The 57,671-nt window shown below is 41.1% G+C and carries 61 protein-coding genes (2 of these 61 running past the window's edge); 39 read left to right on the forward strand and 22 right to left on the reverse strand.

Going from position 1 to position 57,671, the window contains the following annotated elements; genetic code table 11:
- On the forward strand, nt 1-1,089 hold the 3' portion of the coding sequence (locus ABXZ32_RS02770) for an exonuclease domain-containing protein (RefSeq protein WP_354617157.1). It extends 300 nt beyond the left edge of the window; the window shows 1,089 of its 1,389 coding nt (coding positions 301-1,389); its start codon lies off the left edge, out of view; it ends in the stop codon at nt 1,087-1,089.
- Nucleotides 1,090-1,734: 645 nt separating this feature from the next.
- On the opposite strand, the gene ABXZ32_RS02775 is transcribed toward ABXZ32_RS02770, so the two are convergent.
- The 8 genes from ABXZ32_RS02775 to ABXZ32_RS02810 form a co-directional block, all read right to left on the reverse strand.
- Complete coding sequence (locus ABXZ32_RS02775; protein WP_354617158.1) at nt 1,735-1,956, reverse strand: YgaP family membrane protein; 222 nt, start codon at nt 1,954-1,956, stop codon at nt 1,735-1,737.
- A 278-nt stretch (nt 1,957-2,234) separates the two neighbouring features.
- Nucleotides 2,235-3,644, reverse strand: coding sequence for an MBL fold metallo-hydrolase (locus ABXZ32_RS02780; RefSeq protein WP_354617307.1), 1,410 nt, complete (start codon nt 3,642-3,644; stop codon nt 2,235-2,237).
- 114 nt (nt 3,645-3,758) lie between these two features.
- Nucleotides 3,759-5,489 carry a SulP family inorganic anion transporter gene (locus ABXZ32_RS02785; RefSeq protein ID WP_354617159.1) on the reverse strand — a complete coding sequence of 577 codons (1,731 nt, stop codon included), beginning with the start codon at nt 5,487-5,489 and terminating at the stop codon, nt 3,759-3,761.
- 65 nt (nt 5,490-5,554) lie between these two features.
- Nucleotides 5,555-5,893: a cupin domain-containing protein gene (locus tag ABXZ32_RS02790; RefSeq protein ID WP_354617160.1), complete on the reverse strand. Its 339-nt coding sequence runs from the start codon at nt 5,891-5,893 to the stop codon at nt 5,555-5,557.
- A 4-nt stretch (nt 5,894-5,897) separates the two neighbouring features.
- Nucleotides 5,898-6,677, reverse strand: coding sequence for an aldose epimerase family protein (locus ABXZ32_RS02795; RefSeq protein ID WP_354617161.1), 780 nt, complete (start codon nt 6,675-6,677; stop codon nt 5,898-5,900).
- Between the two features lie 3 nt (nt 6,678-6,680).
- A complete protein-coding gene (locus ABXZ32_RS02800) occupies nt 6,681-7,979 on the reverse strand; it encodes a M20/M25/M40 family metallo-hydrolase (RefSeq protein ID WP_354617162.1) in 1,299 nt (432 codons plus the stop codon).
- 28 nt (nt 7,980-8,007) lie between these two features.
- Complete coding sequence (locus tag ABXZ32_RS02805; protein ID WP_354617163.1) at nt 8,008-8,988, reverse strand: PLP-dependent cysteine synthase family protein; 981 nt, start codon at nt 8,986-8,988, stop codon at nt 8,008-8,010.
- Between the two features lie 180 nt (nt 8,989-9,168).
- Complete coding sequence (locus ABXZ32_RS02810) at nt 9,169-10,410, reverse strand: ABC transporter permease (protein ID WP_354617164.1); 1,242 nt, start codon at nt 10,408-10,410, stop codon at nt 9,169-9,171.
- A 3-nt stretch (nt 10,411-10,413) separates the two neighbouring features.
- Between ABXZ32_RS02810 and ABXZ32_RS02815 the strand changes: the two genes are divergently transcribed.
- Nucleotides 10,414-11,652, forward strand: a complete 1,239-nt coding sequence (locus ABXZ32_RS02815) for an exo-beta-N-acetylmuramidase NamZ family protein (RefSeq protein WP_354617165.1) — start codon at nt 10,414-10,416, stop codon at nt 11,650-11,652.
- Nucleotides 11,653-11,657: 5 nt separating this feature from the next.
- Here ABXZ32_RS02815 and ABXZ32_RS02820 read toward each other — a convergent pair whose 3' ends face one another.
- Both ABXZ32_RS02820 and ABXZ32_RS02825 read right to left on the reverse strand, forming a co-directional pair.
- Nucleotides 11,658-12,509, reverse strand: coding sequence for a sterol desaturase family protein (locus ABXZ32_RS02820; protein WP_354617166.1), 852 nt, complete (start codon nt 12,507-12,509; stop codon nt 11,658-11,660).
- Nucleotides 12,510-12,563: 54 nt separating this feature from the next.
- Nucleotides 12,564-13,061, reverse strand: coding sequence for a YkgJ family cysteine cluster protein (locus ABXZ32_RS02825; RefSeq protein ID WP_062055611.1), 498 nt, complete (start codon nt 13,059-13,061; stop codon nt 12,564-12,566).
- Nucleotides 13,062-13,124: 63 nt separating this feature from the next.
- Here ABXZ32_RS02825 and ABXZ32_RS02830 point away from each other — a divergent pair, with 63 nt between their 5' ends.
- Together ABXZ32_RS02830 and ABXZ32_RS02835 are read left to right on the forward strand one after the other, a co-directional pair.
- Complete coding sequence (locus tag ABXZ32_RS02830) at nt 13,125-13,841, forward strand: class I SAM-dependent methyltransferase (protein ID WP_354617167.1); 717 nt, start codon at nt 13,125-13,127, stop codon at nt 13,839-13,841.
- A 64-nt stretch (nt 13,842-13,905) separates the two neighbouring features.
- A complete protein-coding gene (locus ABXZ32_RS02835) occupies nt 13,906-14,721 on the forward strand; it encodes a hypothetical protein (RefSeq protein ID WP_354617168.1) in 816 nt (271 codons plus the stop codon).
- Between the two features lie 105 nt (nt 14,722-14,826).
- Here ABXZ32_RS02835 and ABXZ32_RS02840 read toward each other — a convergent pair whose 3' ends face one another.
- Nucleotides 14,827-15,459, reverse strand: coding sequence for a 7-carboxy-7-deazaguanine synthase QueE (locus ABXZ32_RS02840; protein ID WP_354617169.1), 633 nt, complete (start codon nt 15,457-15,459; stop codon nt 14,827-14,829).
- 213 nt (nt 15,460-15,672) lie between these two features.
- Here ABXZ32_RS02840 and ABXZ32_RS02845 point away from each other — a divergent pair, with 213 nt between their 5' ends.
- The 9 genes from ABXZ32_RS02845 to ABXZ32_RS02885 all read left to right on the forward strand — a co-directional run bounded on the left by ABXZ32_RS02845 (nt 15,673) and on the right by ABXZ32_RS02885 (nt 22,886).
- Nucleotides 15,673-16,569 carry a hypothetical protein gene (locus tag ABXZ32_RS02845; RefSeq protein ID WP_354617170.1) on the forward strand — a complete coding sequence of 299 codons (897 nt, stop codon included), beginning with the start codon at nt 15,673-15,675 and terminating at the stop codon, nt 16,567-16,569.
- A 67-nt stretch (nt 16,570-16,636) separates the two neighbouring features.
- Complete coding sequence (locus ABXZ32_RS02850) at nt 16,637-16,942, forward strand: hypothetical protein (RefSeq protein WP_354617171.1); 306 nt, start codon at nt 16,637-16,639, stop codon at nt 16,940-16,942.
- Between the two features lie 84 nt (nt 16,943-17,026).
- The gene (locus ABXZ32_RS02855) at nt 17,027-17,647 is read left to right on the forward strand and encodes a hypothetical protein (protein WP_354617172.1); all 621 of its coding nucleotides are present in this window, start codon (nt 17,027-17,029) and stop codon (nt 17,645-17,647) included.
- A 97-nt stretch (nt 17,648-17,744) separates the two neighbouring features.
- Nucleotides 17,745-18,122: a hypothetical protein gene (locus ABXZ32_RS02860; protein ID WP_354617173.1), complete on the forward strand. Its 378-nt coding sequence runs from the start codon at nt 17,745-17,747 to the stop codon at nt 18,120-18,122.
- Complete coding sequence (locus ABXZ32_RS02865; protein ID WP_354617174.1) at nt 18,097-18,663, forward strand: REP-associated tyrosine transposase; 567 nt, start codon at nt 18,097-18,099, stop codon at nt 18,661-18,663. Before ABXZ32_RS02860 ends, ABXZ32_RS02865 begins: the two co-directional genes overlap by 26 nt.
- A 429-nt stretch (nt 18,664-19,092) precedes the next feature.
- On the forward strand, nt 19,093-20,415 hold the full coding sequence (locus ABXZ32_RS02870; protein ID WP_354617175.1) for a Gfo/Idh/MocA family protein: 1,323 nt from the start codon (nt 19,093-19,095) through the stop codon (nt 20,413-20,415).
- Between the two features lie 190 nt (nt 20,416-20,605).
- Nucleotides 20,606-21,175 (forward strand): hypothetical protein, encoded by a 570-nt coding sequence (locus ABXZ32_RS02875; protein ID WP_354617176.1) that lies wholly within the window; start codon nt 20,606-20,608, stop codon nt 21,173-21,175.
- A 9-nt stretch (nt 21,176-21,184) separates the two neighbouring features.
- A complete protein-coding gene (locus ABXZ32_RS02880) occupies nt 21,185-22,027 on the forward strand; it encodes an aldo/keto reductase (protein ID WP_354617177.1) in 843 nt (280 codons plus the stop codon).
- 157 nt (nt 22,028-22,184) lie between these two features.
- On the forward strand, nt 22,185-22,886 hold the full coding sequence (locus tag ABXZ32_RS02885; RefSeq protein WP_354617178.1) for a DNA alkylation repair protein: 702 nt from the start codon (nt 22,185-22,187) through the stop codon (nt 22,884-22,886).
- A gap of 362 nt (nt 22,887-23,248) precedes the next feature.
- On the opposite strand, the gene ypfJ is transcribed toward ABXZ32_RS02885, so the two are convergent.
- Nucleotides 23,249-24,148, reverse strand: a complete 900-nt coding sequence (ypfJ, locus tag ABXZ32_RS02890) for a KPN_02809 family neutral zinc metallopeptidase (RefSeq protein WP_354617179.1) — start codon at nt 24,146-24,148, stop codon at nt 23,249-23,251.
- A 550-nt stretch (nt 24,149-24,698) separates the two neighbouring features.
- On the opposite strand from ypfJ, the gene ABXZ32_RS02895 reads away from it, so the two are divergent.
- A complete protein-coding gene (locus ABXZ32_RS02895; RefSeq protein ID WP_354617180.1) occupies nt 24,699-26,570 on the forward strand; it encodes a PLP-dependent aminotransferase family protein in 1,872 nt (623 codons plus the stop codon).
- A gap of 141 nt (nt 26,571-26,711) precedes the next feature.
- The gene (locus tag ABXZ32_RS02900; protein WP_354617181.1) at nt 26,712-27,131 is read left to right on the forward strand and encodes a hypothetical protein; all 420 of its coding nucleotides are present in this window, start codon (nt 26,712-26,714) and stop codon (nt 27,129-27,131) included.
- A gap of 104 nt (nt 27,132-27,235) precedes the next feature.
- On the opposite strand, the gene ABXZ32_RS02905 is transcribed toward ABXZ32_RS02900, so the two are convergent.
- The 3 genes from ABXZ32_RS02905 to ABXZ32_RS02915 all read right to left on the reverse strand — a co-directional run bounded on the left by ABXZ32_RS02905 (nt 27,236) and on the right by ABXZ32_RS02915 (nt 29,652).
- Nucleotides 27,236-28,012, reverse strand: coding sequence for a DUF1206 domain-containing protein (locus ABXZ32_RS02905; RefSeq protein WP_354617182.1), 777 nt, complete (start codon nt 28,010-28,012; stop codon nt 27,236-27,238).
- A 240-nt stretch (nt 28,013-28,252) separates the two neighbouring features.
- A complete protein-coding gene (locus ABXZ32_RS02910) occupies nt 28,253-28,837 on the reverse strand; it encodes a porin family protein (RefSeq protein ID WP_354617183.1) in 585 nt (194 codons plus the stop codon).
- Nucleotides 28,838-29,103: 266 nt separating this feature from the next.
- Nucleotides 29,104-29,652, reverse strand: coding sequence for a hypothetical protein (locus tag ABXZ32_RS02915; protein WP_354617184.1), 549 nt, complete (start codon nt 29,650-29,652; stop codon nt 29,104-29,106).
- Nucleotides 29,653-29,956: 304 nt separating this feature from the next.
- On the opposite strand from ABXZ32_RS02915, the gene ABXZ32_RS02920 reads away from it, so the two are divergent.
- On the forward strand, nt 29,957-30,355 hold the full coding sequence (locus tag ABXZ32_RS02920) for a response regulator (RefSeq protein ID WP_354617308.1): 399 nt from the start codon (nt 29,957-29,959) through the stop codon (nt 30,353-30,355).
- A 240-nt stretch (nt 30,356-30,595) separates the two neighbouring features.
- On the opposite strand, the gene ABXZ32_RS02925 is transcribed toward ABXZ32_RS02920, so the two are convergent.
- From ABXZ32_RS02925 to ABXZ32_RS02940, 4 genes are all read right to left on the reverse strand, one after another.
- The gene (locus ABXZ32_RS02925) at nt 30,596-32,272 is read right to left on the reverse strand and encodes a SulP family inorganic anion transporter (protein ID WP_354617185.1); all 1,677 of its coding nucleotides are present in this window, start codon (nt 32,270-32,272) and stop codon (nt 30,596-30,598) included.
- Between the two features lie 47 nt (nt 32,273-32,319).
- The gene (locus ABXZ32_RS02930; RefSeq protein ID WP_354617186.1) at nt 32,320-32,799 is read right to left on the reverse strand and encodes a hypothetical protein; all 480 of its coding nucleotides are present in this window, start codon (nt 32,797-32,799) and stop codon (nt 32,320-32,322) included.
- A 90-nt stretch (nt 32,800-32,889) separates the two neighbouring features.
- Nucleotides 32,890-34,269: a HAMP domain-containing sensor histidine kinase gene (locus ABXZ32_RS02935; protein WP_354617187.1), complete on the reverse strand. Its 1,380-nt coding sequence runs from the start codon at nt 34,267-34,269 to the stop codon at nt 32,890-32,892.
- A gap of 11 nt (nt 34,270-34,280) precedes the next feature.
- Entirely contained in the window at nt 34,281-34,964 is a 684-nt protein-coding gene (locus ABXZ32_RS02940) for a response regulator transcription factor (protein ID WP_354617309.1), read from the reverse strand.
- Nucleotides 34,965-35,140: 176 nt separating this feature from the next.
- On the opposite strand from ABXZ32_RS02940, the gene ABXZ32_RS02945 reads away from it, so the two are divergent.
- The 12 genes from ABXZ32_RS02945 (at nt 35,141) to ABXZ32_RS03000 (ending at nt 45,491) form a co-directional block, all read left to right on the forward strand.
- Nucleotides 35,141-35,608, forward strand: a complete 468-nt coding sequence (locus ABXZ32_RS02945; protein WP_354617188.1) for a YybH family protein — start codon at nt 35,141-35,143, stop codon at nt 35,606-35,608.
- Nucleotides 35,609-35,723: 115 nt separating this feature from the next.
- Nucleotides 35,724-36,173, forward strand: a complete 450-nt coding sequence (locus ABXZ32_RS02950; RefSeq protein WP_354617189.1) for an SRPBCC family protein — start codon at nt 35,724-35,726, stop codon at nt 36,171-36,173.
- Nucleotides 36,174-36,203: 30 nt separating this feature from the next.
- The gene (locus tag ABXZ32_RS02955; protein WP_354617190.1) at nt 36,204-36,761 is read left to right on the forward strand and encodes a YdeI/OmpD-associated family protein; all 558 of its coding nucleotides are present in this window, start codon (nt 36,204-36,206) and stop codon (nt 36,759-36,761) included.
- Nucleotides 36,762-36,767: 6 nt separating this feature from the next.
- The gene (locus tag ABXZ32_RS02960; protein WP_354617191.1) at nt 36,768-37,187 is read left to right on the forward strand and encodes a hypothetical protein; all 420 of its coding nucleotides are present in this window, start codon (nt 36,768-36,770) and stop codon (nt 37,185-37,187) included.
- Nucleotides 37,188-37,233: 46 nt separating this feature from the next.
- Complete coding sequence (locus tag ABXZ32_RS02965; protein ID WP_354617192.1) at nt 37,234-37,794, forward strand: VanZ family protein; 561 nt, start codon at nt 37,234-37,236, stop codon at nt 37,792-37,794.
- Between the two features lie 98 nt (nt 37,795-37,892).
- Nucleotides 37,893-39,719, forward strand: coding sequence for a DUF885 domain-containing protein (locus ABXZ32_RS02970; protein ID WP_354617193.1), 1,827 nt, complete (start codon nt 37,893-37,895; stop codon nt 39,717-39,719).
- A gap of 87 nt (nt 39,720-39,806) precedes the next feature.
- Nucleotides 39,807-40,073, forward strand: a complete 267-nt coding sequence (locus ABXZ32_RS02975; RefSeq protein ID WP_354617194.1) for a zinc ribbon domain-containing protein — start codon at nt 39,807-39,809, stop codon at nt 40,071-40,073.
- 98 nt (nt 40,074-40,171) lie between these two features.
- Complete coding sequence (locus ABXZ32_RS02980; RefSeq protein ID WP_354617195.1) at nt 40,172-41,059, forward strand: hypothetical protein; 888 nt, start codon at nt 40,172-40,174, stop codon at nt 41,057-41,059.
- Nucleotides 41,060-41,090: 31 nt separating this feature from the next.
- Entirely contained in the window at nt 41,091-41,936 is an 846-nt protein-coding gene (locus ABXZ32_RS02985) for an NHL repeat-containing protein (protein WP_354617196.1), read from the forward strand.
- 30 nt (nt 41,937-41,966) lie between these two features.
- Nucleotides 41,967-42,509, forward strand: a complete 543-nt coding sequence (locus ABXZ32_RS02990) for a DUF4287 domain-containing protein (protein ID WP_354617197.1) — start codon at nt 41,967-41,969, stop codon at nt 42,507-42,509.
- A 71-nt stretch (nt 42,510-42,580) separates the two neighbouring features.
- On the forward strand, nt 42,581-43,039 hold the full coding sequence (locus ABXZ32_RS02995) for an FKBP-type peptidyl-prolyl cis-trans isomerase (protein WP_354617198.1): 459 nt from the start codon (nt 42,581-42,583) through the stop codon (nt 43,037-43,039).
- 271 nt (nt 43,040-43,310) lie between these two features.
- Nucleotides 43,311-45,491: an amino acid permease gene (locus tag ABXZ32_RS03000; RefSeq protein WP_354617199.1), complete on the forward strand. Its 2,181-nt coding sequence runs from the start codon at nt 43,311-43,313 to the stop codon at nt 45,489-45,491.
- 16 nt (nt 45,492-45,507) lie between these two features.
- On the opposite strand, the gene ABXZ32_RS03005 is transcribed toward ABXZ32_RS03000, so the two are convergent.
- Nucleotides 45,508-48,066 (reverse strand): ABC transporter permease, encoded by a 2,559-nt coding sequence (locus ABXZ32_RS03005; protein ID WP_354617200.1) that lies wholly within the window; start codon nt 48,064-48,066, stop codon nt 45,508-45,510.
- On the reverse strand, nt 48,063-48,749 hold the full coding sequence (locus ABXZ32_RS03010) for an ABC transporter ATP-binding protein (RefSeq protein ID WP_354617201.1): 687 nt from the start codon (nt 48,747-48,749) through the stop codon (nt 48,063-48,065). Before ABXZ32_RS03010 ends, ABXZ32_RS03005 begins: the two co-directional genes overlap by 4 nt.
- A gap of 73 nt (nt 48,750-48,822) precedes the next feature.
- Here ABXZ32_RS03010 and ABXZ32_RS03015 point away from each other — a divergent pair, with 73 nt between their 5' ends.
- From ABXZ32_RS03015 to corA, 6 genes are all read left to right on the forward strand, one after another.
- Nucleotides 48,823-49,521, forward strand: coding sequence for an arylesterase (locus ABXZ32_RS03015; RefSeq protein ID WP_354617202.1), 699 nt, complete (start codon nt 48,823-48,825; stop codon nt 49,519-49,521).
- Between the two features lie 3 nt (nt 49,522-49,524).
- Nucleotides 49,525-49,911: a DUF1801 domain-containing protein gene (locus ABXZ32_RS03020; RefSeq protein ID WP_354617203.1), complete on the forward strand. Its 387-nt coding sequence runs from the start codon at nt 49,525-49,527 to the stop codon at nt 49,909-49,911.
- Between the two features lie 97 nt (nt 49,912-50,008).
- Nucleotides 50,009-50,479 carry an SRPBCC family protein gene (locus ABXZ32_RS03025; protein WP_354617204.1) on the forward strand — a complete coding sequence of 157 codons (471 nt, stop codon included), beginning with the start codon at nt 50,009-50,011 and terminating at the stop codon, nt 50,477-50,479.
- 42 nt (nt 50,480-50,521) lie between these two features.
- The gene (gene speB / locus ABXZ32_RS03030; protein WP_354617205.1) at nt 50,522-51,298 is read left to right on the forward strand and encodes an agmatinase; all 777 of its coding nucleotides are present in this window, start codon (nt 50,522-50,524) and stop codon (nt 51,296-51,298) included.
- A gap of 38 nt (nt 51,299-51,336) precedes the next feature.
- Nucleotides 51,337-52,143 carry a hypothetical protein gene (locus ABXZ32_RS03035; RefSeq protein ID WP_354617206.1) on the forward strand — a complete coding sequence of 269 codons (807 nt, stop codon included), beginning with the start codon at nt 51,337-51,339 and terminating at the stop codon, nt 52,141-52,143.
- A gap of 89 nt (nt 52,144-52,232) precedes the next feature.
- On the forward strand, nt 52,233-53,297 hold the full coding sequence (gene corA / locus ABXZ32_RS03040) for a magnesium/cobalt transporter CorA (RefSeq protein WP_354617207.1): 1,065 nt from the start codon (nt 52,233-52,235) through the stop codon (nt 53,295-53,297).
- A gap of 61 nt (nt 53,298-53,358) precedes the next feature.
- Here the strand turns inward: corA and ABXZ32_RS03045 are convergent, their stop codons facing one another.
- Complete coding sequence (locus tag ABXZ32_RS03045) at nt 53,359-53,811, reverse strand: Rid family detoxifying hydrolase (protein ID WP_354617208.1); 453 nt, start codon at nt 53,809-53,811, stop codon at nt 53,359-53,361.
- Nucleotides 53,812-53,900: 89 nt separating this feature from the next.
- On the opposite strand from ABXZ32_RS03045, the gene ABXZ32_RS03050 reads away from it, so the two are divergent.
- The 5 genes in view from ABXZ32_RS03050 to ABXZ32_RS03070 are tightly spaced (at most 50 nt apart) and all read left to right on the forward strand, a layout consistent with a single transcriptional unit that may run on beyond the window.
- On the forward strand, nt 53,901-55,421 hold the full coding sequence (locus ABXZ32_RS03050; RefSeq protein WP_354617209.1) for a helicase HerA-like domain-containing protein: 1,521 nt from the start codon (nt 53,901-53,903) through the stop codon (nt 55,419-55,421).
- Between the two features lie 7 nt (nt 55,422-55,428).
- Nucleotides 55,429-55,980: a hypothetical protein gene (locus ABXZ32_RS03055; protein ID WP_354617210.1), complete on the forward strand. Its 552-nt coding sequence runs from the start codon at nt 55,429-55,431 to the stop codon at nt 55,978-55,980.
- A gap of 50 nt (nt 55,981-56,030) precedes the next feature.
- Nucleotides 56,031-56,393, forward strand: a complete 363-nt coding sequence (locus tag ABXZ32_RS03060) for a cupin domain-containing protein (RefSeq protein WP_354617310.1) — start codon at nt 56,031-56,033, stop codon at nt 56,391-56,393.
- A 17-nt stretch (nt 56,394-56,410) separates the two neighbouring features.
- The gene (locus ABXZ32_RS03065) at nt 56,411-57,250 is read left to right on the forward strand and encodes an alpha/beta fold hydrolase (protein ID WP_354617211.1); all 840 of its coding nucleotides are present in this window, start codon (nt 56,411-56,413) and stop codon (nt 57,248-57,250) included.
- A 31-nt stretch (nt 57,251-57,281) separates the two neighbouring features.
- Nucleotides 57,282-57,671, forward strand: partial view of a VOC family protein gene (locus ABXZ32_RS03070; RefSeq protein WP_354617212.1) — the 5' portion only. It continues 36 nt past the right edge of the window; only the first 390 of its 426 coding nucleotides appear in the window; the start codon lies at nt 57,282-57,284; its stop codon lies beyond the right edge, outside the window.

Raw genomic sequence — 57,671 nt, forward strand, 5'->3', positions numbered from 1 at the left:
CAGGAACTGGGCATATCCTTTTCCCGAAAGAAGCTATGTACCATCCGCCTGTCCCGTAAATTGGTGCCAGGCCTACATTCATATAGTTTGGGAAAACTGTGCACTTCCCTTGATATTCCCCTTACCGATAGGCATCGGGCAAGAGGAGATGCCCATGCCACCGTTCTATTATTGAAGCGGATGCTAAATACGGAGGGAGCGGAGTCGGTCATACAAGCGTTTTTAAATTCCCGTTCCCAAGAGGCCACCTTACCCCCCGCCTTGTCCAAATTAAATTTTGATTCCTTACCTACTGCCAGTGGGGTCTACTATTTTAAGAACTCCAAAAAGAAGATCATCTATGTGGGCAAGGCCAATAACATAAAGAAGCGGGTGTTGGGGCATTTCTATGACAAATCATCCAAGGAAGTGGTCATGTGCCAGGAAACGGCCCATGTTGATTTTGAGCTTTCGGGGAGTGAATTGGTTGCTCTCTTGATGGAATCTGCTGCCATCAAACACCATTTTCCACAATATAACAGATCACAAAAGAGACCTACCCAACAGTATGGCATCTTCACCTATGAGGATAGAAATGGCATTCTTCATTTAGCGTTCAATAAGCTGAAGCAGGCACCCAATGCCTTTGTGACCTTCAATAACATTACAGAAAGTAGGGCCTATTTGGAACAGGTATGCATGGATTTTTCCTTATGTCCCAAATACTGCCATCTACAAGAAAATGTCACTGCTTGCTCACATTATAAGATCATTACCTGTGAAGGGATTTGCCGGGACAAGGAACCTGTTGCCAGGTACAACGAAAAAGTTAATGCAGCTGTGACGCATATGGTTGCCAAGAATGATGATATCATCATTAAGGAAAAAGGCAGGAGTTCAGAGGAGGAAGCTTTTGTCCTCATAAAAAATGGGCAATATTCCGGTTATGGCTTTATTGAAAAAGAAAATACAATTACTTCGTTGGAGGACATCGATGCCTTCATGAATCCACAAAAAGATAATTTAGATACCCAACGAATCCTTAAATCCTATTTAAGCAGAAATACGATGAATGTTATTCCCCTGATGGAACTGTTTGAGGCGAATTAAGGATTGAAGAAGGTAATTAGGGATCTTAAAGCTACCTATTTATTCATTTTTGAGTACATCCTCATCACAAAAAGGAGCCAGACAACAAAGATGATGCCTACGACAATGGAGTATATATAGATAAGTTCCATTACTTTTTGTACTTTAAATAGTTCATAAAACCTAAAATGGTTGGTGCCCAGAAGGCGATAAAGATGGCTTCAAGTTTATCTCCTTGCAAGAAATGGTATTCTGAAACAATTATTATGGATAATACAACTAGGAGCATTATGCAATTCATGACCCCTATTCTTTCGATAAAATCTTTAATCATTTTAACAATCATACTACACTTGAATATAAGAAAATACAACACACAAATAACAGAGGAATTAAGTTTTTATTAACATTTACAAACTCCTTCCGTATTGTTACAAATATAACTGTAATTGACCATAAAGCGTTCATTTAAAGCTATTGATATTTACTATGATTCCATGGTCTATGCTTATATAATAGTTGGGCGGGAATTAGTACGGCAACATGTTAGGTCGATGCGTTTTACCACAAGTAACGCGAGGAATAATGGATGTATTTTGAAGGGAGGGCCAGGAAATATTGCACAAAAAAAACCAACCTTCTGGTTGGATTCTTGGGATTTGATGTTTAAATATCCCCTCTCTTTTTTTTATGGCTAAAGGTATTCCACCCCAATAAGGAGTATAATGGACAAAAGCCAACAAGACTGGTAAGGGCAAAAATTCCTATGACCGCCAATAGCACGTAGGATAGGATCCCCCCTACAATATCATAATATATCAAAAGTCCCATGGCCAAGGCCAATATAAACCGAATCAACCTATCCACAGCACCCATATTTGTTTTCATGATCTTAGAATTATCAGTTCAGGAATTGAACTAGATATATTATAAAATTGGCAAGGCTTGCAACTGCTATCAATAGTAACGTCCCTATCACGAATTTAGTGAAATACATCGTTTTCATATCTTTACTCTTATAGTGTTCGTTGAGTAAATATAACGCGACCATAAAATATATAACATGACTTAGATCAGGCACTTGCATTATCCAGTGGCAGAATCGCGATACGCCCCATAAAAAAACCCCACCGATGGGTGGGGTCTTAGACTAATATTATATAAGATTAGAGGGTGGTCGGACAGACGAAGTCCGATACCGGAACACCAGTCTTTTTAAGAGCGCCAAAACCTCCCGCTATGTCGATCAGGTTATGAATACCTCTACTTTTAAGAATGGATGCTGCAATTACTGAGCGGTAACCTCCGGCACAGTGCACATAAAATGTTTCCTCTTTTGGAAACTCGGCCATATGATCGTTAAGGAAATCCAAGGGTGTATTCTCGGCATCCACAACGTGTTCGGATAGGTATTCGCTTTCCTTGCGTACGTCGAATACAGGGGCATGTGTACTAGCTTCAGACTTTTTAAACTCTTCAGCAGAGATGGAAGTAATGGTATCATATTCCTTCCCAGCTTTTTTCCAAGCTTCAAAACCACCTTTTAAATACCCTGTGGTGCCATCGAACCCTACGCGGGACAGGCGTGTAACCGTCTCCTCTTCCCTCCCTTCAGGGGTGATCAGCAAAATGGGTTGTTTTACATCTGCTATCAGGGCCCCTACCCAAGGGGCAAATCCTCCATCCAGACCAATAAAAATGGACTGTGGTATGTGGCCCTTCACAAATTCGTTTTGGTGCCTTACATCCAGTACAATGGCAGCCGTTTCATTGGCGGCCTCTTCGAATTCATCCGGAGAAAGGGCTATGGTCCCCCTTTCAATGACCTCTGAAATATCATCATATCCCTCCTTGTTCATCTTAACATTCAAAGGGAAATATTTTGGCGGTGGTAAGAGTCCGTCCGTGACCTCTTTTACAAACTCCGCCTTGGTCATATCTGCCCTAAGGGCATAATTCATGTTCTTCTGGTTCCCAAGGGTATCCACGGTCTCCTTCATCATATTCTTGCCACAGGCAGAACCTGCACCGTGCGCCGGGTATACGATCACATCGTCGGCCAAGGGCATAATTTTATTCCGTAAGCTATCGAACAACAGTCCCGCAAGATCTTCTTGGGTCATACTTGCTGCTTTTTGCGCCAGATCCGGTCTTCCCACATCCCCTAAGAAAAGGGTATCGCCTGAGAAGATCGCATGGTCCCTCCCGTTTTCGTCCCTTAACAAATAAGTGGTACTTTCCATCGTATGCCCTGGGGTGTGCAAGACCTTAATGGTAATATCCCCCAGCTTAAATTCCTGTCCGTCTTTGGCTATAATGGCATCAAACGACGGATTCGCATTGGGACCAAAAACAATTGGCGCCCCTGTTTCCTTGGACAAGGTGACGTGGCCACTCACAAAATCGGCATGAAAATGTGTTTCCAAAATATACTTTATCTCAGCCTTATCGGCCTTGGCCCTTTTTAAATAGGGTTCCACCTCACGTAACGGATCAATAATGGCAACCTCGCCCTTACTTTCTATATAATAGGCCCCTTGTGCCAAACAACCTGTATAAATTTGTTCTATTTTCATCATCAAATCTCTTTAGTTATATCTTACTCCCACACCTATGGTAGAAGTATTTTTATTCTTAATCGCTTTAATCTTCTACAAATTTAGCAATTACCATTCATGCACACAGTAACATTAGTTACCGAATATTCTACTCTGATGGGCCACATTCTTGCCCAAAAGGGATACATTGCCCGGATGGTCAAAATACTCCACGGCTTCGTTGATTTTTACAAATAGACACTCCTTGTGCAAAACATCTATGATACCCGTTGTAAAAATAATATCCCTGGTAGGACCAATTGCCCCAGCGATATAAAATTCAATATTCCGGGTATGGATTTCCTCAATAACATGCATCAGCATCTTAGCAGCGGTAGAATCTATATAATTGATTGCTTCTGCATTTAAAACCACCAATTTCAAAGCATCTCCTTTGGCCTCAATCTGTTTAAATAGTTGTGTCTTGAAGAAATTGGTATTCCCAAAATACAATTGGGCATCAAAGCGAATGATCAAAATATCATCACGCATGTCTATCTCATCCCCAAACCGCTCTATATTCTTATAATAATCGGTTCCCCTAATATTTCCCAGAACTGCAAAATGGGGCTTGGAGGTCCTATAGACCATCACTAATAAAGATACTAAAACGCCCACTAATATTCCTTCTTTGATCCCCACAAACAAGGTGAACAAAAAGGTAATGGCCAGCACCCCAAATTCATCCTTTCTATGTTTCCACAGACTTTTTGGGTAGGGTATATCTATAAGCCCAAAGACCGATACCATAATAATGGAGGCCAAGGCCGCATTGGGCAAAAAGTAGAATAAAGGCGTTAGAAATAGCAGGGTGACTACTACCAATAGTACACTGTACAAGGAGGCAATAGTTGTTTTGGCACCAGATTCCGCATTGATGGCAGAGCGGGAAAAACTAGAGGTTACAGGATAGGATTGAAAAAAGGAGCCTACCATATTGGAGGCACCTAAGGCCACCAGTTCCTGATTGGCATCTATGGTTTCCTTATTGGTCTTTTCTTCCAAGGCCTTCCCTATGGAAATGGTTTCCAAATACCCTACCAATGCCAAAGCGAGCGCTATGGGAAAAATTTCCTTAGCCCTATCCAACTCAAAAGCCGGGAGGTTAAAAGAAGGAAGACCTTCGGGCACTACCCCTACCACATTAACTCCAAAAGATTCCAAACCTAAAAAATATACGGCAAAGCCGCCCAACAGTACTACCAAGAGTACGGAGGGAATCTTTGGGTTCCATCGCTTTAAAAGTACAATGATCAAGATCCCAACAACCCCTATAGCAAGGTCGTATGGATTGGTACTCGATAAATTATTAAAGGCATTGAGGATCATTTGATGAAACTGATTGCTGTTGGGAATATTGGCCCCAAGCAGGTGTTTCAACTGACTAAAGATGATGGTCAGGGCGGCTGCCGATGTAAACCCGCTGATGACGGGTTTCGACATGAAATTTACGAGGAAGCCCATCCGCAAAAAACCCAAGGTCAATTGTATTGCTCCCACCATAAAGGCCAAAAACACGGCCATTACGATGTATTCTTCCATGGTGGTGATGGCCAAAGCCCCCAGTCCGGCCGCAACCAAAAGGGAATCCATGGCCACGGGCCCAATGGCTACCTGCCGAGATGTTCCCAACAAGGCATACACCAAAATAGGGAACAAGGAGGCATACAATCCATAAACCGGTGGTAGTCCGGCAATCATGGCATAGGCCATCCCTTGGGGAATTAGGATCACCCCAACGGTGAGTCCGGCCACCAGATCATTGGCAAAGAAATTCTTTTGGTATTTAGGCAACCAATCCAGAAAAGGGAAAAATTTACGCATGGGTCAAAATTAACATTTTTAGGATAGGCCTAAAGTAACATTTGCTACATTGGAATATTTAAAAATTAATCTGTGGCAATTCCGAAATATATCCATTCTACATTTTCTTCATATGGGTTACTCTGGGAGTGCATTTCTCCCGGGGCTATGGTGATACAATCCCCTACTCCCAAAATGACCTTATCTTGTTCCACCACAAATTCTACCCGTCCCTTTAGGATATAAAAGACCTCGTACATGGTAGGATGGTTATGGGTCTCCACAGACTGTCCCGGTTTAAAAACAGCGGAACTGAAATTCATAAGTTGTGGAATGGTCCCTTTTTCCAAAAGCACCTTTTTCCTGATCTCCTCATTATGGCTAACCCCAACCTCAGCTACATCTAGTGAACGGACAATTTTCATAAAATTATTCTTCTGGAATTAAGGTTACGGTACACACTTTGGGGTCTTTCCCTAATTCCTGAAATCCTGTTGCCAACCGCTGTTGGGTTACCGCATAGGGATAAAAGGTGATGGGCTCTATACAGACCATATTGGGAACCTCTGTCCATAACATAAAGCTTCCGAACCCTTGGGTTGTAATGGTGAGGTTTTTTTTATCGCATAAGGTAATGGAGGTGCAGTCTTTCACCTCTAGTGCCCTGCTTCCTACGTCCAAAACCTCTTCAAGGGTAATTTTCCTTGCCCCCGTATCAATGACAGGAGCCAAATTATGCAGGTAAAAGGCTGGGTGGTAGCCCAGCATGTAGGGCATCCCTTCCTCTCCAGAAATGGTGAAGGCAATTTCCAAAATAGTCCCTTTCAGTTCATAGCTTTTTTCAAAGCTGAAATCATAGGGCCAGGTCAAAAATGCCGCACTGGATTTTTCAGGGAATTTCGAATTTTTTATCTCTGTGCCCGAGCTGTATTTTTTGAGATAGACCACCTTGGTATCGGTTTGGGAAACCAATTCATAGGCCAGCTCCCGCAAAAGTCCATGTTGGTCCTGCACGGCCATGCCATTAGGGGTTTCCACCATAAAATCGGCCTCACTGGTAGGTCCGATAATAGGAAACATTTCCGTATCGGAATTACGCCAACCCGGATTCCCTTTTTGATGGATATACTCATGGCGGCCCACCTTGAAACTGACCAGTTCCCCGGCATCTATGTGCACCTTACATCTGGCAGAAGTTAATTTTTCCATTGTTTATTGATTGATAAGTCTGTAAATTAAAATGGCAGTACGTTTGGTAAGGTCTTCAATGGTATTGAGGTTAATGGTCTCCTGAGGCGTATGCGCCCCTGTTCCCATAGCACCCAGACCATCCAGGCAATCCACATATTCGGCCACAAAGGAAATATCTGCAGCTCCCCTTTTTCCGGGGTCATAACCCAAAACTTCGCCATACCCCAGATCCACGCTCACCTGGCTCAGCTCTTCCAACAACCGTTGGTTGCCGGGCGTTGGACCCATGGCCGGATAGCTGTCCGTAAAACTGATGGTTGCAGAGGTCTGTGGCAGGTTATTGGCAACAATGGCCCTCATTTTTTCCCTTGCATTTTCTTTTTGTTCTTCCGAGATAAAACGAAGTCCACCATGAACCACCGCCGATTGTGCCACCACATTGGTTTTTCCAAAGGCCGTACCCTTACTGGTCATCTCGTCATAGGTCACAAAAGTACCACCCAACAACGTTCCCGGATTAAAGGTTAAAAACTCTTCGCCCTTTACCTCGTTATAAAATTCATTAAGGATGCGCGACATTTCAAAAATGGCACCCGCTCCTGTATTATCATTAAAAATCCCTGAGGAATGTGCCCTTTTTCCGGTCACTTCCACCTTCCACCCAGAAGATCCCCTTCTGGCCACGGTGGCATAGTTAAAACCTGTGGACGTTTCAAAATTTAGGGCGATATCGCTCCGCTTGGCGGCTTCTATCAAATCCTTTCTACTGACGTCCAAGGGCTTGCCGGTACTTTCCTCATCGCCCGTAAAAGCTACTATGATCTGTGCATTAGTAAGGAGACCGTTATCATGCAGGGCCTTTAGGGCGTATAAAAGAATAACATCCCCTCCCTTCATATCATTGCCTCCCGGTGCATGGGCAATACTATCGTTTACCATTTCAAAGGTCTGAAACGGACTGTCTTCTTCAAAGACGGTATCCAAATGCCCAATGAGGAGCAATTTTTTTCCTTTTTTACCTGTAGTTTCGGCAAACAGATGCCCTCCCCTATTCATTTCCTGGGGCATTTCTATCCAATTGGTCTTAAAATTGATCTGATCAAAGGCATCCTTGAACACCATGCCCACCTCTTTTACCCCTTTGGCGTTTAGCGTACCGCTATTGATATTCACCACCTTTTCCAGGAAACCTATGGCTTCTGTATTGTTGGCTTCAATGCTCTTTACTATTTTCTTCTCTGTTCTGGAAAGTTTTTGGGCAAGAACAACCGTGCTGCATATGGTACATAGCAGAAAGCTTAAAGCGTACTTTAATTTCATGGGAAAGGTTATTAGGGTTTATACCCTACTAATCTATAAAACCTTTTTCTCGCATCCAATCCTCATTGAACATTTTACCTACATATCTGCTACCGTGATCATGGAAAAGAACCACAACCACATCATCCTTGGTGAAATGTTCCTTTAATTGAAGCAGGCCTTTTACGGCGGCACCTGCCGAATTTCCTAAGAACATTGCTTCTTCCTTTGCCAATCTGGCGGTGTAAACGGCGGCATCCTTATCGGTAACCTTGGTAAAACCGTCTATGACGTCAAAATTCACATTCTTTGGTAGGATATCCTCTCCAATACCTTCTGTGATATATGGGTATATTTCGTTCTTGTCGAAAATCCCTGTCTCGTGGTATTTTTTAAATACGGAGCCATAGGTATCTATTCCCCAAACCTTCACATTGGGGTTCTTCATTTTCAAATAGGATCCTACTCCGGAGATGGTTCCCCCGGTTCCTACGCCCACTACAAAATGGGTGACCTTCCCGTCTGTCTGTTCCCAAATTTCAGGTCCGGTACTCAGAAAGTGCGCCTTGGTATTTGATGGATTGTCATACTGGTTCACATACCAAGAATTAGGAATCTCGGTGGCCAATCTTTTGGCTGTGGAATAATAACTTCTTGGATCTTCCGGTTCCACATCGGTTGGACAAACATGAACCTCACTGCCCATGGCCTTGAGAATATCTATCTTTTCCTTGGACTGCTTATCGCTGATCACACAGATCATTTTATACCCTTTTACCACTGCTGCAAGGGCCAAGCCCATTCCGGTATTCCCAGAGGTCCCCTCAATGATGGTGCCACCTGGTTTTAGGATTCCTGCTTCCTCCGCATCTGTAATCATCTGTAAGGCCATACGGTCCTTTACAGAGTTACCAGGGTTAAAAGTCTCGTATTTAGCGAGCACCAAACAAGGTAGTTCTGCCGTTAATTTATTCAATTTTACCAAGGGGGTGTTCCCGATGGTTCCCAATATGTTTTCTGCGTATTCCATAGTTACTGCAAAGATACAATTTTACTAATTTTTGTGATACTATTCACCCACTTCTCTCAGCCCAAAAATTGAAATTTCTTAGTCCGTTGATTTTCAGGAAGGCCAGCCTTGGTTCCATTACAAAAATCAGGGATATTAGGGTTGATTTTGTTGCTGGTCGATCTACTAAGCAGCCAATTCCTACTCGAACTTAATCGCCTTTACAGGGGATATTTTGGTGATAATATAAGAAGGGATCAGAAGCATTAAGAGGCAAAGGAACAAAACCCCAATATTGAGGGTAAGTACTGTGATCACGTCCAGATGTACAGGAATATAATCTATATAGTATTCCTGCGGATTGGGAAATTTGAACATACGGTATTTCTCCTGTGCCAAAAGTAGTCCCAAGCCCAGTAGATTGCCCCAAAAGAGACCAACGCCAATTAAATAGGTGGCATTGTACAAAAACACCTTTCTGATGCTCCAGTTGCTGGAGCCCAAAGCTTTTAGGATCCCTATCATTTGGGTACGTTCCAAAATAAGCACCAAAAGGGCGGTGATCATATTGATGCCCCCTACAATGACCATTATCCCAATGATAAGCGCGATATTAAAATCGAAGAGCCCTATCCATTCGAAGATCTTATAGTATTTGTCCTTTATATTCTGGGTGTCCAGATTGGAGAGTGTCTTCCCGTAAATCTCTTTGGTCTTCTGGTCTATATCATCAAAATTATGGAGGAACACTTCAAAATTCCCTGCTTCGTTGCTCTCCCATTTGTTCATCCGTTGGATGTGGCGCAGATCTATAAAAATGTAGTTACTATCAAATTCCTCAAATCCGCTGTCATAGACGCCAACGATTTTAAATTTCCGTTGGTTCGGGATTTGGGAAGGGTCGTCATCCTTCAGGAAAAAGGTAAAAAAAGAATCCCCCGTTTTGAGCTGTAATCTAGTGGCGAGAATTTGGGAAATGAGCACCTCATCATTTAAATCACCAGTATACTTGGGCAACGTACCAGTAACCAGATAATCCTTGAATGCCTTCCACTCGAAATCCTTGCCAACCCCTTTAGCAATTATTCCCTCAAAAGTATCCTCAGTTCGGATGATTCCGCCTTTACTGGCTACCGCCTGCACATGGCTAATACCATCAATGTCCTTAAATTCCGGGTAAAATTCCTGTTCCAGGGATACGGGAACCACCGATACGTCGGAGGTATTGTTATCGTAGTTGTAAATTTGGATATGCCCGTTAAAAGCGGCCACTTTTTCGCGAATTTTATGCTTGAGGCCTACGCCCGTGGCAATGGCAATCAGCATCATGATTACCCCCAATGCAATAGCTACAATCGCTATTTTTATAATTGGTGCGGAAATACTACTTTTATGCTCTTTGCCCTTGATAAGTCGCTTGGCAATAAAAAATTCTAAATTCAATCTATGGGGTTTTTATCCATTTTCAAAAGTACATTTTTATTGTGGGTTTTGATACTTTCTTCTTGTGGAAACAAAATGACATCCCACAAAAATACCAACGATAGCATTACCGCCCAAGTCCCGGAGCCTGTTTTGGCTACTGTGGTCGTGGCCGCCAACAGCACTGCGGAATATCTACCTTTGCTCAAGAATAAAAAGGTGGCCATAGTGGCCAACCAGACCAGTGTCATCTTCAAAAAACAAGGCTATACCCATTTGGTGGATTCCCTTCTGGCCCTTCAGATCGATGTAAAAAAGGTCTTTGCCCCAGAGCACGGTTTCCGTGGGGAGGCAGACGCCGGGGAAGTTGTAAAAGACGGACTGGATACCAAAACCGGACTGCCCTTGATATCCCTCTATGGAAAAAATAAAAAACCATCGGATGAACAATTGCAAGGTTTGGATGTGGTCCTTTTTGATATCCAGGATGTGGGAGTTCGTTTCTACACCTATATCGCTACCCTACAATTGGTGATGGAAGCCTGTGCCAAGAACAATATTCCCGTGATTATTTTGGATAGACCCAATCCCAATGCCAGCTATGTGGACGGCCCTACCATGGAGGCCAAGCACACCAGCTTTTTGGGGATGACCACTATCCCTTTGGTCTATGGGATGACTATTGGCGAATACGCCCAAATGCTAAATGGTGAAAATTGGTTGGAAGGCAAAAAGAAAGCCGACATCACCGTGATCCCCTTAAAAAACTACACCCATAATACCGAGTACCACCTGCCGATAAGGCCTTCCCCAAACCTGCCGAATGACAAGAGCATTAATCTATATCCAAGTCTAGGACTTTTTGAAGGGACCAACGTCAATGCAGGGCGGGGCACGGAATTTCAGTTTCAACGTTATGGGGCTTCTTTTATAAACCCTTCAGCCTATGATTTCACCTATGTGCCCAAACCCAATTTCGGATCCAAATATCCCAAGGAAGAAGGCAAGACCTGCTACGGGAAGGACCTTTCCAATAGTCCACAACTGCAACGGGTCACCCTGGCATGGTTGATAGATGCCTATAAAAACACTACCGATAAGAGTAAATTTTTCTTGACCGATTCCTTTACCAAACACTCGGGAACGGAAAAACTACAGCAGCAGATTGAAGCCGGACTTTCCGAGGAGGCCATCAAAAAAACATGGCAAGCCGACTTGGATGCCTTTAGAAAGATTCGGATAAAATATTTAATGTACGACTAGAGCTTTTATTGCTCAGCCTTTAAGGTAGGAGCATCTACTGCCCTATTTCGCTTTTTCTTAAAAGGAATTCCCAAGAGCTTGCCTATGTTAGCATTGTCCGCCGCATTGGGATGGGTGTCTACCCCATAGACGATATCTTCATTGGGCAGTTTAGTGAAAGTGCCGAGGAGTCGGTCCCAAATAGAAAAGATATTCCCATAGTTGGAATCTGTATACGGCAATACATAATGATGGTGCACCTTGTGCATGTCTGGGGAAACAATCACGTAACTCAACAGATCATCCAACTTTTTTGGCAAGGTGATATTAGCATGGTTGAACTGTGACAAAACAACGGAAAGTGATTGATATAGCATAACGATGCCTATGGGCGCCCCAACCACCAATACCCCAAAACAGGTAAACAAAAAACGAATGACGCTCTCCCCCGGATGGTGCCTATTGGCGGTAGTAGTATCTACCTCATGGTCTGTATGGTGGATCAGGTGAAAACCCCAAAGTACTTTTATCTTATGCTGCACCCAATGTGCAAACCATGCCCCAATAAAATCCAACAATAAGACCCCTAATAAAATCTTGCCCCATAACGGCATACCACCCACCCAGTTTAGAATTCCAAAATTATGGGTCACGGTCCAATCGCTGGTCTTTAAAAGGATAAAGGCAAGGGCAAAATTGACCACAATGGTAGTGAGGGTAAAAAAGATATTGAGGGCCCCGTGCCTGAACTTCTTATACTTGAACCTAAACAAGGGCACGGCGTATTCCAACAGCCAAAAGAAAGTAATCCCAGACGCCAGGATGATACTCCTATGGGAAGAGGGAATGGTTTCAAAATAACTGATAATGGATTCCATACTTGCAATATAAACAACCTGCCCAACATTTCAAATGTGGATTAAAGCGTGACCTTATTTTAATTTCACCCTTCGCTTCATTTCCTCTACAATATTGAAGGCGGCGGGGCAAATGGCCACATTCTTAAGGGTAAGGTTAGATATCTGCTGGAACTTTTTACGATCGGTATGGGGAAACTCCCTACAGGCTTTTGGCCGCACATCATAGATCATGCAGTAGTTCTCGGCATCCAAAAAGGTACAGGGCACGCTCTGCAGCACATAGTCGTTCTCCTCATCCACCCTAAGGTAGGTATCAATGAATTTTTGGGGTTTTAGGCGAAGGTGTTTGGCAATCCGCTCCACATCGGCAGTAGTGAACAAAGGTCCTGTGGTCTTACAGCAATTGGCGCAGGTAAGGCAATCGGTGCGCTGGAATTCCTCCTCATGGAGCTCCTGCATCACATAATCCAGATCTTTGGGCGGCTTCTTCTTTAATTTAGCAAAGAATTTCTTGTTTTCCGCGTGCTTTTCCTTTGCTAATTTTGGGAGGTTGCCTAATACTTCGTCCATGGGGCAATAAACTTTTTAAAGTGGGCCAAAATTCCCACATTTGCATGGAAAAAACAAATTTAAATGGAGAAGGACATTTTTGGGAACGCTATCCTGGATTATCAATTGGGCACCTATACGGAGGATATCAAAACCTACTCCTCCCTGGACGAGGAAGATGTTATTCCCGTACCCTATCTCTTCCGCACCTTTAAGGCAATGCCCCCTTTGGAGCAAAAAGCCCTAAAACTGTGCAAGGGCAGCATTTTGGATATTGGTAGCGGGGCAGGGAGCCATAGCCTTTACCTACAGAAAAAGGGCTTTGATGTCACTGCGCTGGACCAGTCGCACGGAGCCGTGGAAGCCTGCAAACTGAGGGGGATAAAAAAGGTGGTGGAGTCTGACCTGTATGATCTTAAGGACCAGAAATTTGATACCCTTTTAATGCTCATGAACGGGATTGGCATCGTGGGGAAACTAAAGAACCTGGATAAATTCTTCACCCATATTAAAACGTTGTTGAAACCTGGGGGACAGTTGTTGTTAGATTCCAGTGATATCATCTATATGTTCGAGGAGGACGAGGATGGCGGGTATTGGCTACCCGACACGGGAAATTATTATGGGGAGGTGACTTTTACCATGGAATACAAAAAGAAAAAGACCGATGAATTTCCTTGGCTTTATATAGATTACAATACGTTGCAACGTGCTGCACAGAGCTCAAATTTTAACTGTGAGCTTGTAAGCGAGGGAGAACATTACGACTATTTAGCTAAGCTTACCCTAGATTTACAATAGAACCAATTTGGTTTCGTTATCGTAAGTACAGGTAGTGAACTAAGAATTAAAGATTTTTGATGCTATGAAATTGAAATATGTTTTCCTAATACTAACAGCCTTTTTAACCGTTTACAGTTGCTCCAAAGACTCCAGTGACGGCGGCACAGAGGAACCACCAAAAATTAATAAGACTCCTAACCTTCAGGGGACCGGGGATTCTGCCAATGACCTTTTGGCCAATAGCACCTATACCAAATTATTGATAGAGATCGCCTATGTGGAAGGTTTTAGGCCTACGGCCCGTACCGAAGCCGATGTAATAGAATTTTTAAAGGAGGTGACATTTAAGCAAGATGTTCAGGTCATCTTTAAATCTTTACCCTCTCCTAAAAAGACGTCCTTATCCCTTGAGGAAGTGGACGAGCTGGAGCAGGAGAACAGGACCGTTTACAATACAGAAGATACTATAGCCGTATATATTTATTTTGCCGATGCCCCATCCGACACGGATACACCCAATGGTAATTCGGCCACTTTGGGAGCGGTATACCGCAATACTTCCATGGTGATTTATGAGAGTACCGTGCGCAAACTGGCAAATTCCAGTGTATTGATCTCTTTGGCCACGGCCGAAACCGCTACCATGCACCATGAGTTTGGACATTTGTTCGGACTGGTGAATTTAGGGAGCACTATGGTGAACCCACACGAGTCCCAATCTCAGAATGAAGAGGGACAGTTGGTGGGCGATAGCCACTGTGATATAGATGGATGTTTAATGAATGCCGAACTGGAATTTGGTTCTGGAATGAGAAAAATGTTGGTAGCCAAGAACGGGGCCGTCCCTGAATTGGATGCGGAATGCATGCTGGACCTTCAAGCCAACGGAGGCCGGTAGATCTTGCCTCTTGAGACTTACGTCTTGTCTCTTGAATCTCTCGTCTTACGTTTTGATACTAAACTAAAAAAGCTCCTTTTGATAATTCAGAAGGAGCTTTTTTTATTAGGGGATATTTAAATATTTATGCGTCTGTAGGGAGACCTTCCATTTGGGGTTCTTCATCACATAGTCTACGATCAGGGGGACCATTTTATCACGTACGCTCCATTCTGGTTGTAGGTATAGGATACAGTTGCCGTTTACTTTAGCTGCCTGTTCCTCGGCAAAGATAAAATCGTGCTTGTTAAAGATGATCATTTTCAGCTCATGGGCCTTGTCATAGATGATCCCTTCCGGCAGTTTGTTCTTTTTTGGGGAAAGGCAGATCCAGTCCCAATGGCCGGTAAGCGGGTAGGCTCCGGAAGTTTCTATATGCACCTGCAGGTTTTTGTCCTTTAGGGCAGCGGTAAGCGGATTCATGTCCCACGTAAGGGGCTCGCCCCCAGTCACTACAATGGTATCCGAATATTTCGCGGCATTGTCCACAATGGCAGAGATATGTGTTGGAGGATGTGTTTCTGCATTCCAGCTTTCCTTAACATCACACCAATGGCAGCCCACATCGCAACCCCCTACCCTAATAAAATAGGCGGCGGTGCCCTTGTGGAACCCTTCTCCCTGTATGGTATAGAATTCCTCCATTAAAGGGAGCATTTCCCCTTTGTCCACCAATGCTAAAACTTCATTTTTTACCATGGCGCAAAGATACGATAACCCATTTAATATTTAGGCATGGGATTGTGGAGATAAAAACATCTATAAAATAGATTATTTTCTTAATAATTTATGTAGATTTAGGCGGAGAATATTCTCGACATGTTGGTTTGGTGGCAGATCACATTTAAAGGAGGATTATTTGGAGTTTAATTGAATTGCTTCTCTTTAGTCATAGATCACGCTTAATTAAATATGGGTTATAAAAATTTTGACTTAATTGATTATGGATGGGTTGCTGTTAGGTTTATCTGCGATAGCTGTGGCACAAAATTAATCTCAGGAAAAATTCCAATTCCGGACATTGATTACCCTGATTTAGATGTAGATGGAACCCCTTGTTTAACTAATATTGATAATAAAAGATGTCCAAAATGTGGTAAATATCACACTATCCATGTAGGTATTCCTAATGTGAATGATAATACGGAACCATATATTGAAATTGATGGAATAGATAAGAGAGACATCCTTGATGCAATAACTTATGATATATGGGAAGAAATTTATGACTATGATGCAGTAGATGCCATTCTAAGTACTGATCAGTCTATTGGTCGATTTATTAATGATATGGAGGATTTATCTCAGCTAAATTTAGCTGTCTTCGAAAAGAAATCCCTCCAAATTGCACTTCACCGACAAATTTTTTCTGGTGCAATTACATGCTTAGAGGATTACCTATCTTCTACTCTTATCAGAGAAGTAATTGGAGATGAAGTTAATTTTCGAAAATTTGTGAGTACATACCACGGTCTAAAAAATCGGAAATTTGAACTAGGTAATATTTATAGTCAACTAGACGAACTTTATGAAATAGTAAAAAGGGAACTTTTGGATGTAATCTACCATGACTTACCTAAGGTAAAAGGAATGTACCATGACACTCTTAAAGTTCAATTTCCAAACATGGAAAAAATTATTAAAAACATTAAAACCCGACATGACATAGTTCATCGAAATGGAAAAACAAAAGGCGGTGAATACATTAAGTTAGATAAAGAAGATGTTGAAAAACACATTAAAGAAACTATAGAATTTGTCGTATTTATCGAGAAGCAAATAAATCCCGATTTTTCACTACCAAGCTAGCGCGAGCGTCACGCTCGTGCCTAAGTGGTAGGCTACGATTCATTCAATAACCTATGTAAACTATATTATGGAATTATCAATTTTCACAAGAACATATAGACGAAGCTTAATTCATTTGGCTTTAATAATAACCGCTTTTGTCCTAATCCATTTATTTGGAGATTTTGAAAAATATCCATTCATGTTCCTTGTTGGCATTCCACTGCTAATAGTAGAGGTGTCAGGAGTAGCTGGTTTCATCAAATTGATCAGGAATAGGCATAAAGAAAAGGATTACCGATATGTCATTGCCTTTATGATCAATGGCTTGATAACATTGCTATTGGTGTTTACCATATTCATTTTCATAAAAACAGTCCTAAAGCTACTCTAAAACCCTCCTCTAGTGCGAGCGTCACGCTCGTGCCTAAATAGTAGGCTACGTTTTATTCAAAAACCTATATAAACTATTTTAAAAATGATCGATAAACTTGGAGGAAAATGGTTAAATGTTAGCGGAGGAAGACCATTCGGCCAACCTTTCCTTATTGTATTTGAGAATGGAAAAATAAAATATTCCTTTTTAAATAAAAACTCAAAAAATCTAGTGCTAGCCGAAACTAAACAGGATAAATTCAATGAAGATGTTTCTTCATTCACTAAAATAGAAATTATCAATCCAAATAGGATTAGATTATTTCGAAAAGGAGTAAGACATATACTTATTCATGATGTGGAATCTAGAACGGAAGACGTAATATTTGAGGAGGATTATGTCAGATTATTGCCTACAAAATCACACCTATCTGAAAGTCGAATTCAACTTATGAAATATGATCTTAATTGGAAGCATGAAAAGGTCATAATTGAATTTAATACCATTTTAGATAGGACTTATATCCAAGAAATCAACAAAAGATTAAACCAGCAAGGAACTACAATTCTATTAGAAAAAATAGACCAAACACTTCTATTTTCAATGCTTTACAATAATTTTAGAACCTTAATTATGCCGATAATAAATGTTGATGATGAAAAAATGATTTTATGCGGATTTCCAGAAAAGCCATATGAGGTCATTGCTATGCGAACAAATTAAACGTATTATAACACTGACTGGCTACGCTAGCGCGAACGTCACGCTCGTGAATGCAGAGGCATTATTATTATAATATTGAAAAGAATATATCAACCTTATGAGTCTGAAAATAAACCAATATCAATATGTATTATTTTTAATTGTTTTCCTTACTGGAGAACAATCTTTTTGTCAAGGAAATACACAAATAACATTTTCAGAAAATCAGACCATGTCCTATTTGGAACCTATAATAATATACAATTCTAAAAAAAGGAATGCCAATACATATGAACAATATGCTGAATCTATAAGAACATCATTGGATTCGCTATTTAAAAATGAAGCAGATAAATATCATTTGTCTGAAAAAATATTATTACCCAAAAATAATAAGAAACTTACCCCGCTGGCGCGAGCGTCACGCTCGTGCCTTCAACATTTAAGAAACAAAATATTCAATAATCAAATTGAGCAGAAAATACAAATTCCATAACCCGACCGCAGCCTACTTTGTAAGCTTTGCAACCGTGCATTGGATAGATGTATTTACAAGGCAACCTTATTTTTCGATATTGGAACGGGCCATTGAACATTGCAGAAAAGAAAAAGGTATGGAGGTATTCGCTTATTGTTTTATGCCCAGTCATGTACATTTAATCTTTAGATCAACCAATGGAGATCCATCTGGCCTTTTAAGGGACTTTAAAGGCTTTACCGCAAAACAGATGATAAAAGAAATTGAAGAAAATCCTCAAGAGAGTAGAAAGGAATGGCTATTATGGATGATGGAAAGGGCAGGAAAAAAGAAAAGTAATGTATCAAAAAGACAGTTTTGGCAGCAGCACAATAAACCTATAGAACTATGGAGCGATAAGGTAATAAAACAGAAAATAGATTATATCCACTATAATCCTGTAGAACAAGGCTTTGTTACCGACCCCATAGAATGGAAATATAGCAGTGCCAGAAATTATGTTGATGATGATACGATATTGAAAATTGACAATGATGGTATAGACCTGGGATTTCTATGAAATCTCATAAGAGACAAAATTTTCGAAATAGGCCGAGTACACGAGCGAGACGCTCGCGCTAGCATAGGACAATAGGGCCAAAGGACACGAGCGAGACGCTCGCGCTAGCAAGAGAAACAAAGATTTTGAAATTGGCTGAGGGCACGAGCGAGGTGCTCGCGCCAGAATAGGGGAGACGCTCGCGCTAGCAGAGGCGTCATGCTCGTGCCATTACAACTTCAAAAAGTAGTATTTTAAAATGATTGAAAATTTTCAATTGCCAACAACGGTACAATTTAAGGTTTAAATTAATGGTTCTTTTGACAGTCAAAGGCTTCTAATAAACTTCTTGTTTGATAACCCCTAAGTGTCAAACGTGTCGATTTTAATCGGCGAAACCCTAAAATCCTATTTAATAAATGATTATTTTAAGGGATCAATTCCTTTCAAATGAGCAATCGAAGAAAATTTTTAAAAAATCTAGGGGCAGCCTCCATTGCAACCACCTTACCCATAAGTCACATTTCCACTTCCCAAACTGTAAAGAACAAAGATGTTATACATGTTGGTCTGATCGGGGTTAATGGAATGGGTTGGTGGGACCTGATCTCTTTTCTAAATAACAAAGACACTAAATGTACTGCCCTTTGCGATGTGGACGCAGGCTTATTAAAAAGTCGTGCCGAAGAACTGGAAACTATGAACGGGCACCGACCAAAAACGTTTACTAAACATGAGGAACTGCTAAAAATGAAGGATTTGGATGCCGTCATTATTGGAACACCGGACCATTGGCATTGCATTCAAATGACCGATGCCTGTATGGCAGGAAAGGATGTCTATGTAGAAAAACCCATCGCTAACAGCATTGCGGAAGCTGAGCTCATGGTAAAAGCAACTAGAAAATATAATAGGGTGGTTCAGGTTGGGCAGTGGCAGAGGAGCGACCCGCATTGGATCACTGCTCTTGAATATCTTAATACTGGCGCCTTGGGAAGAATCAGACAGGTAAAAGCTTGGGCGAATGTGAATTACGGTCGTGGCTTTGAAGTGGTCCCTGACACTGAACCCCCTCATGGTGTAGATTATAACCGTTGGCTAGGGCCGGCCATAGAAAGGCCATTTAACAAAAATCGATTTCATGGTTCATTCCGCTATTTCTGGGACTATGCGGGAGGTCTTATGACCGATTGGGGAGTTCATATGTTGGATATGGTTTTACTGGGAATGAATGTTACGGCTCCAAAATCGGTAGTAGCTATTGGGGGAAAATTGGCATTTCCCAATAACGCTGCAGAAACACCGGATACCCTTACCACGGTTTATGATTTTGGCGGTTTCAGTTTAATCTGGGAGCAGTTTATGGCCATGGGAACCTCACCATATCTGGAAGAAACAGGCGAACCCGGCGTAGCCTTTATAGGAGAAAAAGGGATTCTGGCAGTAAATAGGTCAAGTTGGAAGGTAATACCTATTCAGGAAGATGGTAAATACCTTACTGAAGTTTTTCCTCCAAGAAAAAGTACCATCAATGGGGTAGAGTTACATGCTAAAAACTTTTATGAATGTATCAAAAGCAGAAAAGACCCCAATTGTACCATTGAGATGGGACGCAATGCAGCCCTAGTTGCCCATTTGGGAAATATAGCCTACAAAACCGGAAAAAAATTGGAATGGGACAATCATAAAGGGATCATCACAAATTCAACTGAAGCCAATGCGCTTCTAAAACCTAGCTATAGGGCTCCATGGAAGTTATGGCAAGTAGACTAGGAAGGTGTTAATTAATAAAGAATTTAGAGCTAAAAAAGCCTTTTCATAAATCCCCTCTAACGCGAGCGTCACGCTCGTGAAAGTTGAGAATTTTTATGGCAGTGCATGGAACTCTTTCAACTTATCTTTACCTTGTATACTGTTCTATAGAAGAACGGTGACAACTAAACCTTTATTTACTTCTTTAAAAATGATGAAAAAAGTAATTCTATCTATGCTAATGCTTGCCTTCCAATTCAGTTTTTGTCAATCAGAATCTGGGTCGGACGAATTTTGGAAAACATTAAAATCGTATTGCGGGCAATCTTTTGAAGGGGAAATAACAGCGGGAGCTTCGGCCGACGATCCTTTTACGGGCAAAAAACTTATAATGCACGTAAAAAGCTGTGAAGAAAACCGAATCCGAATTCCCTTCTTTGTCGGAGAGGATAGATCACGTACTTGGGTTTTAACTTCACAGGACAATTTCATCACCCTCAAACACGACCATCGACATGAAGATGGAACTCCGGATAAAGTGACCCAATATGGAGGCACCTCAACCAACACGGGATTATCCACTATCCAATTCTTTCCTGCCGATCAAGAAACGTGTGATTTGATTCCACATGCATCCACAAATGTTTGGTGGATTACAGTTGACGATAAGTCGTTTACGTATAATCTGAGACGACTTGGTACGGAAAGAGTTTTTACAGTGAGTTTTGATACCAGCAAACCTATTGAAACACCCAACGCGCCATGGGGTTGGGAAGAATAACAGACAATTATGGAAAAATATTTTAAATTGTACAATGATGTCAAAATTCCATCAATAGGTTTTGGGACCTGGCAAACACCCGAGGGGGAAACTGCAATAAATTCCATAAAACTTGCAGTACAAACTGGTTATAGACATATTGATGCTGCCGCCATTTATGGGAATGAAAAAAGTGTTGGTGTTGGTATAAAAGAATGTGGTCTTGACCGTGAAGAGCTTTTTGTAACGAGCAAAGTATGGAACACTGAACGTGGATATGAAACTACCTTGAAGGCTTTTGAAAAGACATTAAATGATTTGCAACTAGACTATCTTGATCTATATCTTATCCATTGGCCTGCCTCTGCCCATCAATTCAACAATTGGCGTGAGATTAATGCAGATACTTGGAAAGCCATGGAGAAACTTTACACCGAAGGAAAGATCCGGGCCCTTGGCGTTAGTAATTTTATGGAACATCATCTTGAGACTTTACTGGACAATGCAAAGATTAAACCTTCGGTCAATCAGATAGAATATCATCCAGGATGTATGCAAAATGCTTGTGTGAACTTCTGCACCGAGAACAACATCCTGGTAGAAGGGTGGAGCCCCCTTGGAAGAGGTAAGGTATTGGAGCATAAAATGTTGAAAGAGATGGCTTCTAAATATAATAAATCTGTGGCTCAGGTGTGTCTCCGGTGGGCATTGCAAAATAAGGTGCTCCCACTTCCAAAATCTACCACCCCTCATCGAATAAAGGAAAACTTCGTAGTTTTTGATTTTGAAATTTCAGCATCCGATATGAAAGCCATCAATCAAATGGACAATTTTGGAGGTTCTGGGTTACATCCAGATGCCATAGATTTTTAACGTCTTAACCTTGCATAAAATAAATCTGGCAGCAGGCTGTCATGAGTATCTTCCTCTAGCGCGAGGGTTACTATCGTGAATGTTGAGTAGGTTAGTTTGCACCTTGGTTGTGGGTCTGTTTTAAAGACAAGGGTAAATAGAAATCTCAGACTGTGAAATGAAAGTTTTAATTAAAGATATCAGGGAATCACTTGAAGGGTTTGCGGACAAAAAGCGGATTGAATTTGCTAAAAGATCATATCCGACAAAAATGCATGTTATCGGAGTAACGGTCCCAAATGTGAAGGTTGTCCTTAAAGAGTTAAAAAAGAAAACCAAATCGCTTAAAACTCAAGAAAAATTAGATTTGATAAGAAGACTTATCGATGAGGATGTTTTTGAATTACAACAACTGGCCTTTGAATATCTGCAATCAGAAAAAAATTTATATAAATCGTTGTCAGAAGAATTTATTGAAAGCATCGAGAAGAATTTGGACAATTGGATATCTGTAGATTATTTTGGAGCTATAGTGGTAGGAAGTGCTTGGAGAGAAAATATTATTGGCACAGAAAAAGTAAAGAATTATTTAAAATCAGATGATTATTGGATTAGGAGACTAGCGGTAGTTGCAACTATCTCTTTAAACCAAAAAGCTAGGGGTGGACTTGGAGATAGTAAACGGACATTGGAAATATGTAAACTGGTTGTTGACGACCATCAAGAAATGATAGTAAAAGCTCTTTCATGGGCCTTGCGGGAATTGGCAAAAATCGACAAAGAACCCGTAATCCAATTTATAAAGGAGAACGAAAACCGTTTGCATAAAAAAGTATTGCGGGAAGTAAAAAACAAAATAGAAACTGGATTAAAGAATTAAAAAAGCCAACTAATCTCAATAAACATTCAATATAATTGTGTAAGCAGGAATTTTTTATTGGTATAACCCTGGTTAACGTTAGCGTCACCCCCAGCGCTAGCGCAAGTGTCTCGCTCGTGCCTGCCCAGAATATTATAGCTGCTCATTGAACTAGTTCCCTATATCCATCTTTTGAGCACAGGGCAATTAAACCTCTTGAACCTCCTTCAAATACATATACTAATTCTAAAATAGTGGCCTGACTAAATGTGACTACATTGGAAGAGCATTAATATAAGGGAGATTTATAACCCACTCATTCTTCATATCCACTAACATTTACCTAACTGGAAGTTTTGTCGAGCAACGCAGTTACCCTATTATTAAAGTGATTTAGCATTAAAAGTATCCCCTTGGGATATATCCCCGGTTTCAAAACCCTTCTTAAACCATCTAATCCGTTGTTCTGAGGTGCCGTGGGTAAATGAATCGGGCACCACCCTTCCGGTCGATTGACGTTGTAATCGATCATCACCAATGGCATTGGCGGCATTAAGGGCCTCTTCCAAATCACCACTCTCCATTATTTGTGTCATTCTTTGCGAATGATTTGCCCAAACCCCGGCATAGAAGTCGGCCTGTAATTCCAATCGCACCGAAATCTTATTGAATTCAGTTTCGCTTAATTGCCCCCTCAAACGGTTCACCTTATCCATGGTACCCATTAGTTTTTGGACATGATGCCCTACCTCGTGGGCTATGACATAGGCCTGGGCAAAGTCCCCGGGCGCATTCATTTTGCGTTCCATATCCTCAAAGAAACTGAGATCCAAATATAACTTTTGATCCCCAGGACAATAGAAGGGACCAGTTGCACTAGATGCAGAACCGCAGGCCGATGAGACATAACCTGTAAATAGCACTAAGGTCGGCTCTTTGTAACCATCCAAAATTTTATTCCACACATCTTCAGTACTCGCCAAAACAGTGGCACTTAATTCGGCCTGCATATTTTCCTCTTTAGTGCCTTGATAGGATTCTGTAGATACTGCCTGCCTATCGCCACCGAGAAATAGATTTCCAAGAAAGTTTAAGGGATTGTTACCGGTAATAAAAGAAAATACCAATAACACTCCGACTATAATTAAACCCGTTTTAGAAAAAAGTAGCTTAACCAATGGGCCCAATAACATTGGATTAAACCCACCTATACCCCTACTGGATCCTGACTGACCTCTTTTATCTTCCACATTTGAACTTTGACGCCTACCTCTCCATTTCATGATGAATATTTTTGCTGTTAATTTTTATAAAACTGTAAGACATTCTCTCCATTAGGCAAATTATAAAATTATGAATCGCCTGTTGTCTATTAGTGCTCAATCACTCTGTCTTAAAATGAACCTCCTACCTCTCCAAGGTGAACTGGTAATCCATTATAAAATCAAATGTTCACTTCATTCAAAATCCAAACGTATATTTACGATTCGAAAGTATCCTAATATTTTGTTTTGGAGCATATTAAAAATACAAAATTAATAATGTGATAGTTGCTCAAATGATAATATAACTAATCCCATAAATAAAAAGATAAGTGGTTAAGAGCTTCAGTACCTTCTTATAATATAATTATCCCTGATTAGCCTTTAAAATAAGTGCTAGGAACAAGATTTACATTCTAGCTTTCACAAAGCATTTATTAGTTGACATAATTAAATATTTACGATAAAACTGCTGGTACCAACGGTTATCACAAAGCAACAAAACCTCTTGTAACATTCTTCAAATACATCTAATAATTGTAAATTGGCGGCCTGTCTAAAAGTGACCATAATGGAAGAGCATAAAATGTTGGATTATATAAAAGAGGTATTGAATAATATGCCAAAGGGCTGGGTGGGACTTACCACCCATCGATTGGATATTTACAATGAAGAGTTAGCCAAAACCCAGTTCTTGGATCAGTTTCAAAACTTATATAATAACAATATTGCTGATACCTCGGCACTTAGTGAATTACCCACTGCATACGATTACATTAGACTAGGCCATCCCCTATCCTGTATCTTGGAATGGGCCATTGCTAACCTAAATACCCTAAATCCGGAAGGTGTCATCAGTTTTAGCTCTAAGACGGCCCCAATTCTAGCTGTTTTAAGAAAGAATTTGCTAGAAGACAAGAACACCCAGATCCTCTATAATGGGGCCCTGCCCGATTTTTTTGATGCTGAGATCCTTAAGCGCGTTTATGGTTATCATTTTGATTTAAAAAAGGCGGACAGCCTTTCAGAAATTTCCAAGTTCAACGGCAGCACCATTTTCATTTCTCATCAAGAGGATTTTTCAACTGTTGATCTTACCCTGCCGAAGGCTAACGAGGTCGACTTCTTTATCACCATGTATGCCGACTTGGGGAGTGTCTTGGTCGTGAATGGACCGCAAAACGACCATTACATCTCAGAAATTCAGCATGTAAGAAGAAGAGAGACCATTGCAATGACCCCCATCAATTGTCTTACGGCCTTAGAATCGCTCGTAAGTCAATCTTCTTTTAAACCCCAGAAAAATAATTCAGATAGTCAACAGGAGGAAACTAACCAAAAACTGGTCCTAGACTCCATCAAAGATATTACAGGGACCACCACAACACCCTTGGTAGCATCCAGTGGGTTATCCATGCAGTATGCGATAATGATGGGGCTCATACACGATGCCTTGGAAAACTATCCCGGAAAGGCCATTAAATTTATTGTCCCCCCAAATTGCTATGGTGGCACAAATGATCAGGCAAGACGGGTTGCAGCTTGTATTGACAATGTAGAAGTAGTAGATCTCCCTGTGGATGGAGACAACGATATGGTCCAAAGCCTTGATTCCATTTTAGATAAAATTTCAAACGAAGATGCTATCCCTTATATCATCGCTGAAATTCCAACTAACCCTAGGGTGGAAGTTCCCGATCTTCAAAAATTAAAATCCGTCTTAAGTGCGGGCCGTAAAACAGCCAAGGGGGAAGTAGCTATCGACCCTGTTTTTATTTTAGATCAAACCTTCTGTCCCAATGTGCACTTTTTAGGGGAAGGCGAAATACTCTCAACCGTTAGAGCTATTTCGTATGCAAGTGGCTCCAAATTCCCAAGTGGCGGTAAATGTACTGCTGGCTATGGTGTGGCAAATAAAAAAGCGGAAGGCTTGATGGACAAGATAAACATGCATCTAAGACTTTGCGACAACGAGGCCACTGGGCATCAAATCGGAATTTTGGCAAAACAACTGCCTTCCATGAATCAGCGGATACAGGATGCCTATATAAATACCCGAGAATTTGTCACCTACATAAAGGAAACATTACCAGAGGCGAAAATCAATTTTGTTTCAGCAGAATTGGCACAACAAGGCTTTACTCCTTCTGTGTTTTCATTGGATCTTCCCACCAAAGGAACTACCTATGAGGAAAGGGAAGCTTATAAGAGGGCATTGAATTTGAAATTGATCAATTTAATGATTACTGAAATTCCCCAAGAAAGCAAGTATTGTGTGAGTTATGGGCAGCTGCATGGATGTTACTGGACTATCCCCGCAACATCTACTCAGGGAACTACCAAGGAGGGCGACAAGGATTATATTGCCCGTGTAGCACTTTCTCCCGATATGGATGTGGAACGCCATAAAAAGGTCTTTTTAGATTTTGTTGAAAATATTTGACACTATTGGTTAACTTGGTAAAAGCCCCCAGCAGTGCTTCCGTTGGAAGGAGTTACATGTTTGTATGATTAAAGTGTAAAAAAGAGTCACTACATTTAAACGAAGCAGAAGGCACAAATTTAATATACCAACCCAACCCAAATGAAGAGAATTCATTTTGATAATACGCAAGATTGGAGGGTTACATCCATTCTAATAGTGGCTGTAATATTCATCCTCCTTGGTTCTTTTGAGCCTTTTGAATTTGACAACCCCAATATTAATAAGGGAACTACTTTATTTGGTTGGTTCCTTTGGTTGGTATATTTCGGCAGAATGTTATTATACAAGAATTATGTACAGTGGAACAAAAAAGGAATCAGCATAAAAATCAACTCCTTTTGGGGCAAAAATCTGACTTATAACAATATTAAGGGATCGGAAATAATAGATAACAATACATTGATAATCACTAAAAACAGCGGCAACCAAATAAAAATTGACCTACAAGGGATTGTGGAAAAAGATGCCCTGAAATTACATAACCTCATTGCGGAACATACCCTTGAAAAGAAGGTCTAAAAAAGCTTTCTTGTACCCGGAGCAGGAGGCTCACTCTTATGTGAATTCAAAATTTAAAATGATGTAAGTGGTAATTTGGTTATGTTCTTTTGTCTGCACTTGAATCAATCATTAAACCTTCTATATTTCGCCTTTATAAACATATAGGCGCCATAGCAGATTAGTCCCAATGCCACCAAGCCGACAAGCCAAGGGCCTTCGGAATTTTGTCGTAAGAATGAAAATGCGTCTTCTGTTCCTTTAATATCCCCTTGATAAGCGGTATCAGCTGCCTTGAAAAAGAAATAGGCAACGATGCCAACTACAATCCCCCTAGAGATCCAACCTGCATAACCCAACCATTTAATGGTTTTAATAGTTTTCCTATTCGACATCTTATTCAAATGGAATTTGGACAGAAAATTTCCATTATAGACCTTCACAAATTGAAAGATGGACTTGATGGCCATCCCTACAGCAATTGCATAAAATATATAGGGTAGATATTCGGTAGGTAGCATTTCACTTTTAGCGCTTCCGCTGCTGTCAGATTGCTTAAATATTTCATAAAGTGAGAAAACACCCAATCCCAAATAGACCGTTCCGCTAAAGAAAAAACCTATGCGTTTGCCTATTCCTTTGTGATCGTTCCCAATATTCTCGGGATCTTTGATGCTCTGAAAGAATCTCCAATAAGAATAACACAATAATCCAAGGCCCAACAATCCCAAGAGCACCTTTCCGAAGGGTTGTTCCTCTAAAAATTTTATCACCCCCAGTTTACCTTCAGAAGAGCTGCCCATCCCAATGGCGGCACCGAAAGCCAATATCCCCGTTAGAGCGTACACTGCACCTTTAGCAACGTAGCCTGTTTTGGCGATATTTTTTATTTTGTTGTCCATCTTTCAAACTTTGCCCACAAGTTAGCCTGCCTGTCCCGTTTTTATTGCCCGAATACCTCTAATTTGTGCGCTAAATGCGATTTTATAGGATTCGCTTAATACCGAGGATGAAAACTTATACCCAGCAGAAGGTATCATGTTTCCTTCAGAAGTGGACATAAAAAATGTCGCCCACAAAAAGTGGGCGACATTAGTAAAACATAGCTATTAGAATACTTAAATTCCGAGTGTAGGTAGTGCTTAGGATTTATGCTTGAACAAATAAAAGACTCCAATTTGAAATCCTCTGTTGTAGTTTTTGGAAGAATCGTCCTCATTAATATTGCTAAGTCCCAAGTTATAACGTGCGTCTACTCCAAAACCTGATGCAGGATGCACATAACTTGCTCCTAAACTTAGGCCAAAATCGATGGTATTGAAAGAATCATCAAGATCTACTGTTACGCCATCAGCCTTGGCTTTGGCACTGGTTAAAAAACCAACTTGTGGCCCAGCTTGGATTCTAAATCCATTATCGTACATGTATTGGAAAAGAACAGGTACATTGATATAATCCAAAGATATTTTCACATCCCCGTTTCCGTCACTGGCTTTTGCCCCTTGTGTGGAATACACAATTTCTGGCTGTAGACCAAATCTTTCTGATAAGTGGATATGGCCCAAAAGTCCAATATTGTACCCTAATTTACCGTCGATGTCATCGGTGTCATCACCACCAATGGTATAGGAGTTTAATCCCCCTTTAATTCCAATATTTACTTCTTGGGCAAAAACAGAACTGGCTGTTGCCAATAGAACTACTAAAAAAGCAAAATATTTTTTCATAAATCAAATGTTTAAATTAATGTTTAGATTGTTATTTATTACACCGCGAAAGTACAATTTGAATTATTCTGTCTTGAATAAATTATTAACTCAAATGAATAAAAATGAGTTATAATTAACTCAATCCAATGTTGTTGATACCCTGTAAGTTTAGTCCGCACGCCAGCGACAGGTGGGTTAATGAGAAATACTTCAAAAAAAGCATTCCCTTAAACAAAAAAAGCCCTGATTGCATCAGGACTTTTATATTGTAATACTATTATAATCTAGTTTTTCTTATAAATTTTCACTTCCACCTGTTGGGTATCCTTATTGTAGTATTCCACAACAAAATCCCCATTGGCATTGAAATGTCCAATCCCGGAATGAGCTTCCCCATCTACGATATAATACCCATCGTTACTGGATGCCCAGGATTTTCCAATTTCTACAGATGCATCATCCTCTGGATTATAATTCATTCCAAAACCCTTTTCATTGGGAGAGAAAGCATATGTACCACCATCAGAAACAAAATAAGTTTCTGTGGTCAACATATTGAAGCCGGTACTGTCATCATTATCAACATAAACCTCTTTTTCTACTTTGGTAGTAGCCTTTACGCGACTTTGATCAATTTTGTCCTTATCACTTTTATCCAACTCAACGTTAGCTGTTTCTTTGGTCACCACTTTGACACTTTTCTTGGAAACCTTGTCTCCATGGTTCGTTTTAACAGTTTTAACTTCAGTCTCCTGTTTAACTTCCGTAGGTTTCTCTTGTGCGATTAGAGTTCCAGATAGTATAAGCGCTGCAATAAATAATAAATTTTTCATTTGTTTGATTTTTAAAATTATAAGCGTTGTTATTTTTCAGATTGCCACTGCACAAAGATCTGCATATGCCCCAGCTTTCGCGTTACATATTTTTCGAAAAGAGTTGTATAATTCACATATATTTTTCTCAAGACTATAGAATTATTGTAGATAAGATTGGAAAAACGCTACGATTTTGAGAATTAAACTTTGTAAAGGCTCCATATAACCCTATTATTACAATACATTCGGAAAAAGAGCATTTTTATTAATAACACTTTTAAAATAATTTACAATAATAAACAAGAAAGGCGCAATAATTATTATTGAAGATGACGCTGATGACCAAGAATTTTTTAGTGAAGTGTTTAAAGAACTCAATTATAAAAATGAAATTATTTTTTTTAATGACGGACAAGAAGCGCTTAATTATTTGATCGGCAATACCATAGAGCCCTTCATAGTTATTTCTGACATCAATATGCCAAAACTCAATGGCCTGGAGCTAAGAAAGCAAATTCATGAAAACGAGAGTCTACGTTTAAAAACTATACCTTACTTATTCTTTACAACTAGTGCTGCACAAGAAGCTGTAATTGAAGCTTATTCAAAATCTATTCAAGGTTTTTTTATCAAGCCTTCTAGTTTTGAAGGTTTAAAAAGTACAATAAAAACAATAGTTGAATATTGGCAAAAATGCGAATCACCAAACTATGTTGAGTAACTAGATAATGGAACAGATAAAATGTTCTAAAAATTTAGTCAGGTAACAATACCAAAAGGAACCTATTCGCCCGCCATTGATTGGAAGTGAATAGATTCCTAAGTAATTGAAGGTTTATTAAAGTCCAGTTGGTCCTGCCCAAAGGAAATATCGTCTACCTTATTTTGAAATGTGGGCAACAACAGAATTAAGTAAATTGTAAAAAACCACAGTGATACTTATACCGGGATCACCCAAAATTTAAACACCTTGTAGTTCCCTCACCTTTAATATATTTGAAGGTACTTTGGTGCCATTGGAAACCAGCGTTGGTGAAACATAATCGCCATTATCTGAAACTATAGAGGTTACATGTGAGGCAGAGTTTTCTATCTTGTATTCTTTTCTGAATCCAAAGAGTGTTACATTAATATTTCGCTCCCCTGCCCCTTCATTTACAAAATCTTTAATTAATTGAAGGACATCATGATCAATATATACCGTTCCAGAGGCATCTATCACAATTTTGCTTGCTTCAGGAAGATGGGCAAAAGTTTGTTTTATAGCGGCTTTATTCAAAAATGACACCTCCTGAGCCAATTCCATATAGATCGTTTCTCCCTCATTGTGCTTATCCTTTTTAAAGAAGTACGCTAATTTTAAATTTCCCCTTAGGATAAAATAAACACTAACGGCCAAACCTATTCCTACCCCCATCAATAAATCTGTCATAACTATTGCCACAACGGTGACCAGAAACGGGATAAACTGAAATTTCTTACTGTTTTTCCACATGTGGACAAAAATACGTGGACTGGCCAATTTATAACCTATTACCAATAAAACAGCAGCAAGCGATGCCAAAGGAATTTTATTCAATAAAAAAGGAATGGCCAATACGGCTAACATTAAGAAAACACCGTGGGAGATGGCCGCAATTTTGGTCTTCCCTCCAGAAGCAACGTTTGCCGAAGTCCGCACAATTACAGAAGTTACAGGAATCCCCCCTATTAAACAACTCAACATATTGCCTATCCCCTGGGCTTTTAATTCCCTATTGGTGTTGGTATATCTTTTCAATGGGTCCATTTTATCCGCAGCCTCTATACATAACAAGGTTTCTATACTTGCCACGGCTGCAATGGTGAAGGCGACCACCCAAATTTCTGCATTAGCTATTTGGGAGAAATCTGGCATACTGAACTGATTCCAAAATTGTCCCAAGGATTCAGGTACGGGTAGATTTACCAAATGATCTTGTTTAATGGCGAGTGAAGAGCCTGTAGCTTTGAAAATCTCATTTATTCCTATCCCTGCCAAAACAGCAACTAAAGCTCCGGGAATGGACTTAATTTTCTTCAAGAAAGGTACTTTTATAAAAGCGATCAATATGGATAAGGAAACCAATACAACGACTAATGCTCCAGGATGAATATAATTGACGGCCTTGGCCAACGTTACAAAAATTTGATGTTCCCCAGCTGCATTGATAAAGAAATAATCCCCTTCGTGCATTTCATCAAAACCTACCGCATGAGGCAGTTGTGATAAAATGATTATAATGCCTATAGCAGCCAACATTCCCTCTATCACATTGGAGGGTAAGTAATTTGAGAGAACCCCTGCTTTTATAAACCCTAGAATAATCTGGATGGCCCCAGCCAAAACACCGGCCAATAAAAACGCCTCAAACGATCCTAAGCTGGCAATTGCTGCTAAAACAATGGCTGTTAATCCGGCCGCTGGACCAGAAACGCTAAGTTGGGAACCACTGAGTGTCCCCACGACGATACCGGCGACAACACCTGAGATGATTCCTGAAAATAAAGGTGCGCCACTGGCAAGGGCAATACCCAAACATAGTGGCAAGGCGACCAAAAAGACCACCAAGCCCGATTTAATATCTGACTTTAAATATTTTGTTGTGAAATTTTTCATAGCTGTATTGATTATATAATTTGCAAGAACTATTGTGACACAATAGTTTAACTAAAAAGACTTAATATTGAGAATTTTCTTTGAGGGACCTCTTCTGTACACTCCATGGGAGCTTCAATGATATTTTTTACGTTTTTCTTAATGAATTTTGTTGTATCAAACCATTTTCGATCCTCGCAATACAGAGTTTTTTGTTTTGGAACAACGGCATCATGGGCATCCAGCTGTTCTAAAAAATTCCGGAAAGCATAAGAATTGATACCCGTAAATAGTTCGAAAGATATCCTTTCAATATTCTTCTTATGCTCCATATTGATTCGGTGTATGGATGCATTAAACTTCTCATTAAGTTGCTTGCGCACCTGTGTTCTTGTTCTGAATCGGGTAAGGTCCCACCGGGTATCCGGCAACTTATGGCCCGCGATCAAAATAATATCCAGTTTTTTGTCCGGGAAATTTAGAATTGCATATTCAATCAGTTGTAATGATTCAATGGTGAAATCTGTAGGAATTAGTACTTTTCTCATTCTACTAGCTTTTTTTTTGGCAAACATAATTGCCTAATGTTAGAGCCAGATAAGAGTGAAATTAGAACGAGATTAGAATATTGGGATCTCTTAGGAATTATAGGTGTTCTTATTGGGAAGTTTTATTTTTACTATAGTTCCCTTATCTATTTGGGAAAGAACCCTTATTTCTCCCGAATGCATTTTAATGACCCGATAAGCCAGAGGTAGGCCAAATCCAAACCCCTCAATACCCCTTACATTTGAAGCCCGAAAAAAGGGCTCATAGATATTCTTTAATTCATCCTCTGGAATGCCGACACCTTCATCTGTTACAGTGAACATGATGTGATCGGCATCTGATAAGATTTTTAAGATTACTTTACTGTTTTTCGAAAACTTACATGCATTCTCCAAAATATTGCTCAATGCTACATTCAATAGAGATTCACTACCCAAAAGGGTAATGGCTTCTTCATTTTCGGGCAAATCCTCAAAATCCAAGATGATTTGATTAAAGGGAATGGACATATCTAGGTTCTTTTTTATGTCCAACACCAATTCATCTGCGCGAATGACATCAATTACCAGTCCTTTGGAATCAAAATCTGTTTTGGCCAGTTTTAGAAGCCCGTTGACTAAAAAGTCAAGTCGAGAGGCCTCGAGGTCTATGTTTTTGAGAATCGCATGGTAATTCGCGGCACTTCTTTCTTTGTTGAGTGCAATCTCCGTCTGACCCAGGATGGCAGTAAGCGGATTTCTTAGTTCGTGGGACGCATTATTGATGAAGTTACTTTGCAGGTCGAAAGATATTTGTAGCCTATCCAGCATATTGTTGAATGTTCTTGACATATCGGTAAGCTCATCCCTGCCATTTGTAGTTTCCAAACGGAACGATAAGTTATCTGCACGTATGGAATTGACTTCATTGATGATTTTGGAAATAGGACTTAAAGCCTGCTTTGCATAGTATCTCCCCAAGATGAAGATAAAAACTATACTTACAAAAAATGCGATTATCAGAGTGTTCCGCAAATTATCAAGTTTCCCAACCCCATAAAGATCCCTCGCAGACAGTACAACAATAAAGTCCCCTTCATTGTCATGATAAAGCAATCCTGTGTAGTAATATTCCCCTTGCTTTAATTCCGCATATTCCTTAGTAAATATTTTACGAAAAAAACTTTCGGGCAATGTATTGTCCAGCTCAACCAATGGCTTTTTTAGAGCTGCATCTACAGGATAAATAACTTCCGTTTCATTGGGCAAAGTCTGTAAATGGCGAATCCTGATATCATCATAGATATCTATGTTTAATTCATCTGCCTCTAAATATGCTTGAGCTGCGATGGTAGCCCTTTGACTTAAGCGCAGATAAAATTCACTTTCCGTATATTCCTTTGAAATGTAATAAACAAGAATAAAAATACCAGTTAAAAACAAGCTGGTCAATACAATAAATACCGATGTGATTTTTGTTCTTAACTGCATAAAACGAAAAATCAATTTTTAAGAACATAACCCATGCCAATTACCGTATGTATTAGTTTTACTTCATAATTCTTATCTATTTTGTTTCTTAAATAGTTAACATATACGTCTACAACGTTGGTACCCATATTAAAATTAATATCCCAAACGCCTTCCAAGATATCAATGCGACTTAGCACTCTATTACTGTTTTCTAATAGATATTCTAGCAATCTAAATTCTGTAGAAGTCAGTTTAATCTCATTGCCGGCCCTTTTTACGATTTTAGCATCCCTGTCTAACTCTAAATCGTCTAAATACAATTTCTCATTGTTGTCTATTCTAAAGCCTTTGTGTCTTGTATGGGCTCTGATTCTGGCCAACAACTCCTTGAATTTAAAAGGTTTTACCAAGTAATCATCCGCACCGGCATCCAAGCCCTTGACAATATTATCCGTCGTGCCCAAGGCCGTAAGCATAATAATTGGGATATTGGCATTCCTTGTAGCCCTTATTTTCCTTGCTACTTCACGGCCATCCATCCCAGGGAGTATGACATCAAGAACCACCAAATCTATATTTCTTACATTCAGCAATTCCAGGCCTTTAAGACCGTCATAAGCCACTAATACCTTGTAACCAGATTCTTTCAGTCCTTGACTTATGAATGCGGCAACATTTGGCTCATCTTCTATGACTAGTATCTGCTTTGCGATTGTAAGTGTATTTTAGGGATTGAAATTGGACAAAGATAAATTATTGTCTAATTTGAAGTTCTTTAAAACATTAGAATTTAATTAGAAAAATAAACGAAGGTAATAAATGCTCAAAATTTGGTCATCCAACTTCTTTGTGCTTTCTTACTTATCTGCATGTAAAAACCATTCATTTCATGAAGCATATAAAAAGCAAAATCAGCCTCATGGCTTTCCTTCTTTTTTCTTCCTTTAATTTATTTGCCCAAAACTATTCGGGGGAACAAAAGGACATTGATGCCATTTTGAAGAACATCGAGAATTTTTCCCAATACTACATGAATGCCGATTACCCAATGTTGGCATCATGTTATACGTTAGATGGAAAAATATTTCCCAATAATGCCCAGATCATAGAGGGAAGAGATGCTATTGAAAAAAGATGGACACTTCCCCAAAGTGTTGCAATTTTAAAGCACCAAGTGACCCCCATAGAAATCAAGGTGATCAACGAGTATGCCTATGACTATGGGATATATGAAGGTGAGACGCTAAGGGCCAATGGGAGTACAATCTCTTGGAAAGGAAAATACGTGATTGTTTGGAAAAAAATAGATGGGGAATGGAAAATTTATTTAGATATCTGGAACGACATTAAAGCCTAAGGTTACAAAACTCTCCCTAAGTAAAACAAGATTTAAAGGTGAGCTCCAATCTCCTATTATGGAAATCCTTACATTTAAGTATCTTTAAATAGCGAAATTAGTACCTAAACATATCATGATTAAACAAGCCCGTGAAATCCCCATTATCGTAGAACAAGAATACAATGTGCCCGTTTCTTTACTTTGGGTTGCCATTACTAATCTGGATCATATGAAAGGCTGGTTCTTTGATAACATCCCCGCCTTCGAACCCATAGTTGGATTCCAAACCAGTTTTCCAGTGCATTTGGAGGAACGCACTTTTACCCATCAGTGGTCTATTATAAAGGTGGTGCCACTTAAAAAAATCACTTACCATTGGAGCTACTCAGAATTTGAAGGAGAAGGTTTGGTGACCTTTGAACTATTCGACGATGGGGACAAAAGCAGCCTCCGTCTTACCAACGTGGGGTTAGAAACGTTTCCAGACGATATCCCTGAATTTTCCAGGGAGAGTGCCGAAAATGGGTGGGATTACTTCATCAAACAAAACCTTAAAAAGTACCTTGAAACAAGCTTGCACTAGTCTAAACAAACAACCTTTAAGTCCCCTATAATGAATCAGAATTTTTTTGCGACCCCATCCGAATTTAGAAACTGGCTAGAGGCCCATCACGAAATGGATAAAGAAGTGCTGGTAGGGTATTACAAGGTAAAAAGCAACAAACCCAGTATGACCTGGTCAGAATCCGTGGATGTGGCACTCTGTTACGGTTGGATCGATGGGGTAAGGACATCTATAGACCATGAGCGGTATTCTATCCGATTTACCCCAAGAAAACGCAATAGCATATGGAGTGCCGTGAATATTAGTAAGATGGACGACCTCATAAAAAGTGGGAGGATGACCCAAAAAGGACTGGCAAGTTTTGAATTACGGCAAGAAAGTAAATCTCGAATATATTCCTACGAAAAGGAGCCCGAACTTCTCTCCAAGGCATATGAAAATAAGTTTAAGGCCAACAAAGGAGCCTGGAAATTTTTCATTGCCCAGGCCCCTTCATATCGATCCAAAATCATCCATAGGATCATGTCCGCCAAACAGGAGAAAACAAGGCTTGCCCGATTAGAAAATGCCATCATTGAAAGTGCCAATCAAAAACGCCTCAAATAAGAACTAATGCAATTTTTAAAACGGTTGCTCCTTGGTGCTTGTGCCGGTCTCGTTTCGGGAACCATCATTTTAGGCATTGGAGGGCGATTGGCCATGAGACTCATAGCCATGCTCGGAGGCCTTCCGGGAGGCTTTAGCTGGGGCGGGTCCTTGGAAGTGGTCGCTTTAGGATTACTTATTGGTCTCCTTTCCGGTGCCCTATTTGGTTTGATCGAAAAGTTAGGGTTTCAAAAACGTGCATATTCCGGCTTGCTCTACGGCGCATTGGTTTTTGGAAGTATCATCATCTTACCTATAGAAGGAAAAGGTGCCGCAGCTGGGTTCCCAAAGCTATTGCTTATTATCTATTTAATCTTTGGCAACCTATTTCTCTTATATGGATGGGCATTGGCCAGCCTATTTGATCATTGGTACTCAAGAACGTAAAAGGGGGCATAACCACCAATTAAAAAAGAAATGCTACCTTAATGTCATGGCTTTCTTCAGATCTTCTCGGGAAAAAAGACTTTGGACATGGTCCTTAGTAGTACTTATGGGGATTTATGCCACCCTTCTGATAAGCAAGCCCCTAATGGACAAAATGCGCGAAAGCGGAATTACCGTGGCAGGTTTTCTGGCTGTTATGTTCTTGGTAGCCCTTACCGTGGTCTTGCACGGTTTAAAAGTGAAGATGGGAAAAACCGAAATTATTGTCTGGATCGGTATTGGCGCTGTTTACCTGATGGTTTTGTTGCGAATTACCGTTCTAGTGGAGCGGAGCCACCTGATGGAGTACAGTGTCCTCGCTGTCTTTATCCACGAAGCCCTTATGGAACGCAAGAAACAAGGGGGGGAAATTGGTTTTCCGGCCCTCCTAGCCATAGGCCTGACCATCCTTTTTGGGGCTATCGATGAAGGCATACAATTCTTTCTACCCCACCGGGTCTTTGATATCCAGGATATCATTTTTAATTCCATGGCGGCCGTGATGGCCATGGGTTCCACTAAGGCACTGAGTTGGGCCCGTAAAAAGATCAATAGGGACAAAGGATGAGGTGGTGTTCCCGCTTCCAACAAAAATTAAAGGTCCGTTTCTACTTCCCACCAAAATCGATATATTTAATGATCAAACCATATTAGCCAATGCAACCTATGAAACTACTCTCCTCTACCCTTATTATCCTTTTGACAGTGCTCATAGGATGCAAAGATCAGAAGCCAGCCCCTGCACGGGATGATTCAGCCTCTTTGGACAGTCTGTTCCAAGAATATTACCACTTCAAGCAGCGCATCAACCCTATAGAGGCCAGCAAAGGTGGGGAAACCAAATACAACGATCATATTGCCAATTACATATCCGATCCATATCAAAAAGATCTAAAAACAAACTACGGACAATTTTTGGAGGCCTCCAAGAAGTACGATTCCACTATGGTCTCCCCTGCCCAATGGATGAGCCTAAAAGTATTACAGTGGGACTGTAACATAAAATTGGAGGGACTCAACAATAACTTGGTCACCATTGCCTCTCCCATCTACGATATGCCCAGTTTTGAATTGATGCCACTGGCACAGATCTCCTCCCTACAGTTGTACGTGGCACAACTGGCCACCGGAAAAAGCGTACAGCCTTTTCATACCGTAAAAGATTATGAAAACTGGCTGAAAAGGGTAGATGATTACCTTGTGTTTTTGGATACCTGTATAGTTAAAATGAAAGTTGGAATGTCCAAGGCCGTTGTCCTGCCAAAAGTGCTTACCGAAAAGATGGTTCCCCAATTGGACGCCTTCATCACTGATCCTGTGGAGGAACATTTATTTTTTACCCCCATTACCGCTATGCCCGAAGACTTTTCTAAAGAGGACCGTGAGCGGCTCTCAAAAGCTTACGGCAAAATGATTACGGATAAACTAAAGCCCAAATACAAAGACCTGCAACAGTTCCTCATCCAACAATATCTCCCTTCGTGTAGGGAATCCTCTGGCTTGGGTGCCTTGCCCAATGGGCCCGAGACCTACAACTATCTCATAAAATACCATACAACTACCAATATGACGGTAGACGAGATTCACGAACTGGGAAAAAGTGAGGTTACCCGCATCCTTATAGAAATGGAAAAGGCAAAAACCAAGATCGGATTCAAAGGGGATATCAAATCCTTTTTTGAGCATATCAGATCCCGAAAAGATCAGATGCCCTTTACGGAGGCAAGTCAGGTGATTGATAATTTCAACAGCATTAAAGACAGGATAGGCCTAAAACTAAAGGACGTTTTTGATATTAGTCCAAAAGCCGATTTTGAAGTAAGGCGGACCGAAGCCTTCCGCGAAGCGTCGGCAAGTGCAGAATACGTTCCCGGCACCAAAGATGCGTCCAGGGCAGGTATTTTTTATGTACCCATTCCCGATGTGGCCTCCTATAACAAATATTCCGATGAAGCCCTCTTTTTACATGAGGCGATCCCAGGACACCACTACCAATTGTCGTTACAACAAGAAAATACCAATCTGCCCGAGTTCCTTCATCCCGAAAGTATGGGCGTGTTTGTAGAAGGCTGGGCCCTCTATGCTGAATCCTTGGGGAAAGAACTGGGGCTTTATGAAGATCCCATCCAATACTTTGGGATGCTGAGCATGGAAATGCACAGGGCCATTCGTTTGGTGGTAGATACCGGGATCCACGGGAAAGGGTGGACCAGGGAACAGGCGATACAATATTCGTTGGAAAACGAAGCCGAATCAGAAGCAGCAGTAATTTCCGAGATTGAACGCTACATGGCCACTCCGGGTCAGGCCTTGTCCTACAAGATAGGCCAGTTGAAGATCAGGGAATTGAGGACCAGGGCAGAATCTGCCTTGGGAGAAGCTTTTAGTATCCAGGAATTCCACAACCAGGTACTTAATTCGGGGAGCCTCCCGTTAGTGCTCTTGGAGGAAAAAATTGAGGCATGGATCAAAAATGGGGGCAAGAAAAGCTAGTCCCGTTTTGATAGCTGAAGGAGCCAAGACATTGCTAATGAGCGTAAAATCCCTTAACTTAAGGTGATTTTCTAAAACGTCAGAGTGATGAAAACATACAAGAATTGTCAAAGTTGTGGCATGCCCATCCGTAAAGACCCCAAAAAAGGCGGTTCCAATGCAGATGGCTCACGTAGTTTAATGTATTGCAGTTATTGTTATCAGGATGGTGCATTTTCCCAACCCGACTTTAGCGTGGACGACATGAAAAAGTACTGTGTCGGGAAAATGAAGGAAATGGGATTTCCCGGGATGGTAGCTCGACTCTTTGCCGCAGGCCTTCCCAGACTGGAACGGTGGAAGAACAACAAATAGAAGCATATCCTTTGTGTCAGTTTATACCCAAGTAAATTCCAATACTCATTAGGTATAATTTTAAGTAGGAGGTATCCACCAAACAGTATAGTAAGTATATGAAAAATCAAAATTCAATTTCACGAAGATTCGCACTTAAAAGTTCTGTTTTTGGATTATTGGCGGTTTCCATACCTAGTGTGGTCTTCGCGAAAAATATGGTTTCAATAGATCAGAAACCCATTATAAAAGAAGGATTGTCTCACGGATATCCGGCTATAGATGATGATATTGTTGCCCAAGTTGTTGGAGCCTCCCACTCCAATTTAGAAAAGATCAAAACGATGGTTTCGGCACGTCCAGAATTGTCACGGGCAACGTGGGATTGGGGTTTTGGAGATTGGGAAACGGCCATAGGTGCCGCCTCCCACGTGGGCCGTAGGGACATCGCCCAATTTTTAATGGAACACGGCGCCCGTCCAGATATTTTCACCTATGCCATGTTAGGGGCATTGCCTGCCGTAAAATCAATGATAGAGGCCCAACCGGGGGTACAAACTATTGCAGGACCACACGGAATCAGCCTTTTGCAGCATGTAAAAAATGGACTGCGTTTTGATGGGCTGACCCAAAAGCAAAAAAATGACAATCAGGCGCTGATAGACTATTTGGAAAGCTTGGGCAATGCAGATATTCAAGTAGAGAATATGGCGCTTAGCGCCTTGGAAAAAGAAAGATACCTTGGGGATTACAAATATGGCGATGGTCCTGAAGATGGATTTAGCATTAAATTAAATATGAGAGATAACCTATCTTTTGGCAAACTTGGCAATTTTGGAGGTATGCTCTACAGAACTGGAGTGGACGAATTTATTTATAATGCCATGCCGACGGTGAAAATTGTATTCAACAAGGAGAGCAATAAAGTCACCGGCCTTACCATTCACGAACCAGACTTCACCCTGACAGCAAAAAAGATGGATGAATCGCTTGGGTCAAAACAGTAAAATTTGAAACTGATCAAAACGTAAGACAACAATGAAAATAAGGACTGTTTTTTTTATGTTCCTATGGACTACCTTGGTATGTTCCCAGTCCTATGATATCTATGTCAGCGATGCCGGCAATTTCGACAAACCGCCATGGCAAATCCTAAAATTCAATCAGCAAGGTGAAAATCCGACCGTATTTATAGACACCCATCTTAACTGGCCTCAGGATATCCTCTTTTTGGAAGATAGCAAAACGGTCCTGATCTCAAATTTGGGCAGTGGCACCATCACAAAACACGATGCCAATACAGGTGCTTATATTGGAGATTTTGCAAAGGATATTTCTGGTCCCACCCGCACAAAACTCGGTCCTGACGGATTGTTGTACGTGTTGCAATGGACAGGGAACGGTAAGGTCCTCAGGTTTAATCTGGATGGCAACAATTTGGGAGAATTCACCAAAGTAGGAGTGCCTCAAAGTATAGGGCTCGATTGGGACGCTCAAGGGAATCTATATGTGTCTTCCTATAAAGATAAAACTATTCGCAAATACGATGCAAAAGGCAATGATATGGGAATTTTCATCGATTCAAATTTAATGGGTCCCACCAACATTTGGTTCGATGCGGAAGGGGATCTCTTGGTTTCGGACTACAACGGCACCTCTATAAAACGCTTTAGTGCCCAAGGGGCCTTTAAAGGTGATTTTATGGTGGGCTTGAAAAACTCTGAGGGCATCGCCTATACCCCAGAAGGCAATATTCTAGTGGGGAACGGGAATACCCATTCCGTAAAATTATTCGACCACATGGGCATCTATATTAAAGATATTATAGCCAATGGCTCGGGCAAGCTACTCACTCCCAATGCAGTGGTAATCAGGCACAAATAACACAAGACAGTATCACTAATAATTAAAACTATGGACAAAGCATTACAGACCATGATTGACAATATGCCTGAAAAAACGGGCAAATCCCTTCAGGAATGGAAAAAGCTTTTAAAGGCCAAAGCCTTTGCCAAACATTCGGAGGCCATGAATTTTCTAAAAAAAGAACATGGGGTGACACATGGGTTTGCCAATACCATTGTTCTTCTATCCAAAGACAAGGGTGAAGCCCCGGAGGATTTGGTGGGCAATCAATATCAAGGTAAGGAACAGCTACTTCCCATTTACAACAAACTCATTGCCATCGTTGAGCAATTTGGTCCAGATGTAGTCATCACCCCAAAAAAAGGGACCGTTAGTCTCATTAGAAAAAAACAATTTGCTTTGATAAAACCAGCCACTAAAACTCGAGTGGATCTAGGCTTAAAACTGGTGGGCAAAGAAGAAACCACCCGTTTGGGCAACTCGGGTCCCTTTGGCGCCATGTGTACCCACAGAGTTCAAATTACGTCTGTTGATGAAGTAGACCAGCAACTCGAAGATTGGCTAAAAGAGGCCTATGAAAAGGCAACCTAGATTAGGGCACTAGCATATGGACAATGGTATCGGTATTTTGTTATATTTGTGCCTTCAAAAAAGCAGTCCCTATGAGATATTCAATGTTGGCTTTGGTCTTTATTTTCTTCATTTCTTGTGAATCGGATAAAAAATCGGAGGACATCGATTACGTTGCCAAAAACGATCAAGAAATTACCGCTTATATCGCCGAAAACAACTTGGAGGCCCAGAAAAGCAATTCAGGATTGTATTATGTGATCAACGAAGAAGGAACAGGGGCACAACCTACAGCAACTTCCAACGTCACCGTGGCATACACGGGTTATTATCTCAACGGGAATGTATTTGATAAAAGTGATGCAAATGGTATTTCCTTTGGGTTAGACCGAGTAATCAAAGGATGGACAGAGGGCATCCCTTATTTTAAGGAAGGTGGTAATGGAATCCTACTGGTACCTGCACATTTGGGCTATGGAAACAACAACTACAGTGGAATACCTGGAGGTTCAGTGCTTATCTTTGATGTAAGCCTAATCTCGGTCAATTAAAACCCATATTTTTTTAGAGTCCGTCTGAATTTGACGGACCTGTCCAATAGTCATTATCTTAAATGGCTATGTCTTCCACGTTAAAAAATTTACTTAACTTTAAGAGAAGTAACCTATCGGACTTCTTAAGTTGAAGGATGTACGTATGTATATCCAACTTCCTTCCCCCATTATTACGGTCCGGAACCAATCATGGGATCTGAATGACCAATTGTAACCGGTATTCTGAAAGCCCAGATCTGCAGGCAGTATGTGTTTTTATAAATAACCGATGATGACCAAAAAAACATTCGGAACTTTTGCTGGTGTATTCACTCCCACGACCCTGACAATTCTTGGGGTCATTATGTATATCCGTCAGCCTTGGGTAGTGGGCAATGCGGGAGTATTGGGTGCAGTTGCCATTGTATTATTGGCCGTTGCCATCACCCTGACCACGGCCCTGAGCCTCTCCTCCATCACCACCAATGTGCGTATAGGAAGTGGTGGCGCTTTTAGCCTTATCTCACAGTCTTTGGGTCTGGAAATTGGCGGTGCCATAGGTATCCCGTTCTATTTTGCCCAATCTATAGCCGTTGCAATGTATATATTCGGTTTTCGGGAAGGACTGCAGACCCTTGTTCCAGGGGTGAACCCCATCATCTTGGACCTCCTTATTTTTGCCTTGGTCATGGGTATCGCCTTTATCAGTACCAGTTTTGCCTTTAAAATACAGTATGTTATTCTGGGAATCATCGTCCTCTCCCTCATCTCCATTTATGGTTCTCTATTCGTGAATGAACTAAACTTTAATTATGAGTGGTTCGGCACCTATCCGGGTTCCATAGAAAATGATTTTGGGGGCTCATCCTTTTGGATCGTCTTTGCCGTATTTTTCCCTGCAGTAACCGGGGTCATGGCCGGGGCAAACATGTCTGGAGACCTAACCAATCCACGGAAGAGTATTCCCTTGGGGACCATAACCTCCGTGATCCTCACAACGGTAATCTATATCAGTTTGATTTTTGTTGCGGCCATGATCGCCACTCCGGAAGAATTGGCAAAAAACTACAACGTTTTTATAGACAAGGCCCTTTTTGGCCCCATAGTCCTCGCCGGACTTCTAGGGGCTACCCTTTCCTCTGCCCTGGGGTCTTTTGTTGGGGCTCCCCGCATATTATTGGCCTTAGGTGAGAAGAACATCTTGCCCAAAAGTCAGAAATTGGCCAAGCTATCGAAAAAGGGGGAACCTGTGACCGCCATGATGGTGACAGCGTTTATCGTCCTGTTCGGTATTTCCCTGCGGAACCTGAATACCATTGCCCCTTTGCTCACCATGTTCTTTATGATCACCTATGCCATGGTGAACGTTGTGGCCCTGGTAGAACAGACTTTGGGCCTGCCCAGTTATAGGCCGACCTTAAAAATACCCTTGATCATTCCGGCCATAGGGGCCTTTGGTTCCATAGCTATTATGTTTATCCTTAATGTTTTGGTAGCTCTGTTTTCCCTCATCTTTATCCTTATATTTTACATGTATTTGGTACGGATGAACATTAAGTCTGCCGCTGGGGATTCCAGAAGTGGACTGTTTACCGCTCTTGCAGAATGGGCCACCAAAAAGACCAATGCCCTGAGACCTCAGCGAGAGGTACGTTCATGGCGCCCAGATCTTCTGATACCTATGACCATGACCAAGGAACTGAGGAGTTCTTACAAGCTCATCCATTCCATCATATATCCTAAGGGCTCCATCAAAATATTGGCTCTGAGGAACGAAAATGAAACCGAACAGCGGAATATTGAGAGCTTTCTTAGAAATGCCATCCAGAAATTCAAGGAAAACGAATTATCAGCCTCCTACACCGTAATTGACAATACGGATTTCAATACCACCATCAATGTGAGTATGCAATCCCTGAATGCCGCCTTTTTTAAACCCAACATTGTGTTTGTCAGCGTAGACTCCCTGGGAACCAATTTCTCCTATTATGACCGACTCCTCTTGGACGCCAAGAAAAACAGTTTTGGGACCATTATCTATATCCCTTTTTCCACTGCCAGTCTGGCCATTGAAAAGAGTATCAATCTATGGATGACCAACATCCCTATTGATTGGAAGGAAACTTTTAGCGTAAGAAACAACAACCTCTCTACCTTAATAGCCCTTTTGATCCGCAGAAACTGGAAAGGATCTATTGAAGTCAACATTCTGAACAACAATCCCAATATGACCATCACCCACACCGATATAGAAGATTTGAGGACCATGGTACGATTTCCCAAGCATACCAGTATCTCCATCAAACAAGGGGATCTATTGGAAAATGTCAAAATGGAGCGCAATACGGATGTGAACATCTTCAGTATTGAAAATGGAATGACCATTGAAACCATGGTGAAGATGGTCAACGAATCCCGTATCTCTGCCATCTTTTGTGCAGATTCAGAATTTGAAAATGTCCTGGTCTAAAAACCATTTTGCTTTTTTATCTGCCTTCCTTGCGCAATACCTCCAAAGGTGGACTTTTGACCACACTGCGGCTGTTGAGCAACCCTATGACCAAAACCAAAAGGGTAACACCCGGGAACAGGACCAAAAACGGGAACATGGAAGGGACAAAGGAGGTTTTGAATACCAACAATGCCAATAATTGGCTCCCGATCAAGGATAAAAGTATCCCCGACAAACCGCCCAAGACCCCTAAATAGGTATATTCCAAAGCTGTGATCTTTAAAATCTGACTGCTTTTGGCTCCAATGGTTCGCAAGAGCACACTTTCCTTGATCCGCTGGTATTTACTGGTACGAACCGCCCCTAGCAGCACAATGATTCCAGTAAGAATGCTGAAAAATGCCATAAAATTGATGATCCAAGAAATTTTTTCCAAGAGACCTTCAATAACAGATAGCACTTGCCTTAGATCTAAGATGGAAACATTGGGAAATTGTTTTACCAATTCCTTTTGCAAAAGGGCCGATTGCCTTTCATTGGGCACTTTGGTTGTCAACACCCGGAATTGTGGCGCATCTTCCAATACCCCTTTGGGGAAAACAATGGAAAAATTCAATTGCATCCTACTCCAATCCACCGTGCGGATACTACCAACAACCGTTTTCAAAAGAACCCCCTGTACATTAAAAGTAAGTTCATCCCCTACCTGTACTTTGGCATCTTCAGCAAAATTATCACTCACGGAAATGGGAACTAAATCCCTTGAAGCGACCTCTCTGGTCCATTCCCCAGCCTCCATAGTTTCTGAAGCAATGAGGGAATCCCTATAAGTGACCCTAAACTCATGGTTCAAAACCCATTGATTGATAGTAGAAGTGGTGTCCTTTCTAATATCATTCGCCATGACACCTTTGATACTTTCTACCCTCATGGTGATGATCGGAATATCATCCAAAACAGGCAAATTACTCGTTTTTATTGTATTCGCCACTGCCAATTCCTGTCCGGCCTGCACATCCAATAAGATCATGTTCGGACTGTCCGAATTGGATTCTATAGAAGCTTGATCCAACAATATATCCTTGGTGAAATACAAGGTACTGATCAAAAAAGTACCTACCCCAATGGCCAGAACCAACGTTAAGGTTTGGTTCTGTGGCCTAAATAGATTCAGCAGACTTTGGCGGGCAGTAAAGCCCCAAGAGCTCGGGAAGTATTTTTTTATCCCTTTCATGAACAGGTTGGCCACTCCGCCCAAAATAGAGAAGGTTACTAATATGGCACCCACAAAGGCCAAAGAATAACGCCAATCCTTCAACAGCCAAAGGGCAAAGAGAAAAACAAACAGGGTAATCCCCAAAGACACAAGTAACAGGGCCTTTCTCGATTTTTTCACTCCTTCCGTCCCAACACGCAGCGTTTGCAAGGGAGACACATACAAGGTCCCAATCAACGGGTATAGGGCAAAAAGTACGGACATGAGCACGCCCAACAACAAGCCCATAAATATGGCCTGGGCAGAGAATGAGATTTGGATCTCTATAGGAATAAGTCCTTGCAGCAACAACGGAAAAAGCTGTTGTAACAGAAGTCCGGCTACAGTTCCTATGATCCCCCCTAAAAGTCCCATAGCGGCAATCTGTATCAAATACATCACAAAGGTCTGTTTGCGGGTAGCACCTAGACATTTGAGAACGGCCACGGCACGTAGTTTTTCCTTAATATAAATATTGATGGCACTGGCGATACCAACACAGCCCAATAAGAGGGAGATAAAAGCGACCAGGTTCAGGAACTTTCCGAAATTATCGTACCTACGCCCTAAGCGCTCACTAGTGGAGGTATGGGTGTCCAGATCGGCATCCTCGGCATCCAATTGCGGATCCAGGATTTTATCCAATTGTTCCATATCCGCCCCGTTTTTGGCCACGAAATAAAATTCATAATCTACCCTACTTCCCTGTTGAATCAATCCGGTTTCTTCAATAAACCGGTAGGGAATTAAGATAGGCGGGGCTACGGAACTAAAAATGGCCGTGCTTCCAGGCACAGAATTAAGTGCTCCGGCAATAGGCAGGGTTATATTCCCCACCTTTATACTATCCCCAGGTTTTATCTCCAATTGGAGCATTACCGTAGCATCTACCAATGCGGCTCCCTGATCTTGATATTCTTTAGCCGCAGTAATAGGTGTTGTCTCCAATTCCCCATAAAAAGGAAAACCTCCCTCTATGCCCCTAACCTGTACCAACTTTGCGGCATCAGTTTTAGGGAAGGCGGCCATGGAAGCAAAATTGATTTCTTTCGCATTGGCACCCCCCAAGGAATCCATTAGAAATTGCACCCGCTCATTGGGCGGCTTTCCGCTGTCTATTATAAAATCGGCACCCATAAGTGCCTTGGATTGTAATTGAATATTGTCTTTGAGGTTCTCCCCAAAGGACTGAATGGATACTACGGCTGCAATCCCCAAAATGATGGAGGCCATAAAAAGTACCAGCTTGCTCCCACTGGCCCGGCCATCGCGCCATGCCATTTTTAACAGCCATGAGGTTCCAGCCTTTGAATATGGTGTAGAATTCTTATCGATCATCCAGCAACTGTTTGGTCTTCCATAATCCTACCCCCTTTTAATCGTAATATGCGCTGGGTCTTCTGCGCTAATTCCAAATCATGGGTGACAATCACCAAAGTGGTTCCCAATTCTTTGTTTAGCTCAAAAAGTAGCTGTACCACCTTTTCCCCGGTTTCGACATCCAAATTCCCTGTAGGCTCATCGGCGAACAAGATGGAAGGCTTATTGCAAAAGGCCCGTGCCAAGGCAACCCGTTGTTGCTCCCCTCCGGAAAGTTGTGAAGGATAATGGTGGATACGATCAGCCAGGCCTACCTTGCCCAAAAGTTCCACGGCCCTTTTTGTGGCACTCTTGTCCCCTCTTAATTCCAAGGGCACAGCCACATTTTCTAGGGCAGTAAGAGTAGGTAACAATTGGAAGTCCTGAAAAATAAAACCAACATGCTTGTTTCTCAACTGTGCCCGCTCATCTTCATTTAAACTGCCTAGATCCGTGCCACATAACGCTATGGAACCGGTATCGGTTTGATCCAAACCTGCACAAAGCCCCAAAAGAGTGGTCTTACCACTTCCTGATGGCCCAACAATAGAGAAGGTTTCCCCCTCTTCTATATCAAAACTGATATCTTGAAGTACCGTTAATTCCTTGGACCCACTGGTATAGCTTTTCCCTAGGTTATGTATGTTTAATATCTTTGTCATTTCCCTACTTTTATATTCACTTTCCGAAAGGAAGCAAAATAAAGAAATGATTTTGATTAAAATCCGTAAGCCTATGAGAACCCTGTTAACCTTTTGTTATTTTTTGGCATTCCTACTTACCGTTTCCTGCGGGGAGAACGCCACCAAAAAAGAATCTCAGGACATAAATAAGGAAATCCAAGAGGAAAACAACAATAGTACAACAGCCTCTGAAAAGGTTATTCTATTTTTCGGCAACAGCCTAACCGCCGGTATGGGCTTAGATCCCAATGAGGCCTTTCCAGCCGTGATCCAACAGAGACTGGATTCCCTTAATTTGCCCTATACCGCAGTGAATGCCGGCCTTAGCGGAGAAACCACTGCTGCAGGAAAAAACAGGATCAATTGGGTCCTCAATCAAAAGGTGGACATTTTTGTGTTGGAATTGGGCGCCAATGACGGACTTAGAGGTATTCCCCTGGAAGAAACCCGCAGCAACCTCCAGACCATCATTGATAAGGTACTGGCAAAAAATCCGGAGACAAAAATAGTCCTTGCCGGGATGCAGATACCCCCTAATATGGGTCAGGAGTATACTTCCGAATTTAGGGAGATATTTCCAGAATTGGCCGCAAAGAACAATGCGGCGCTTATTCCTTTTCTTTTGGAGAAGGTGGCAGGGATCCCATCTTTGAACCAAGCGGATGGCATTCACCCAACCGTGGAAGGTCAAAAAATAGTAGCATATCAAAATGTATGGCCGGTTTTAAAACCCTTACTCATAGAAAAGTAAGCTATGAAAAAAAGCGAGGAATTTGAACAGATCTTAAATGGTTACTCTCCCAATATTCAAGAATTGGCCCTGGCCACTAGGCAACTTATTTTCACGGTATTGCCACAGGTGGTGGAAGTGGTATGGGGCACACAAAAAATAGCGGGCTATGGTACAGTAAAAAAGAAAATGACAGAACATTTTTCTTGGATAATGCCTGCAAAAAACCATGTGACATTGGGATTCAATTATGGGGCAGAACTCCCTGATCCTAAAGCCCTCTTGGAGGGAAGCGGGAAATTATACCGCCATATCAAGGTAAAATCCATGAAAGACCTCAACAATCCCGATCTCAATGTGCTCTTAAAGTTTGCAACAACATACCGTGTTCCTCCCCTTAGTACGAACTAGTCGTTATTTGCGATAATGTAGCTATAATCGTATCATATTATGTTACTAATTACTTACTTTTAAAAAAAATAAAAAGAGATATACAAAAATATAAATCATGACAGATACCAACAACTTTGCACACGCCGCCATGATGATTAGAAAACCAGTAGAACAGGTTTTTATGGCCTTTACCAATCCCGAAATCACCACAAAATTCTGGTTCACCAAGAGTTCCGGTATGTTGGAAAAGGGAAGAACCGTAGATTGGACCTGGGAAATGTACGATCACAGTATTCCGGTACATGTATTGAAACTGGTCACCAACGAATTGTTGATCATAGAATGGGGCGAAGGAGATAAAAAGCAGCTTGTAGAATGGGAATTTAAAGCCTTGGATGACTACAGGACATTTGTTTCCATAACCAATACAGGATTTAAAGGCTCCCCAGATGACATAGTATCAGGTATCAGGGATTCTACAGGAGGATTTTCGTGGGTATTGGCCGGCTTAAAAGCCTATTTGGAGCATGGAATAGAATTGAACCTTGTTGCCGATAGATATCCCAAAGAATTGGGGAACCACTAAATCCGATCAAAGGTCATTTTAATATAAATCCAAGCTCCACCTATGTCCAATATCATCATCCAAGGAATTAAGTACGATGAAAAATCTTCCTATCAAAAAGGTCCGGCCCAAGCACCAGAACTAATTAGAAAAGCCTTGCACTCTGGCTCCATGAATTATTTTGGCGAAGTTGGAACCACTATAGAAAGTGGCCAAATCCTGGATAAGGGTGATTTTGAGATCGCCTCCTATTTTGATATTGAAGAGATCACCAAAACCCATTTGAACGCTGAGTCTAAAATTCTGACCCTTGGGGGTGACCATTCCATAACCTTTCCTATTGTAAAGGCCCTGCATGCTAAATATCCGGTTTTGGATATTCTGCATATAGATGCCCATGCAGATCTATATGACAACTATGAAGGGGATCCTTACTCCCACGCTTGTCCCTTTGCCCGAATTATGGAAAATGGATTTGCTGTGCGATTGGTGCAAGTAGGAATCCGTACCTTAAATACACACCAAGCGGAACAAGCCAAAAAGTTCGGAGTGGAAATCCACCCTATGAACAACTTAAATTTGTCGAGCCTTACAAAATTCAAAAATCCACTTTATATCTCCTTGGATATGGATGGATTTGATCCCGCTTTTGCACCTGGAGTATCCCATCATGAACCGGGCGGACTTACCTCTAGGCAGGTTATTGATCTCATTCAGAATATCGATGCTGAAGTAGTCGGAGCCGATATCGTAGAATACAATCCTACGAGGGATTTTCAGGATATGACCGCTTTTTTGGCGGCAAAGATGATGAAGGAAATCTTGGCGAAAATGCTTTAAGATTACCTTTCAACCCTACCAATATCAGTATTAGATCAATGAAGACCATATTATACGTTACCGATTTCTATTATAAGGCCAAAGGCCGAAAATATTATGAGGAAGATTTGTATATCACCGCCCACCTAAAAGATCATTTCAACATCCTGATAGGACACCCCCATCAGGTATTATCCTACTTGGATGTAGCGGATGCACTCGTATTTAGGAACACAGGATCTGTCATTGGCTACCAGGAATATTTCAAACAGTTTGTAGAAGAGGTGAAAGAAAAGGATATTATCACCTTCAATTCCCTTGATGGCAAGGCCGATATAAAAGGCAAGCAATATCTATTGGATCTAATGGATCTGGATTATCCCGTAATTCCCACCATTGACCATTTGAAGGATTTGGATAAACTCGGTGATCCTACAACCTTTGTAGTAAAACTAAAAAATGGGGCCGACTCCATAGGGATGGAATTCCTGACCAAGGAAGAAGTACTAAAAATTGATTTAAAAGGCAGGCTGATTCAACCTTACCTCGATTTTGAGTATGAAGTTTCGTTCTATTACCTCAACAATAGTTTTCAATACGCCCTTTACGCCCCAAATAAAGAAAAACGATGGGATTTACAGGAATATACAGCCACAGATGAAGACCTGGTCTTTGCAGATAAATTTGTCCATTGGAACAACATGGAACGGGGCATCGTACGTATAGATGGATGTAGGCTGAAAGACAATTCCCTGTTGTTGGTAGAGGTGGAAGATTTAAATCCTTTCCTGTCCCTAGATGCCCTCAGTGAACCTAAAAAGATGGATTTCATAAAAAATTTCATTTGTGCCCTAGAGCAATTGTAACCAAACCTCAGCAAGCAATATCTGGCTCCTGATTCTAAAAAAAATAGTACCTTAACGTAACACACCAGCTAAACTTAAGGCTCACCTATATGGCTAGAATTGTTAAAAAAAAGAAAGAGGAAATTGGCTTGGCACCGGATACCCTATACTTCAGGGGCAAAAAAAAAGCTGAGAAGGTATATTTACGATTGATCGACTTTGATTCTGACAACTTGGAGGAAAGTGCCGTACAGACCGTAAGGCAGGTTTTGGAGTACCAGGAAAAACCTACGGTTACCTGGTTCAATGTAGACGGGCTGCACAACATTACGGTCATGGAAGAGATTTCCAAAGGGTTCAATATTGACAAGCTTATCCTCGCCGATGTCATGGACACCGAGGCAAGGCCCAAAGTGCATGAATACGCCAATTGCATCTATCTTTCCATCAAAATGTTGCAACAGAATGAGAAGACCCATAAGATAACGGTAGAAAATCTAAGCCTCATCCTAACGGATAAGGTGCTTATTTCCTTTCAGGAAAAAAAGGGAGATGTTTTCGATCCTGTTAGGGAGCGGATAAGAAACAACAAGAAAAGAATTCGGAATTCTGGAGTCGATTATTTGGCCTTTGCCCTCTTGGATATTGTGGTGGACAATTACATCTACATCATAAGTGTCTTAGGAGATAATATTGAGGCCTTGGAGGAAAAGCTGTTACAAGACCCAAACCAAAGCGTCATAGATGAGATCAATGCCTATAAGCGGGAACTGAATTTCCTACGGAAAAATATCAACCCCTCTAGGGAAATGATCTTGGCCCTCTCCAAAATGGAATCCGAATTTATTGAAGAGACCACCTATGTGCATTATAAGGAACTGCTGGCGAATGCCAACCAAGCGGCGGAATCCTCCGATAGCTATCGGGAAATATTATCCGACCAGTTGAACATCTACCATACCATGATAAGTAGCAAATTGAACGATATCATGAAGTTCCTGACCGTTTTTTCGGTCATTTTTATCCCCCTGACCTTTATAGCAGGGATCTATGGGACCAACTTTGATGTGCTGCCAGAACTACATTACCAATACAGCTATTTTATCATGTGGGGGGTTATGATCGCTGTGGTCATAGGAATGCTGATCTACTTTAGAAGAAAAAAATGGCTTTAATCTAGATAAAGGCATGATAAAAAAGACCGAAACATTCTTCTTCCTTTCATAGCCTTTTCAATTATTCTTTAACCGCTACTACCTCTATTTCTATTTTGGCATTGGCGGCCAATCCACTGGCGGCAAAGGTAGTTCGTGCTGGTTTTTTGGTAAAGTATTGGACATATACTTCATTAAAGGCCGCAAAATCCTCAATATTACTGAGGATCACCGTACATTTTACCACTCGGTCCAAATTCATTCCATGGTGTTCCAAAACTGCAGCAATATTTTTAATGACCTGCTCCGTTTCGGCTTTAATACCTCCTGTAACCAAAGTCCTCGTGCTATGGTCCATTCCTATCTGACCGGTCAAAAAGTACATCTTTCCCACGGCTACGGCATCGCTATAAGGGGCGGATTGCCTTTTCTCTTCATGTGACGCATGGAAAACTAGGGAAGATTCCTCTTGGGCATTTAGTGTTGTTACTAAGACCAATGTAAAGGCGATAAGTAGATATAATCTATTTTTCATAATGCAAAGTGCTTAATTGGCTACCATATTGGCGGTAGCACCCTTTTATGTTCATTAAAATTAGCCTATTTTTATCAAAAATATACCACATGAGTACCAAAGACCAATTCTTTGCCCACATTGAGGAGGGATATACCACCAAAGGAGACTTTATCACCATGGGTTCTGCCATTTTGGATGGTGAAACCGTAACCAACGCTTTTGTAAAGATCCCATTAAAAACCTTGAACAGGCATGGATTGATTGCCGGAGCAACAGGAACAGGAAAAACAAAGACATTACAGGTTATAGCAGAAAATTTATCGGACAAAGGTATTCCGGTACTCTTAATGGACCTAAAAGGAGATTTGAGCGGTCTTGCCCAGCCCAGCCCGGGACATCCAAAAATTGATGAGCGCCATGCTAAAATTGGGATCCCTTTCGAAGCCAAAGGTTTTCCTGTGGAAATCCTATCTCTTTCAGAACAGGGAGGGGTAAAATTGAGGGCAACGGTTTCCGAATTTGGGCCTGTCCTCCTATCTAGGATCTTGGACCTATCAGAAACCCAAGAAGGTATCGTCGCCGTGGTATTTAAATATTGTGACGATAACAAAATGCCCCTTTTAGATTTAAAGGACTTTAAAAAAGTATTACAATACGCAACTGGGGAAGGTAAAAAGGAGTTTCAAGACAGTTATGGTAGGATTTCCACCAGCTCTACTGGGACCATCTTACGAAAGATCATTGAATTGGAGCAGCAAGGGGCCGAATTGTTCTTTGGAGAGAAATCTTTTGATGTAGAGGATCTTGTACGCATCAATGAAGACGGCAGGGGTTATATCAATATCCTTCGCCTTACGGATATCCAAGACCGACCAAAATTATTCTCCACTTTTATGTTGAGTCTTTTGGCCGAAATATATTCAACCTTTCCTGAGCAAGGGGACAGTGATAGGCCAGAATTGATTCTGTTTATTGATGAGGCCCATTTAATTTTCAAAGAAGCGTCAAAAGCGCTGATGGACCAGATTGAAAGTATTGTAAAATTAATACGTTCCAAAGGAATTGGTCTCTATTTTGTGACCCAAAACCCAACCGATGTGCCCGATGATGTCTTGGCACAATTGGGACTTAAAGTACAGCATGCTTTGAGAGCCTTCACTGCCAAAGACAGAAAGGCAATTAAATTGACTGCCGAAAACTATCCCGATTCCGAATTCTATGACACCAAGGAAGTATTGACCTCTTTAGGTATTGGAGAGGCTTTGATTTCTGCCTTGGATGAAAAAGGTAGACCTACGCCCTTGGCCGCAACCATGTTACGGGCACCCATGAGCCGTATGGATGTGCTTACGGATAGTGAACTTAAATCTATCGTAGACAATTCCAAATTGGTGAAAAAATACAACGATATTGTAGACCGCGAAAGTGCCTATGAAATATTGAACGAGAAAATTGAAAAGGCCGAAATAGCAGCTGAAAAGGCAAAAGAAAAAGAAGAAAAAGAAACTGTTAGCAGAAGATCTACCAGAAGAAGAACAAGCACAAGACAAAACCCTGTAATTAAAGTACTTACCAGTGCTACATTTATTAGAGGTGTTTTAGGAGTGCTAAAGAAAGTAATGCGTTAAACAACCTATGAAAAACAAGAATATTTTTGCCTTGGCCCTAGTTGCCATGACCTTTATACAATGTCAAAAAGCAGATAAGGAATTTTTAATCACCAAAGATAACGTTGGCAAAATAAGCCGAACCACTAAGGTGTCCGACTTAGAAGCACTTTATGAAAAAGACTCCATTGTATTGGACACAAACGTTTCCAAATTAACCTCAACCCAAGAAAAGATTCAGGTCTTCGAAAAAGGCGGGGTCCATTTATTGACGCTGACGCCCACTACGGACAGTATTCCTACCATTGAGAATATTAGAATTTACGATCCTCGTTTTGTATCCGATAAAGGGGTTAGTCTTCTTAGCACCTTTAAGGACATCAAGGACAACTATACCATTGATAAGATTGTGACCTCCATGAATAATGTGGTCATCTTTTTAAGTGATAGCGATATGTACATCACCATAGACAAAGAGGAATTGCCAGAAAGTCTGCGCTATGCCTATGCAGGTGACATTGAAGCTGTACAGATCCCGGATGTGGCCAAAATAAAATATATTATGGTTGGTTGGGATTAATTCCATCTACCATGAATGCCATCTCGAGAGGTGAACCAACAAAATACGTAATGAAAAAATACACGGTACAAAAAGCCCCTTTTGTGGTCCCCACTACCGACGGGAAGCTAATAGAAGAACATTTTGGAAGAGCCACCGATGGCAATTCCCAAGTGAGTATTGCCCATATGGTAGCCCCTCCAGGATGGAGTGAACCTTTCCAAACCCCAGAATTTGATGAGTACACCTATGTCATCAGGGGAAAGAAACAATTTATCATAGATGGGGAGCAGGTGATCCTTGAAGCGGGACAGTCCATAAAAATTGAAAAAAATACCCGTATTCAATATTCCAATCCTTTTGATGTTCCTTGTGAATACATCGCGGTTTGTCTCCCGGCATTTTCCATGGAAAGCGTAAATAGGGAGGAATAGCAGTACAAGTGGAAACTATGGAAAAATTAATCTATAAATATTTGGCCCTTGCCTACGGACAGTATTTTAATGCCTTATCCTTTGTTTCCAAAAGAAAAGCCGCAGAAAAGGCTTTTATGCTTTACTGTACGCCAAGAAAAGGCAAGGTTTTGCCCCACCAAAAAGAATATTTGGACAGCGCAAAGCACCAAATAATTAATGCGGCCAATACCGATATTCAGACGTACAAATGGTCCGGCACAAACGAAACTGTGCTTTTGCTCCACGGCTGGGAAAGCAATGTTTTCCGATGGAAAATACTGATTGAAAAATTACAGGAAGATAATTATAATATCATTGCCCTTGATGCACCTGGTCATGGAAATTCTTCTGGCAATATTTTGAATGTGCCCCTTTATACCGAGTGTGCCAATGTAGTTATTAGCAATTATAAGCCTTCCCACATCATCGGGCATTCCATGGGCGGGATGACCACAATTTACAACCAATACAAGTACCCCAATCCCGGGATAAAAAAACTGGTATCCTTAGGTTCCCCTTCCGAACTTTCGGAAATGATGGACCACTACCAAAATTTGTTGAGCTTTAACGACACCGTTCTTTCGGGACTGGAAACATATATAAAAGAACAATACGAGATAGAAGTACAACACTTTTCTGCGGCCAGATTTTCGGAAAGTATTGCACAGAAAGGATTTATCGTTCATGATGAACTTGACCTGATAGCCCCCTTTTCCGCGGCCGAAAAAATCCATGGCCAATGGAAAAACAGTTCTCTTTTTAAAACCTCAGGTTTAGGGCATTCCCTTCATCAAGAAGAGGTGAACCAAAAAATTATTGACTTCCTCAAGTCATAAAAATCATTTATTTTTATCAAAAATAGTCGCTATGTCCAAAGTAAACCCATTTCACATTGCCATTCCCGTTCATAACCTAGATGAATGCAGAACCTTTTACAGGGATATCCTGAATTGTGAAGAAGGCCGAAGTAGTGACCATTGGGTAGATTTTAGCCTTTTTGGCCATCAGTTGGTGATACATTACAAGCCCAAATCTAAAGAGGAATCATTGCATACCAATCCCGTAGACGGCAAGGACGTTCCTGTGCCTCATTATGGGGTGGTTTTGGATTGGGACCAGTTTGAGAATTTTGCTGAGGATTTAAAATCCAAAAAAGTTGAGTTTGTAATTGAGCCTTATATCAGGTTCGCAGGCCAAGTAGGCGAACAGGCGACCATGTTTTTCTATGATCCGGCAGGCAACGCTTTGGAGTTTAAA

Origin of the sequence: Sediminicola luteus (genome assembly GCF_040566555.1) — a bacterium.
In the GTDB taxonomy this organism is placed as follows: Bacteria; Bacteroidota; Bacteroidia; order Flavobacteriales; family Flavobacteriaceae; genus Sediminicola.

Bases quoted from the DNA above. Each gene is read 5' to 3' on its own strand.
- ABXZ32_RS02775 (WP_354617158.1), bottom strand. From the start codon at position 1,956: ATGAAAACAAATATGGGTGCTGTGGATAGGTTGATTCGGTTTATATTG.
- ABXZ32_RS02780 (WP_354617307.1), bottom strand. From the start codon at position 3,644: ATGAAAATAGAACAAATTTATACAGGTTGTTTGGCACAAGGGGCCTAT.
- ABXZ32_RS02785 (WP_354617159.1), bottom strand. From the start codon at position 5,489: ATGCGTAAATTTTTCCCTTTTCTGGATTGGTTGCCTAAATACCAAAAG.
- ABXZ32_RS02790 (WP_354617160.1), bottom strand. From the start codon at position 5,893: ATGAAAATTGTCCGTTCACTAGATGTAGCTGAGGTTGGGGTTAGCCAT.
- ABXZ32_RS02795 (WP_354617161.1), bottom strand. From the start codon at position 6,677: ATGGAAAAATTAACTTCTGCCAGATGTAAGGTGCACATAGATGCCGGG.
- ABXZ32_RS02800 (WP_354617162.1), bottom strand. From the start codon at position 7,979: ATGAAATTAAAGTACGCTTTAAGCTTTCTGCTATGTACCATATGCAGC.
- ABXZ32_RS02805 (WP_354617163.1), bottom strand. From the start codon at position 8,988: ATGGAATACGCAGAAAACATATTGGGAACCATCGGGAACACCCCCTTG.
- ABXZ32_RS02815 (WP_354617165.1), top strand. From the start codon at position 10,414: ATGGGGTTTTTATCCATTTTCAAAAGTACATTTTTATTGTGGGTTTTG.
- ABXZ32_RS02820 (WP_354617166.1), bottom strand. From the start codon at position 12,509: ATGGAATCCATTATCAGTTATTTTGAAACCATTCCCTCTTCCCATAGG.
- ABXZ32_RS02825 (WP_062055611.1), bottom strand. From the start codon at position 13,061: ATGGACGAAGTATTAGGCAACCTCCCAAAATTAGCAAAGGAAAAGCAC.
- ABXZ32_RS02830 (WP_354617167.1), top strand. From the start codon at position 13,125: ATGGAGAAGGACATTTTTGGGAACGCTATCCTGGATTATCAATTGGGC.
- ABXZ32_RS02835 (WP_354617168.1), top strand. From the start codon at position 13,906: ATGAAATTGAAATATGTTTTCCTAATACTAACAGCCTTTTTAACCGTT.
- ABXZ32_RS02840 (WP_354617169.1), bottom strand. From the start codon at position 15,459: ATGGTAAAAAATGAAGTTTTAGCATTGGTGGACAAAGGGGAAATGCTC.
- ABXZ32_RS02845 (WP_354617170.1), top strand. From the start codon at position 15,673: ATGGGTTATAAAAATTTTGACTTAATTGATTATGGATGGGTTGCTGTT.
- ABXZ32_RS02850 (WP_354617171.1), top strand. From the start codon at position 16,637: ATGGAATTATCAATTTTCACAAGAACATATAGACGAAGCTTAATTCAT.
- ABXZ32_RS02855 (WP_354617172.1), top strand. From the start codon at position 17,027: ATGATCGATAAACTTGGAGGAAAATGGTTAAATGTTAGCGGAGGAAGA.
- ABXZ32_RS02860 (WP_354617173.1), top strand. From the start codon at position 17,745: ATGAGTCTGAAAATAAACCAATATCAATATGTATTATTTTTAATTGTT.
- ABXZ32_RS02870 (WP_354617175.1), top strand. From the start codon at position 19,093: ATGAGCAATCGAAGAAAATTTTTAAAAAATCTAGGGGCAGCCTCCATT.
- ABXZ32_RS02875 (WP_354617176.1), top strand. From the start codon at position 20,606: ATGATGAAAAAAGTAATTCTATCTATGCTAATGCTTGCCTTCCAATTC.
- ABXZ32_RS02880 (WP_354617177.1), top strand. From the start codon at position 21,185: ATGGAAAAATATTTTAAATTGTACAATGATGTCAAAATTCCATCAATA.
- ABXZ32_RS02885 (WP_354617178.1), top strand. From the start codon at position 22,185: ATGAAAGTTTTAATTAAAGATATCAGGGAATCACTTGAAGGGTTTGCG.
- ypfJ (WP_354617179.1), bottom strand. From the start codon at position 24,148: ATGAAATGGAGAGGTAGGCGTCAAAGTTCAAATGTGGAAGATAAAAGA.
- ABXZ32_RS02895 (WP_354617180.1), top strand. From the start codon at position 24,699: ATGGAAGAGCATAAAATGTTGGATTATATAAAAGAGGTATTGAATAAT.
- ABXZ32_RS02900 (WP_354617181.1), top strand. From the start codon at position 26,712: ATGAAGAGAATTCATTTTGATAATACGCAAGATTGGAGGGTTACATCC.
- ABXZ32_RS02905 (WP_354617182.1), bottom strand. From the start codon at position 28,012: ATGGACAACAAAATAAAAAATATCGCCAAAACAGGCTACGTTGCTAAA.
- ABXZ32_RS02910 (WP_354617183.1), bottom strand. From the start codon at position 28,837: ATGAAAAAATATTTTGCTTTTTTAGTAGTTCTATTGGCAACAGCCAGT.
- ABXZ32_RS02915 (WP_354617184.1), bottom strand. From the start codon at position 29,652: ATGAAAAATTTATTATTTATTGCAGCGCTTATACTATCTGGAACTCTA.
- ABXZ32_RS02925 (WP_354617185.1), bottom strand. From the start codon at position 32,272: ATGAAAAATTTCACAACAAAATATTTAAAGTCAGATATTAAATCGGGC.
- ABXZ32_RS02930 (WP_354617186.1), bottom strand. From the start codon at position 32,799: ATGAGAAAAGTACTAATTCCTACAGATTTCACCATTGAATCATTACAA.
- ABXZ32_RS02935 (WP_354617187.1), bottom strand. From the start codon at position 34,269: ATGCAGTTAAGAACAAAAATCACATCGGTATTTATTGTATTGACCAGC.
- ABXZ32_RS02945 (WP_354617188.1), top strand. From the start codon at position 35,141: ATGAAGCATATAAAAAGCAAAATCAGCCTCATGGCTTTCCTTCTTTTT.
- ABXZ32_RS02950 (WP_354617189.1), top strand. From the start codon at position 35,724: ATGATTAAACAAGCCCGTGAAATCCCCATTATCGTAGAACAAGAATAC.
- ABXZ32_RS02955 (WP_354617190.1), top strand. From the start codon at position 36,204: ATGAATCAGAATTTTTTTGCGACCCCATCCGAATTTAGAAACTGGCTA.
- ABXZ32_RS02960 (WP_354617191.1), top strand. From the start codon at position 36,768: ATGCAATTTTTAAAACGGTTGCTCCTTGGTGCTTGTGCCGGTCTCGTT.
- ABXZ32_RS02965 (WP_354617192.1), top strand. From the start codon at position 37,234: ATGGCTTTCTTCAGATCTTCTCGGGAAAAAAGACTTTGGACATGGTCC.
- ABXZ32_RS02970 (WP_354617193.1), top strand. From the start codon at position 37,893: ATGAAACTACTCTCCTCTACCCTTATTATCCTTTTGACAGTGCTCATA.
- ABXZ32_RS02975 (WP_354617194.1), top strand. From the start codon at position 39,807: ATGAAAACATACAAGAATTGTCAAAGTTGTGGCATGCCCATCCGTAAA.
- ABXZ32_RS02980 (WP_354617195.1), top strand. From the start codon at position 40,172: ATGAAAAATCAAAATTCAATTTCACGAAGATTCGCACTTAAAAGTTCT.
- ABXZ32_RS02985 (WP_354617196.1), top strand. From the start codon at position 41,091: ATGAAAATAAGGACTGTTTTTTTTATGTTCCTATGGACTACCTTGGTA.
- ABXZ32_RS02990 (WP_354617197.1), top strand. From the start codon at position 41,967: ATGGACAAAGCATTACAGACCATGATTGACAATATGCCTGAAAAAACG.
- ABXZ32_RS02995 (WP_354617198.1), top strand. From the start codon at position 42,581: ATGAGATATTCAATGTTGGCTTTGGTCTTTATTTTCTTCATTTCTTGT.
- ABXZ32_RS03000 (WP_354617199.1), top strand. From the start codon at position 43,311: ATGATGACCAAAAAAACATTCGGAACTTTTGCTGGTGTATTCACTCCC.
- ABXZ32_RS03005 (WP_354617200.1), bottom strand. From the start codon at position 48,066: ATGATCGATAAGAATTCTACACCATATTCAAAGGCTGGAACCTCATGG.
- ABXZ32_RS03010 (WP_354617201.1), bottom strand. From the start codon at position 48,749: ATGACAAAGATATTAAACATACATAACCTAGGGAAAAGCTATACCAGT.
- ABXZ32_RS03015 (WP_354617202.1), top strand. From the start codon at position 48,823: ATGAGAACCCTGTTAACCTTTTGTTATTTTTTGGCATTCCTACTTACC.
- ABXZ32_RS03020 (WP_354617203.1), top strand. From the start codon at position 49,525: ATGAAAAAAAGCGAGGAATTTGAACAGATCTTAAATGGTTACTCTCCC.
- ABXZ32_RS03025 (WP_354617204.1), top strand. From the start codon at position 50,009: ATGACAGATACCAACAACTTTGCACACGCCGCCATGATGATTAGAAAA.
- speB (WP_354617205.1), top strand. From the start codon at position 50,522: ATGTCCAATATCATCATCCAAGGAATTAAGTACGATGAAAAATCTTCC.
- ABXZ32_RS03035 (WP_354617206.1), top strand. From the start codon at position 51,337: ATGAAGACCATATTATACGTTACCGATTTCTATTATAAGGCCAAAGGC.
- corA (WP_354617207.1), top strand. From the start codon at position 52,233: ATGGCTAGAATTGTTAAAAAAAAGAAAGAGGAAATTGGCTTGGCACCG.
- ABXZ32_RS03045 (WP_354617208.1), bottom strand. From the start codon at position 53,811: ATGAAAAATAGATTATATCTACTTATCGCCTTTACATTGGTCTTAGTA.
- ABXZ32_RS03050 (WP_354617209.1), top strand. From the start codon at position 53,901: ATGAGTACCAAAGACCAATTCTTTGCCCACATTGAGGAGGGATATACC.
- ABXZ32_RS03055 (WP_354617210.1), top strand. From the start codon at position 55,429: ATGAAAAACAAGAATATTTTTGCCTTGGCCCTAGTTGCCATGACCTTT.
- ABXZ32_RS03060 (WP_354617310.1), top strand. From the start codon at position 56,031: ATGAAAAAATACACGGTACAAAAAGCCCCTTTTGTGGTCCCCACTACC.
- ABXZ32_RS03065 (WP_354617211.1), top strand. From the start codon at position 56,411: ATGGAAAAATTAATCTATAAATATTTGGCCCTTGCCTACGGACAGTAT.